Source organism: Streptomyces sp. NPDC017095, assembly GCF_044332325.1.
In the GTDB taxonomy this organism is placed as follows: domain Bacteria; phylum Actinomycetota; class Actinomycetes; order Streptomycetales; family Streptomycetaceae; genus Streptomyces.
Map to the genome: position 1 here is coordinate 54648 of NZ_JBIROU010000022.1, position 54658 is coordinate 109305.

The window sequence follows — 54658 nt, forward strand, 5'->3', positions numbered from 1 at the left end:
TGTTCTCGAAGGAGGCGTAGTCCGTGTTCTCCAACTACCTGATCGGCCTGCGCGAGGGCCTTGAGGCGTCGCTCGTCGTCTGCATCCTGATCGCCTATCTGGTCAAGACCGGCCGCAAGGACGCCCTGAAGCCGATCTGGGCCGGCATCGGTGTGGCCGTCGTCATCGCCATGGGCTTCGGCTGCGCGCTGGAGTTCGGCTCGCAGGAACTGACCTTCCAGGCGCAGGAGGCGCTCGGCGGCTCCCTGTCGGTCCTCGCCGTGTGCCTGGTGACCTGGATGGTGTTCTGGATGCGGCGCACCGCCCGGCACCTGAGGTCGGAGCTGCACGGCAAGCTGGACGCGGCCCTCGCCCTCGGCACCGGCGCGCTGGTCGCCACCGCGTTCCTCGCCGTCGGCCGGGAGGGCCTGGAGACCGCGCTGTTCGTGTGGGCGTCGGTGCACGCGGCCTCCGACGGCACCCCGCGCCCGCTGGCCGGGGTCGCCCTCGGCCTCGCCACGGCCGTCCTGCTGGGCTGGCTGTTCTACCGGGGCGCGCTGAAGATCAACCTGGCGAAGTTCTTCACCTGGACCGGCGGCATGCTGGTGGTGGTCGCGGCGGGCGTGCTGGCGTACGGCTTCCACGACCTCCAGGAGGCCGGCTGGATCCCGGGCCTGACCGACCTGGCGTTCGACATCAGCGACACCATCCCGCCGGACAGCTGGTACGGCACGCTGCTGAAGGGCGTGTTCAACTTCCAGCCGGACCCGACGGTCGTCCAGATCACGGTGTGGGCGCTGTATCTGGTCCCGGTGCTCGGGCTATTCCTCTCCCCGGTAGGGTTCGCCTCCGGGAAGGGGAAGGTGAGGGAGCCCGATGACCAGGGAACGCAGCCGTCGACGGCTTCGCAGGCGTGAGCGGAACGCACTCATAGCGGCCTCGCTGACCGCTTTGTCGCTGACGGCGAGCGGCTGCGTGGTGGTGCACGGCGAGCGCGAGGTGCTGCCCGCCGCCACGCGCGCCGAGGCCGCCAGGGCGCTCACCGCCTTCACCGCCGCGTACAACAAGGCCGACCAGACCTACGACCGTTCGGTGGACGCGCCCTATGTCACCGGCGCCCTCGCCGCGATCGACTCCGCCCGGCTGAGGGCCGGGCACGTCAACAGCCCGTCCGGAAATCCGCGGCACACCCCGCTGACGCTGACCGATGTGAAGATCACGATCCCCGAGAAGGCCGGCTGGCCCCGCTGGTTCGTCGCCGACGCCCGGGGCAACAAGGGCGGCGACTACCGCTGGGTGCTGGTGTTCACCCGCGGCGACCTCGGCGAGCGGTGGCGGGTGGCGTACCTGACGCTGATGGCGCCGGGGACCGTGCCCGAGTTCCGCACCGGCGAGGCCGGCTGGGCCGAGGCGGTGCCCGCCGGCACCGGGCGGCTGGCCGTGCGCCCGGACGCGCTGAGCAAGGCGTACGCGGCCTATCTGAAGAGCGGCGGGAAGACCTTCGCGGACGGCCGCGGCACCAGCGGGCTGCGCGCGGAGCGCGCGAAGGCGGCCCGCAAGCCCGGCCTGGTCCGGCAGTTCATCGACGCACCGCTCACCCACGGCGACTACGCGCCGCTGGCGCTGCGCACGGCGGACGGCGGCGCGCTGGTGTTCTTCACCACGCACCACTACGAGAAGCAGACCGCCTACCCGGGTGCCACCGTGCCGGTGCCCGACCGGGACGTGCGGGCCCTGATCAAGGGCGAGGTCAAGCAGTCCCTGACGCTGGAGTCGATCGCCAACGAGGCCGTGTACGACCCGGCCGGCAGCGGTCCGGTGCGGATGCTGGGGCGGGTGCAGGGGCTGACGGCCGCACAGGGCGGGTGAGCCACCGGCGGACCGGTCAGCGGTGCAGCGGCCAGGTGCTGCCCTGCTGGTCGGTGCCGGCGTGCCGGGCGCAGGCGTCGGTGAGCGCCTCCAGCAGGCTCAGCGGGTCGGGCAGCGGATGCTCGGGGCCGCGCACCCAGCGCACCCGCTGGCCGTCGTCGCCGGGCAGCCGGGCGGGCGGCACCAGGACGTAGGAGCCCCGGCAGTGCCAGCGCAGGCCGGGGTGCTCGTCCATCGTCTCCGGGTGGCAGTCCAGCTCGCACGGCCACCACTCGTCCTCGTCCTCCGGGGTGCCCCGGGTGAGGGTGAAGAACAGCATGCGGCCGTCGTCGCTCTCGGCGACCGGGCCGACCTCCACACCGGAGGCGAGCAGGCGCTGAAGAGCCTCCCGGCCGGCGTCGAGGGGCACGTCGAGCACGTCGTGCACCATGCCGGTGGCGGTGATGAAGTTCGCCTGCGGCTGGTGCCGGGCCCAGCGCTCGATCTGGCCGCGGTCGGTGGTGGACTGCGTCTGCCAGGCGAACGACACCGGGTGCCGGGCCGGGGTGGGACAGCCGACGCGGTCGCAGGAGCAGCGGTAGCCCGGCGCGGGATGGGCGGCGGGGGCGAGCGGCAGACCCGCGCCGGCGGCGGCGAGCAGCAGGGCCTCCCGGCCGCCGTCCCCGGCGGCGTCGGCCTCCTTCGGGCGGCGTCCGCGCAGCCACTGGGAGAGTCTGCCCTGCCGGCCGGTGTGGCCGCCGAACGTGTCGCTCATCTATCCCCTCGGTCCCGTGGTGGCCTCGCTGCTGTGCGGACAGCATGCCTCATCGTCCCATCTTCGCGCGGACCGGGGGGCGCGGCGGACGGGATCGCACGGGCCGGCGGTCGTGCGCGGGGGCGCGTCAGCGGGGCGCGATGCCGTGCAGGGCGTAGTCGACCAGGGTGTCCGTGTAGGCGTGGGAGATCGGCCCGGTCCGCTGCAGCCAGCGCTGGGCGAGGGGCGACACGAACAGCTCCAGCGCGATCCGGGGGTCCACGTCGGGCCGTACCTGCCCGGCGTCCTGGGCCGCGCGCAGCCGGGCGACGTAGAGCTGGAGCTGCGGTTCGAGCAGCGCGGTCACGAACGCGCGGCCGACCTGCTCGTTCACCACGCCCTCCGCCGTCAGCGCCCGCGTCGGCACCTCGAAGCGCGGGTCGTGCAGCTCGTCCACCGTGGCCCGCAGCACCGCCTTGAGGTCGGCGGCCAGGTCGCCGGTGTCCGGGATGGCGTACGGCTCCTGCCCGGCCGCCTCGGCGGTCTGTCCGGCGAGGTCGAGGAACGCCTCCAGCAGGACGTCCGCCTTGGAGGACCACCAGCGGTAGATGGTCTGCTTGCCGACGCCGGCCCGGGCGGCGATGCGCTCGACGGTGGTCTTCGGATAGCCGACCTCGCCGACCAGCGCGAGGGCGGCGGCGTAGATCGCCCGGCGGGACTTCTCGCTGCGGCGGGTGGCATCGGGGGCGGGCTTGTCGACCATGGCGTCGAAAGTAACAAGCGGTCCGGGCGGACTACGACGCGGAGCCGTCCGGCGGCCAGGCGTCGCCCCAGGCGGCGTCCCGGGCCGCCTTGTACAGGTCGCCGTGGCGCTTGGTGACGGTGGTGCGGTCCAGCCGCTCCCCGCTCTCGCACAGGTCCAGCAGCACCTGGCCCTTGCGGATCTGCGGGCGCCGGACCACGCGGGCGGCGGCCGGCGCGGCGGGCAGCCGGGTGGCGGCGACGTAGGAGAACTTCTCGTCCTCGTACGCCAGCGAGCCGCCCTTGACCTGGCGGTGCAGCGAGGAGCGGCCGACCCGGGCGGCGAAGTGGCACCAGTCGGTGCCGGGCGCGATGGGGCAGGCGGCGCTGTGCGGACAGGGCGCGGCGATCCGGAAGCCGGCCCGGATCAGCCGGTCGCGGGCCTCGATGACCCGGGCGTAGCCGGCCGGGGTGCCGGCCTCCACGATGACGACGGACCGGGCGGCGCGGGCGGCGGCGTCGACGAGGGCGGCGCGGTCGGCCTGCGTCAGCTCGTTGAGGACGTACGACACGGTGACCAGGTCGGTGTCGTCCAGGGTGAGGTCGGCGCCGATCCGGGCGCGCCGCCAGCGGGCGTCCGCGAGGGCCGGCCGGGCGGCGGCCAGCTCGCGGCCGAGGGCGATGGCGGGCTCGGCCCAGTCCAGCACGGTGACGGGGCGCCCGCCGGGCCAGGTCGCGGTGACGGCCCAGGTGGCGGCGCCGGTGCCGCCGCCGACGTCGGTGTGGCCGGCCGGACTCCAGCCGGGCACGGCGGCGGCGAACGCGGCGAGCGCGGAGCGGACCGCCTCGAAGGTGGCCGGCATCCGGTAGGCGGCGTACGCGGCGACGTCGGCGCGGTCGCGCAGGATCGGGGCGTGGGTCGGGGTGTCGCCGCGGTAGTGGGCGATCAGCCGGTCCACGGCGGCGGCCGTCTCCCTGGCCGGCAGCCCGTCCAGCAACTCGGCCAGGGCGGCACGGAGCACCGCGGCCGCGGAGGTGGGGTCGTTCACCTGGCGATTCTACGGCGCCCCACCGGGCCGCAGGGCCGCCGGTACGGCACCCCGGCCCCGTGGGGCGGGGGTGTGCAGACGCCGCAGTGCTGATCCGCTGGCGCGGCCGGGCGGCCCGGCACCCCGGTGCCGAACCGCCGCGCGGGCGGGGACCCGGCGCCGCGAGCGAGCCGTCCGGAGCCGCGGGCGGGTGGGCCGGCGGGCGGACCAGCGCCGCGCCCCGGCGCGGCCTCGCCGGTACGGGCGGGCACCCCGGCCCCACGGTGCCGAACCGCCGCGCGGGCGAGCGGCCCCGCGCCGCGGTGCCGAGTCGCCGGTGCAGGCGGGCCGGCAGACCGGCGACGAAGGCGGGCGGACCAACCGGGCGGGCGGACCAGCGCCGCGCCCCGGCGCGGCCTCGCCGGTACGGCCGGGCACCCCGGCCCCACGGTGCCGAGCCGCTGGCGCGGGCGAGCGGCCCCCCGCCGCGGTGCCGAGTCGCCGGTGCAGGCGGGCCGGCAGACCGGCGACGAAGGCGGGCGGACCAGCCGGGCGGGCGGACCAGCGCCGCGCCCCGGCGCGGAGCCGCCGGTACGGGCGGGCACCCCGGCACCGCAGTGCCGAGCCACCGACGCGGGCAGAGGTCCGGCCCCGCGGTGCCGAACCACCGGTGCGGGCGGGAGTCCGGCGCCGCCGGCGAGCCGTTCGGAGCGGCGGGCGGGCGGTCCGGCGCCCCGGTGCCGAAGCACCGGTGCGGGCGGACCGGCCGGGGCGGATGGGCACCGTGGGTGGGGTCAGATCACGGCTTGGGACAGCAGGGTTGCCAGGGCGGCGCGTGGGCCGTTGTCCGCCGGGCGGCGGCTGGGGTGGACCGTGTTGGCCAGCAGGATCAGGAACGTGTCCGTGGCCGGGTCCACGACCAGGGACGTGCCGGTGAAGCCGGTGTGGCCCGCGGCGCCGCGGCCGGCGAGCGCGCCCATGAAGGACGGCTGGTCCACGGCGAAGCCCAGGCCGGGCGGGGTGAACAGCAGCTCCACGTAGTCCTGGCCGAGGATGCGCGCGGGGCCGTAGGAGCCGCCGGCGAGCAGGGCGCGGCAGAAGACGGCGAGGTCGGGGGCGGTGGAGAACAGTCCGGCGTGCCCGGCGACCCCGCCGAGTGCCCACGCGTTCTCGTCGTGGACCACGCCCCGCAGCATGCCCCGGTCGGCCTTGGCCCACGGCCGCCGCTGGTCCTCGGTGGCCGCGGCGCCGGGGCAGGGGCCGAACGCGGTGGCGGCCATGCCGAGCGGGCGGGTGATGCCGTCCCGCACGAGGACGTCCAGGGGGCGGCCGGTGATCCGCTCCAGGACGGACTGGAGCAGCAGCATGTTCAGGTCCGAGTACCGGTACGTGCCCGGCGCGGCCACCGGGGCCTCGGCGCGCAGCAGGTCCAGCCGGGTGGCGTCGTCCGGGCAGTCGTACAGGGGGAGTTCGGGGCGCAGCCCGGAGGTGTGTGTGAGGAGCTGCCGTACCGTGATGCCGTGCGCGACGGCGGCGTGGAAGTCGGGCAGGCAGTCGCCGACGCGGGTGTCGATGCCGAGCGTGCCGCGCTCGATCTGCTGCACCGCGGCCACCGAGGTGAACAGCTTGGTGAGGGAGGCCAGGTCGAAGCGGGTGTCGAGGGCGGCCGGGACCCGGGCGGCGGGCGGCAGTTCGACACCGGTGCCGGTCCCCGGGTCGTGGCGGGCGTAGCGGACCGCCCAGCCGGTGGCCTCGGCCACGGCGATCACGGGCCCGCGGCCGGCCAGCACGACGGCGCCGGCCGCCCACGGGCGCTCACCGGCGGTGAGGGCGCGCGCCCCGGCGGCCAGGTGCCCGAGCGCGACGGGGTCGAGCCCGGCGCGTTCCGGTGTGCCGGCGCGCAGTCTCGGTGCGCTCAGCTCATGTCTCCCTCCGCGCCCGCACGGCTGGTCTTCCGTGTCGTCCAGGGACGGCACATTCCCATGAAGCAGACCGCCGCGACCAGTGCCCCGGCCAGTTGGACCACCGCCATGGGCACGGCGGTGCGCTCCCCCGCGACGCCGACGAGCGGCGAGGCGACCGCGCCGACGAGGAAGGAGGAGGTGCCGAGCAGCGCGGAGGCGGAACCGGCGGCGTGCCGGGTGCGCTGCAGGGCGAGGGACTGCGCGTTGGGCAGGGTGATGCCCATGGCGGACATCAGTACGAAGAGGGCCGCGGCGACCGGGACGAGACCCGTGTCGCCGAAGACGCCGGAGGCCATCAGCAGCAGGGCGGTGGCCGCGAGCGCGATCACCGCGAGGCCGACGGCGAACACCTTGTCCAGGCTGACCCGGCCCACCAGCAGCTTGCCGTTGACCTGCCCGGTGATCACCAGGCCGATGGAGTTCAGGCCGAACAGCAGGCTGAAGGTCTGCGGGGAGGCGCCGTAGATCTCCTGGACGACGAAGGGCGAGGCGGATATGTACGCGAACAGCGCGGCGAAGGTGAAGCCGCCGGCCAGCATGTAGCCGGTGAAGGGCAGGTCGGCGAGGAGGGCGCGCATCGACCGCAGGGCCTCGCCCGCGCCGCCGCTGTGCCGGCCGGCGGGCTCCAGCGTCTCGGGCAGCCGCAGCCAGACGAGCGCGGCGAGCGCGGCGCCGACCACGGTGAGGACGACGAACACGCCCCGCCAGTCCGTCACCCGCAGCAGTTGCCCGCCGATGAGCGGTGCCACGACCGGGGCGACCCCGGAGATCAGCATCAGGGTGGAGAAGAAGCGGGCCATGGCCACGCCGTCGTGGAGATCGCGGACGACGGCACGCGCGATGACGATCCCGGCCGCGCCCCCGAGTCCCTGGGCCAGCCGGAAGGCGACCAGGGTCTCCACGTTCGGGGCGAGTGCGCACAGGGCGGTGGCGACGACGTAGACGGCGAGGCCGGCGAGCAGCGGCCGGCGGCGGCCCCAGCGGTCGCTCATCGGGCCGACCACGAGCTGTCCGAGGGCCATGCCGAGCAGGCACGCGGTGAGGGTGAGCTGGACGGTGGCGGCGGGCGCGTGCAGCGCGTGGGTGACCTCCGGCAGGGACGGGAGGTACATGTCCATCGCGAGGGGCGGGGTCGCGGTGAGGCCGCCCAGGAGGAAGGTGACGAGCAGTCCGGTGCGGCGGACGCCGGCCGCCGGCCGGGCCGTCGCCCCCTCCCGCCGCGTGTCCGGTGTCGGTGCCGCCGTGTGCTCCGGCATGTGCCCCTCCCTCTTCGCTGACATCGCTGTCGCGGACGCGACCGGCACCTATGCTCTCAGCTCGTACACACTGCCGAGGCACGGATGAGCGAGGGCGGGACGGCGATGGCGGAGCGGAACGTGCGGTGGGGGATCCTGGCGACCGGCGGGATCGCGGCGGCGTTCGCCGCGGATCTGGTCGATCTGCCGGACGCGGAGATCGCGGCGGTGGCCTCCCGCCGGCGGGAGTCGGCCGAGGCGTTCGCCGAGCGGTGCGGGGCGGAACGCGCGTACGGCGACTGGGAGTCGCTGGCCGCGGACCCGGACGTCGACGTGGTGTACGTCGCCACTCCGCACGTGGCGCACCGGGCGGCGGCCGGCCTGTGCCTGGCGGCGGGCCGGAACGTGCTGTGCGAGAAGCCGTTCACGCTGAACCTGCGCGAGGCGGCGGAACTCGTCGCACTGGCGCGGGAGCACGACCGCTTCCTGATGGAGGCGATGTGGATGTACTGCAATCCGCTGGTCCGGCGGCTGACGGAGCTGGTGGCGGACGGGGCGATCGGCGAGGTGCGCACGGTGCAGGCGGACTTCGGGATCGCCGGGCCGTTCCCGGCCGCGCACCGGCTGCGGGACCCGGCGCTGGGCGGCGGCGCGCTGCTGGATCTGGGCGTGTACCCGGTGTCGTTCGCGCACCTGCTGCTGGGCGAGCCGGACACGGTCACCGCGAGCGCGGTGCTCTCGCCCGAGGGCGTCGACCTCCAGACGGGCGCCCTGCTGTCCTGGGAGAGCGGCGCGCTCGCCTCGGTGCACTGCTCGATCGCCGGCGGTACGGCGGTGACCGCGTCGGTGACCGGCACGCGCGGCCGGATCGACGTCCCGTCCGGGTTCTTCCATCCGGAGCGGTTCGTGCTGCACCGCGACGGCCGTGACCCCGAGGAGTTCGCCGCCGACCCCGCCGACGGGCCGCGCACCAGCCTGCGGCACGAGGCGCGGGAGGTCATGCGGGCGCTGCGCGCGGGTGAGAAGGAGTCGCCGCTGGTGCCGCTGGAGGGGACGCTCGCGGTGATGCGCACGCTGGACGCGGTGCGGGAGCGGATCGGGGTGCGCTACCCCGGCGAGGAGCGGGCGGACGCGACGGTGGCCGCCGCCGGATAACCGCCGACAGCCGTCGGACAGCCCTCGGATAGCCCTCGGATAGCCCTCGGACAACCGTATGGCGGACACCCGATTCCGCATCGCGGATGCGGGGCCTACGCTGCGGAGTCATGACTGACAGGAACGCGAAGACCGCAGTGGTGACCGGCGCCGGGACCGGGATCGGGCGGGCCGTCGCCGTGGAACTGCTGCGCGCCGGCTGGTCCGTGGCACTGGCCGGGCGGCGGGCCGCACCGCTGGCCCGGACGGCGGCACTGGTGCCGGGGGCCGCCGCGCTGGCCGTGCCCACCGACGTGTCCCGGCCCGAGGACGTCGAGGGGCTGTTCACGGCCACCGTGGAGCGGTTCGGCCGGGTGGACCTGCTGTTCAACAACGCGGGCACCTTCGGGCCCGGCGGGGTCCCGGTGGAGGAGCTGTCGTACGACGCCTGGCGGCAGGTCGTGGACACGAACCTCAACGGCGCCTTCCTGTGCGCTCGGGCGGCCTACCGGCGGATGAAGGAACAGGACCCGCAGGGCGGCCGGATCATCAACAACGGCTCCGTCTCGGCGCACGCGCCCCGGCCGCACTCGGTCGCCTACACCGCGACCAAGCACGCGCTGACCGGGCTGACCAAGTCGCTGTCCCTGGACGGGCGGCCGTACCGGATCGCGGTCGGCCAGCTCGACATCGGCAACGCGGCGACCGACATGACGGAGCGGATGCGCACGGGCGTACTCCAGGCAAACGGGGAGGTAGCCCCGGAACCGGTGATGGACGTGGCCGACGTGGCGCGCACGGTACGGCACATGGCGGAACTGCCCCTGGAGGCGAACGTGCAGTTCGCGACGGTGATGGCGACGACGATGCCGTACATCGGGCGGGGCTGAGCCGCGCCGGTCCGCACGCGCGGGCGGACGCCGGCCCTCCGAGGTATTGCCGGCCGTAACTGACGTGTGCTCAACTTCCCTCCACCAGAACTTCACAGTTGGGCAGGGGAGTTCCGCAGCCACTTCCGAGGGGGGAGGCGGCCGGCGGCCGTACCACCGGACCGGACCAGGGGGGTGCACCTCGCGGCGTACGCGAGGACACACCGGCCGGCGGGGACGGCCGCCGCGCCGTGTCGTACGACGGCCCTCCGCTCAGCGGCGGCGTCTGCCCCGGCCCGCCGGTTCGCCGGCCGCCGGGGTCCGGGTACGGCGGCGGCGCAGGGTCCAGGCTCCCGCGCCCAGCAGCGCGAGCGCGCCGGCGCCGGCGCCCACGGCCGGCCAGGCCGGGCCGCCGGGGGCCGCCACGCCGGGTGTGCCGGCCGCCGCGCGCACCGGCGGCCGCGCGGGCTCCGTGGCCGTGCGCGCCCCGCCCTCGCTCAGCGGTGCCACCAGCATGCCGACGGCCTGGGCCGAACGCCCGTGTCCGAAGCCCCAGTCGAGCAGCGCGGCGGTCTCCTCGTAGACGCCGTTGCCGCCGGCCTGCGGGTGCATCACGGTGACGAGCAGGGTGCGCCCGCCCCGGGTGGCCGCGCCGGTGAAGGTGTTGCCGGCATGGCTGGTGTAGCCGTTCTTCACACCGATCAGGCCGTTGTACGTCTTGAGCCCCCATGCCCCGGTGAGCAGGCGGTCGGTGTTCTGGATCTGGAACGTCTTCTTGCCGCCCGCCGGGAAGTCGGCGGTCCGCGTGCCGCAGTAGCGGCGGAACTCGGCGTCCCGCAGGCCGTGGCGGGCGAAGAGCGTCAGGTCGTACGCCGAGGAGAGCTGGCCCTCGTGGTCGAAGCCGTCGGGGCTGACCACGCGGGTGTCCAGGGCCTGGAGGTCGGCGGCCCTGGCCTGCATCTCGGCGACGGTCTTGGCGATGCCGCCGTTCATGTGGGCCAGCACGTGCACGGCGTCGTTGCCGGAGCGCAGGAACACGCCCTGCCACAACTGCTCGACGGTGTAGGTGATGCCGGGCTTGATGCCGACGAGGCTGGAGCCGGCCGGGACGTCGGCGAGATCGGCCTCGGTGACCCGGTACCGCTCGGTGCGGTCGAACTTCTTCAGCACGGTGTCCGCGAACAGCATCTTCAGCGTGGACGCCGGCGCGAGGCGCCGGTGCGCGCCGAAGGAGGCGAGCACCTCGCCGGTCACGCAGTCGGCGACCAGCCAGGACCGGGCGGTGAGCTTGTCGGGCAGTCCGGAGGCGCCGCGCGCCTGGACGCCGGTACGGGCCAGGCGTTCGCCGCCGACGACGGTGGCCGCCGCGGCTTCGGTGGCCATGGACAGGGGCAGGGCGGCGGCCGTCAGCCCGAGGACGGCACGCCGGCTGAGCCGGGAACTTTCACGCACTCGGGGAAGGTACACCGCGCCGAGCGGGGCTCTCGCGATCGGAGGGCCGGTACGGCGCCGATTCGGACGGCCGGCGCAACGGGCACGGCACCGCCCGCGCCGCCCGCCCGCCCCGCCGTACCGGCCGCCCGGTCCGTTACCGGCCGGGCAGGTGGCCGTTCTCCGTCAACCGGGCCGTGGGAGAGGGCCCTTCGCGAGCGCGTCGGCGTTCTCCTCGGCCCGGGTGACGGTGCGGAAACCGGGGGCGGGCACGGCCCGCGGGCCGTGGACCCACAGCCAGGCCAGGGCGCCCGGGGAGGTCGCGGCCGGCCCCCGGAGGCCCGGCGGCCGAAGCCGAGTGCGCGCACGGCGATCCCGTCGCGCCCCACGGTCCGTGCCGTCGTGGCGGGACCGCCAGGAGCCGCAGCGCACGCGCGGACACGCACCGCTCCCCCGGGGCCGCCACCCGAACGGCAGTCAGGACGGGACGGGCGTGACCGGCGGTGCGAGGGTGGGGTGGGGAGGGAGCCTGTCCGCCCGTCTGCTGGGAGTCACCGTGACCTGTTACGACCGACGTGATCTGGGCCTGCTGCTGCTCCGGCTGGGCACCGGCGGGGTGCTGGCGGCGCACGGTGCGCAGAAGCTGTTCGGCTGGTTCGGCGGGCACGGTCTGGAGGGCACGGGCCAGTTCATGGAGTCCGTGGGCTACCGGCCCGGCAAGGCGAGCGCCACGGCGGCGGGCCTGGCGGAGACGGGCGGCGGCCTGCTGCTGGCGCTCGGCCTCGCCACACCGGCCGCGGGCGCGGCGGCGGCCGGCGCGATGGCGGGCGCGGCGGCGGTGCACGTGCCCAACGGGTTCTTCGCCCAGGAGGGCGGCTACGAGCAGGCGGCGAGCCTGGGGGTGACGGCGGCCGGTCTCGCCGTCACCGGACCGGGCCGCCTCTCCCTGGACCACGCCCTAGGCCATGTCCTCGACCGCGGCTGGATGGTCCCGGCCGCCCTGGGCGTGACGGCGGCGGTGACGGCCGTGGTGGTGGGCGCGCGCGGCCGGCGGCTGCGCCGGACGGCACAGGGCGAGCAGGAGCCGCTGTTCGAGGAGTGAGCCGGCGGCGGCCCGCCGGCCGCAGCCGGGGCCGGGGCTCAGCGGGCCGGGCGGTCGGCATCCTCGCGGGCCCGGACCGCCACCCGGGTTCAGCAAGCCAGGCAGCCGGCACCCTCGCCGGTCCGGGCCGCCGCCCGGGTTCAGCAGGCCAGGCGGGCGGCGTCCTCGCGGGCCCGGACCGCCACCCGGATTCAGCAAGCCAGGCAGCCGGCACCCTCGCCGGTCCGGGCCGCCGCCCGGGTTCAGCAGGCCAGGCGGGCGGCGTCCTCGCGGGCCCGGGCCGCCGCCCGGGCGAGGTCGTCCAGGAGGGCGGCCAGGGCCGCGCGGGTCGGCTCGTCGGTGATCCGGCCGCCGGCGATCTTCAAGGTGGCCTGCGGGACGCGCAGGTCCCGCGGGAGCACCCGGGCGCCCATCACGGCGAGGGTCTCCGCGAGCCAGGCACGGGCCCGGTCGCCGCCGCTCGCCGCGGGGGACGCGCTCGCCAGGGCCACCGGCTTGGTGTCGACCTCGCCGCCGCCGATCAGCCATTCCAGCGCGTTCTTGAGCACGCCGGAGGTGCCGTGGGCGTACTCCGGCGTGACGATCAGCAGGGCGTCCGCCGCACCGGCCGCGGCTCGCAGCTCCGCCGCCGCCGCGGGCAGCGCGGTCTCCTCGACGTCGGCGTTGAAGAAGGGCAACCGGTCCAGGGGCGGTGCGACGACGAGTTCGCGCGGGGGCCGGGTCAGCTCCGCCGCCGAGCGCAGGACGGCCGCGTTCAGTGAACCGGAACGCAGACTTCCGCACAGTCCGAGGATTCTCATGCCGGTCAGCCTACGTCCGGGAACCGGCGGGTTCCGGGGGACCGGCGGGCCGGGAGCGGGGCCGCCAACTCCGCGTGCGGACCTGCGCGTTCTCCGCGGTCACGGCGTCCGGGCCGGCACCGGTCCGGGTGGGGAGCGCCGGGCGGCGGCCAGGTGCCCCGGGCCCCCCGGACGGGAGACGTGCCGCACAACCACGGCGGATCGCGCCGCGACGGGGGTAACCGGGTGGAGGTAAGGGCTGTCAGACGTACTGTTGCCGTTTGACAACAATAGCCGCGAGGCAACAAAGTAACCGTGTCGGACGTGTGCGGGGAAGGACGTGGAATGCTCCGGTGGACGGAGACCACTCCGTGTACTGGTCGCCATCGCCTGAGGGCGGCGGTGACCCCGGCGCCGCGAACCGCGGGTCAGGCCGTCCGGCTGCCCGTGCCCGAGGCGTCGTCGTGTATCTGCGTCGCCGCGGTCGCGCAGAACGCCTCCAGCCCCTCCAGCAGCGCGATCCGCTTGGCGGCGGGCATATCCGCCAGCACCTTCCGCAGTTCCTTCTCCCTGCGGGCCCGCAGGTCGGCGAGGAACGCGCGGCCCCGGCCGCTGAGGTGCAGCCGTACTTCCCGCCGGTCCTGCGGGCTCACCACCCGCTCGACGAACCCGGCGGCCACCAGACGGTCGCACAGCCGGCTGGTGGACGGCGGGGTGGACGCCAGGGTCTCGGCGAGCGTGCGCAGGTTGATGCCGTCGTGGTGCTCCAGGATGTGCAGCACCCGGAGCTGGGACGCGGAGGTGGGCGCGGTGGAAGCCCGGCCCCACACGACCTCCAGCAGCTCGACGGCCGTGGTGGTCACCCGAGCGACCTCATCGGGCTCTGGGCGGCGGCGGAAGGCAGTCACGGTCACACTCTCGCAGGCACTGGGGCGCCTGTCAGCGTACTAGGTGCAGCGCTGGCACCGGGTGCCCCGAGGTGCCCGACGCGGCCCGACCGGAAGCTCCGCCTCGTGAACGAGGCACATACCTTGTCCGGCGAAAGATAGGTGTATTTCCCATCATGAACAGACTCGTGGCCGCTGAACGTGCGCTGCGCACAGCGGCTCCCCATGCACTGCTCGACGCCATCCGCGCCGTACTGGTCGAGCAGTACGGCGCGGAGGACGTCGAGCTCTACCTGGCCGACTACGGCCTGACGGTGCTCCAGCCGGTGTCGGTGCTGCCGCACACGCTGGAGCCGGTGTCGGTGCACAACAGCCCGGTCGGCCGGGCCTTCGGCTCGCAGAAGCCGTACCCCGAGGAGGTGCGGGACGGGCGGGTGCGGCTGCACCTGCCGGTCAGCGTGCGCGGCGACCGGCTCGGCGTGCTGTCGGTGACCCTGCCGGACGCCGGGGCCGTACGGCACTCGGAGCCCGAGCTGGCCGAGATCGCCGACATGCTCGGGCACGAGGTGATCGTGGCCGAGCGGGACACCGACCTGTACCTCCAGGTCCGGCGGAAGGACCGGCTGACGCTGGCCGCCGAGATGCAGTGGCAGCTCCTGCCCGGCCGCTCCTGCTCGCGGGCCGAATACGAGCTGGGCGCCCAGCTGGAGCCCGCCTACGCCATCTTCGGTGACAACTTCGACTGGTCCGCCAGCGCCGACCACCTGATGCTGTACGTCACCAACGGCATGGGCGAGGGCATAGAGGCGTCCCTGCTGACGAACCTGGCCATCAACGCCCTGCGCAACGCCCGGCGGGCCGGCATCTCCATCGAGGACCAGGCGGCCCTCGCCGACCAGGCCGTCTACGCGCACTACCAGGGCCGCTGTTACCTGTCGGTCCTCATGTTCGACTTCGATCTCGCCACCGGCCGGGCGAGCGTGGTGGACGCCGGCTCCCCCCAGCTGCTGCGGCTGCGTGACGGGGTGGTCGAGCGCATCGTCCTGGACGCCCAGCTGCCCCTCGGCATGTTCGAGGAGACCGACTACGTCGCGCAGGACTTCCAGGCCGAACCCGGTGACCGGCTCCTCTTCGTCAGCGACGGCGTCCACACCGTGGCCGGCCCGGAGGGCGAGGCGTACGGGGACGCGGCACTGGCCCGGGCCATCCACTCCACCCGGCTGCTGCCCGCGGCCGAGGTGCCGCGGGCCATCCTGCGGGAGCTGACCGGCCACCGGGGCAGGCCCGCACCGGACGACGACGCCTTGATCGTCTGCCTGGACTGGCACGGCCGGCCGGCCGGGAACTGACCGGCCGCGGTGGCGGTCACGCGCCGTCCGGACCCACACCCTCGCACCCGTGTTTGCCGGGTGGCAATAATTGCCTGATGTCCGCGGATCGGCCGACCGGCCGGCCGTCCCGCGGGTCCGAAGCGCACGCAGGACTTGCCGGGCCCGCGAGGCCCGCAGGACAGGCGGCACCGCACCACCGGCAGCAGGGAGAACACGCGTGGCGCAGTACGGCACGCCCCCGAGGGGGCGGGCGGCGGGGAGCCGGCGGACGGCACCGTCCGGCAGACGCGGGGCGCGGTCGTCCCCCCGCGCCCGGTCACGGCAGCGGGCCCGGACCGACGGACCCCGGTGCCATCCGCCGAAGCCCGTTCCGGGCAGTGGCACCGGCAGCCGTGCCGGCGGGCGGTGTGGTGCGCGGCACCGGACGAGCGGGTGCCCGGCCCCTTTCCACGCCCCCTCCCTGCGGGGCCGCACGTCCTCGGCGGCCGCGGCCGCTCCGGTGGAAGACGGTGCGTGATGCAGGCCCCACTCGATGCGACGGCGTGCCTGCCGATCGGCTCCGACGCGGATCTCGCCCGGGTACGCCGCCAGGTGCGCCAGGCCGCCGCCGCCCTCGGTTTCGGACTGGTGCAGCAGACGAAGCTGGTCACCGCGGCCAGCGAGGTGGCCCGTAACGCCCTCGTGCACGGCGGCGGCGGCCACGTGGAGATCACACCGCTCGGGGACGGGACCCGCCGCGGGCTGCGGCTGACCTTCGCCGACGCGGGTCCGGGCATCCGGGACGTGGAGCGGGCCATGGCCGGCGGCTCCCCGGGCGACGGTCCGGGCAGTGGCCTGAGCGGGGCCAGACGGCTGGTCCAGGAGCTGACCCTGCACAGCCGGCCCGGCCGGGGCACCACCGTGACCATCACGGACTGGCTCACCGGCCTGCCCGCGCCGCGCACCGGTACGCCGTGAACGCGGCCCGGACCGCCGCCACGCACCGATGCCCCGTGAGCACGGCCGGGACCGCCGCCGCGCACCGGTACGCCGTGAACGCGGCCGGGACCGCCGCGCACCGGTACACCTTGAACGCGGCCCGGACCGCCGCCGCGGGCGCGCTGCCCGTAACGGGCCCCTCCCCGCCGCCCGCCGCGGAAAAGGGGCGGTAGCGTGGAGGTCTTGAGGCGAGAGGGTGAACACCGTGACAGCCTTTGAACCGCTTCCGTCCCCGGAAGCCGACCTGCGCGTGGCCGCGCCGCACGCGCTGGTGGCCACCGCCCGCCGGATCCTCGCCGAGCGGGCCGGGGCCCAGGAGGTCACGCTCCTGCTCGCCGACTACGGACTGACCGTCCTGCAACCGGTGTCCCATCTGCCCCACACCGGCCCCGCGGTCCCCGCCCACGAGGGCCCCGCGGGCAGCGCCTTCCTCACCCAGAGCCCGGTCGTGGAGGTGCTCCGCACGCCGCCCGGCCTCCTGGTGCATCTGCCGATCACCGTGCGCGGCGACCGGCTGGGCGTCCTCTCGGTGCGACTGCCCGCGGGCGCCGCCGATCCGGACACCGTGCTGCGGCTCGGCGACTTCGCCACGGCACTCGGCCACGAGGTGGCCACCGCCGACCGCGACACCGACCTCTACCTCCTGGCCCGCCGCACCCGTCGCCTCACCCTCGCCGCCGAGATGCAGTGGCAGCTCCTGCCCGGCCGGGGCTGCGCCCGCGCGGAGTACACCATCGGCGCCCACCTCGAACCCGCCTACTCCATCGGCGGCGACAACTTCGACTGGTCCGGCAGCGCCGACCACCTCGTCCTGACCGTCACCGACGGCATGGGACAGGGCATCGAGGCGTCGCTGCTCACCAGTCTCACGGTCAGCGCCCTGCGCAACGCCCGCCGCGCGGGCATCGGCCTGGCCGACCAGGCGTGTCTGGCCGACCAGGCCGTGTACGCCCAGTACGGCGGCAAGGCGTACGCCTCCACGCTGCTGCTGCGGTTCGACCTGGCCACCGGCGCGGTGCACGCGGTCGACGCGGGCTCCCCCCAACTGTTCCGCCAGCGTGACGGGCACACGGAGCGCGTCGCCCTGGACGCCCAGCTCCCCCTGGGCATGTTCGAGGAGACCCAGTACCAGGAGCAGGCGTTCCGGGTGGAGCCGGGAGACCGGCTCATCGTGGTCAGCTCCGGGGTGCACGGCACCCGCTCGACGGACGGTGCCCTGTTCGGCGAGAGCGCCCTGCGCCAGATCCTCGGCGCCACCCGCTCCGCGGCGCCGCACGAGACGGCCCGCGCGGTCGTCTCCGGGCTGGTCGAGCACTACGGCAACCGGGAGTTGATGTCCGACGCCGCGGTGGTCTGCCTGGACTGGCGCGGGCGCCCGGACTGACACGGGCCGGTCAGGACCGGCGGCCGTCCTTCTTGCCGGTCTTCCCGGTGGCGCTCTCGTGGGCGGCGAGGAAGGCGCGCATGCCCCGGCTCAGCGCCGCCCGCTCGGCCGGCGCCATGGCCGCGAGGACCTCCGCGAGCGCGTCCGACCGGCGGGAGGTCACCTCGCCCAGCACCTGCCGGCCGTGACCGGTGAGGTTGAGCTGCACCTCGCGCCGCTTGTGCGGGTGCAGCACGCGCTCCAGCAGACCGGCCGCCTCCAGCCGGTCGCACAGCCGGCTCGCGGTCGGCATCCCTATCTCCATGCCCTCCGCCAGGGCCGTGAGATTGAGCCCGGGCTCGGACTCCAGGATGCGCAGCGCCCGCAACTGGTGCGGCGACAGCCGAAGGCTCGCCCGCTGGCTCGCCACCGACCACAGGTCCGCGAGACCGTCCACGGCATCGGAGATCTCCAGCGCGAGGGACCACGGATCTCCGTCCGGCCCGCTCGCCTGGTCGTCCCCGGAGCCACTGAGACGAGTCACGAACCCATCGCTTTCAGCAATCGCCTGCCCATGTGGATGCCATCCCCATTCAAACGCGGTACCCGAAGAGACGCGCAGCAAGCACCGCCGGCCGAGCCATCGTAGGAACCGAGGGACCGGGATGACGGAGGTTTGCCCGGCGAGCCGTGGCGCGAGGGGGTGGGGCGGGGGTGGTTGGGGCGGCGAGCCGCTGCGTGAGGGGCCGCTGCGGGGGGCCGTTGCGCGGGGTGCCGGGGCGGCCGGGGTTGTTCGGCGAGCCGTTGCGCGGGGTGGCCCGCCGTGACCGGGGCTCCCGCCGGGTCGGCCCGGCGGGAGCCCCGCGGAAAAGGAAGCGACTATTCCGTTATCACGGGGATACCGGAGTTCCACGGCGGCCGTCACGCGACGGCGAAAGCGACGGCCCGCCCGGCAGAAGGAACAGCAACTATCCCCGGAGGGGTTTTCGCATGTCCGTGAGCCGCACGTTAGCCGTGTCCGTGATCTGCGCGACCACCGCCATAGGTGTCGCGGGCTGCTCCGACGACACTTCGTCGGACCAGCCGTTCCAGGGGCAGAACGCCGACCAGGTGGCCGCCAAGGCGGTGACCGCCACCCGGGACGCCACCTCGATGCGCATGGCCGGGAAACTCTCCGCGCAAGGACAGCCCCTGACGGTCGACTTCCACGTCGACACCCGGAAGAACTGCAAGGGCAGGATGGCGATGCGCAGCGGTTCGGCCGACGTCATCCACACCGGCCAGGCCACGTATGTCAAAGGCGACGACAAGTTCTGGGCCGGTGCCGCGGGGAATTCGGCCGGCGGACAGAAGCAGGCCCGGGCGCTGAGCGGCCGGTGGGTGAAGGTGCCGGTCGGTGATTCCCGTACGACGGGATTCTGCGACAAGCAGGGATTCCTGGCCGATCTGGACAGCGACAAGTCCGAGCGCAAGGGAATGACGAAGGGCGACGTCACCACGGTGGACGGCCGGAAGGCGGTTCCGCTGAAGAAAAAGAAGGGGAGCGGCGAGACCATCACGATGTACGTCGCCGCCGAGGGAAAGCCGTACATCCTCAAGCTGGACCAGTCGGGCGGCAAGACCCCCGGCACCGTCGTCTTCTCGGACTACGAGAAGCCGGTCAAGGCGACGCCTCCGCCGGCGGGACAGGTCGTCGACGGCACCAAGGCGGGCAAGACGGCTTCCTGAGGGTCCGTCGCGCGTAACCCGTACGGCCCATCTCGTGCCTCAATTCGTTTCCCACAGCCCAGATCAGAGCATTTTCGAACAAAGCGGCGGGGCTGAAATGCCGCCTGGCGGGTAGCGCGCTACTCGACGGCATCATGGAAGGGGAAAACCATGTCAGTGGATCCCGAACCAGCCGCGGCATCGCCGGCTGCGGCACACGTCGCCGAATCGATGATCGAGCTGTGGCAGCGGGCACACGAGGACGTCGCCCCGAGGATTTCCGACGAGCAGATGCGCGCGCTCCTCGCGCTGGCGGACGGGCCGGGTGACCCGGGCGGAATCGCCCGGGACCTCGGCGTCGACTTCGCCGCGGCGGTCGGGCTGTGCGACCACCTGGAGCGGCGCGCCCTGGTGCGGCGCGGGCCGGCCGGCATGTTCTGTCTCACGGGCGCCGGGAAGTCCGTGCTCGAAGCGACGCGGCAACGCCGTCGGCAGCTTCTGGAACAGACGCTGCTGGCGGCCGCACCGCCGGACCGGCCGGTACTGCGGGACGCGCTCAACCAGCTGAACGGACGGGTGAGCCCCCTGCTGCGGGTCCCGCGCAGCCGCTCACCGCACTGACGGCCGGGGGGCGGGAGAGCCACGAGGACGGGCGACGAGTGCGGGGCGGGTCGGCGCACCACGGACGGGGCGCCGCCCGGCCCTCCCGGGTCCGGCCCCGCCGCCGGTCGGCGGGCGACAGCCGATGACCGGTGGGCGGATGGCCGATGGGCTGGGCGTAGGCCGGTGGGTGACCGGCGACGGCCGGTGGGCGTCAGTCCATGGGATGGGCGTCAGCCGGCGACCGGTGGCCGTCGCAACCGGCGACCAATGGTCGTCAGCCGGTGGCCAGCATGCCCGAGCGGAGGCGCTCCAGGATGCGGGAGATCAGCCGCGAGATGTGCATCTGCGAGACCTCCAGCTCCTTGCCGATCTGCGCCTGCGTCATCTCCTCCACGAACCGCATGTGCAGGATGCGCCGGTCCCGCTCGCCCAGTCCGGCGATGAGGGGGGCCAGGTCGTGGAAGTCCTCCACGAGTTCCAGGGCCGCGTCCTCCTCGCCTATGAACGCGGACAGCGCGGCCTCGCCCTCGTCGGCGTCGGCGCTGATCGCGGCGTCCAGCGAGGCGGAGTGGTAGCCGTTCGCCGCGATCTGGACCTCGACGACCTGCTCCTCGGTGAGGTTCATCAGGGCGGCCAGCTCGGAGACCCTGGGCGCGCGGCCCAGCCGGCCGCGCAGTTCCTCGTTGGCCTTGGCCAGCTCCGTGCGGGCCTCCTGGAGGCGCCGGGGCACGTGGACGGACCAGGAGGTGTCGCGGAAGAAGCGCTTGATCTCACCGACGATGTAGGGCACCGCGAAACTGGTGAACTGCACCTCGCGGGAGATCTCGAACCGGTCGATCGCCTTGATCAGCCCGATGGTGCCGACCTGGACGACGTCCTCCATGTCCTGGCCGCTGCTGCGGAACCGGCGGGCGGCGAAGCGCACCAGGGACATGTTCATCTCGATCAGCGTGTTGCGCGCGTACTGGTATTCGTGGGTGCCTTCCTCCAGCACGGCGAGCCGGTCGAAGAAGACCCTCGTCAGCTCACGGGCGTCCTGGGGCGCGACCTTCTGCGGATCTGCGATCTGCGGCAGCTCCGTGCCGAGGTCGGTCGCCGTGCCGACGAGTGCCGTCGTCATCCCAGGGCCTCCCTGCTCTCGTTCACCCGCTCCCGTGAGCGGGTCACCAGAGCCGCGCCTACCCTGACCCGCCCGCCTCATGCCTCACCATCCCGCCATTTCCCCAGGTCCCCGCCCCGGACACCCCACCGAAAACCAGCCCCGGCACCAGGGAGGCACCCCTTGCTGCGGGACCCGTCCGGCCGTGTGCTCGTGGTGAACCGCACCTACAGACCGGGATGGGACCTGCCCGGCGGGATGGCGGAGGCCAACGAACCGCCGGAGGACACGGTGCGCCGTGAACTGATGGAGGAACTCGGCGTACGCGTCACGCCGCTCGGGCTGCTGGTGGTGGACTGGGTGGCCCCCACGGCCCCTGGGACGATCAGCTCGCGTTCGTCTTCGACGGCGGCACCCTGGGCGAGGACCAGACCGCTGCACCTCCGCGACGGAGCGCCCTCCACGTGATCACCGAGGGCCTCTGGCCTGCGTTCTTGCTGGTGGGAAGCACTGAGCGGCAGACGAGTCGGGCTGTACGCCGGGTTCTGTTCCCCGGTGCCCTCGCGGGCGCCGGGGCGACGGCCATCCATCTAGGGCCGGCGTTGCCGCCGGCCTCGTGCGGTCTACCCGCGGACTCGGGCGGGCCGCCCTCGATCGTCCGCGCAGGGTCGCCCTTGTTGCGAAAGGCCGCCCCTTCTTGACCTTGCTCCGGGTGGGGTTTACCTAGCTGCCCAGGTCACCCTGGGCACTGGTGGTCTCTTACACCACCGTTTCACCCTTACCGAGGACCGAGGTCCCCGGCGGTCTGCTTTCTGTGGCACTGTCCCGCGGGTCACCCCGGGTGGCCGTTAGCCACCACCCTGCCCTGTGGAGCCCGGACGTTCCTCGGGAAGCCCCCTCGCGGGAACTTCACGCGGCCGTCCGCCCGGCTCGTCTGCCGTGCTGACCATGGTACCGGGCGCCCGCCGCGCCGCAGACCGCCGGCTTCCGGCAGGTACGTGCCGTCCCGCCCCGCAGCACACCCGGGACGGTCACAGCCGGAGGCATCGGCGCCGGGCTGCCGGAGGTCGTGGAGGGCCGGTTCGGCGTCCCGGCGGTCGCCGCTTGACCCCGTCGCGACGTCAACGTCTGTACTGGGCGCATGCGGATCGGAGAACTCGCCGCCGCCGTCGGCGTCACGACGCGGACCGTGCGGCACTACCACCATCAGGGCCTGCTGCCCGAGCCGGCGCGGCTGGCCAACGGCTACCGGCACTACACCCTCCGCCACGCCGTCGTCCTGGCCCGGATCCGGCGGCTGACCGAGCTGGGGCTGGGGCTCACCGAGGTGCGGGACGTGCTCGCCGACGACGCGGGCAGGGACCTCACCGAGGTGCTCACCGAACTCGACGCGGACCTGGCCCGGCAGGAGGCGGCGCTCCGGGAGCGCCGTCGGCGGCTGCGGGCGCTGCTGGACGCCGGGGTGCCGTCCGCCGAGGGGCCCGTCTCCCCCGGACTGGCCGCGCTGCTCGACGCGCTGCCCGCCGGTGACTCCCCACGGCCGCCCGGGACAGGGAACTGCTCGCGCTGGTCGAGACGGGCGCGTCGGCCGGGGACCGGGAGCGGCTGGTGTCGCTGCTGCGCGACGCCCTGGACGATCCGGACACGGTGGCCCGCACCCGCGAGGCGTACGCGCTGCTCGACGCGCTCGCGGACGCCCGCCCGGACGACGCGCGCGTGGAGCGGACGGCGCACGCCCTCGCCGCCTGCGTGCCCGGTGGCTTGCTCCGGGACGGGTTCCTTCCGGACGGCCAACTGGATCCGGACAACCCGGTGTTGCAGGCCCTGTATGCCGACTTGGGGCCTGCCCGGGCGGAGGCGGTGCGCCGTATGCTGGTGATCGTTTCGGGGGAGGAGCAGCGATGATCGTGTACCGGCTGGCCAGGCACGAGATGCGGCTCTTCGCGGGGCTGGCGCTCTGGCTGGCCCGGCGTACCGAGGGCACGACCGGCGGGCGGGTGTTCGGGTACGCGCGCGGGCAGGGCGCGACGCTGCTGGGCCTGGCCTTCGTCTGCCTGGTCGAGACGGTCGGCGTGGCCGTCATGCTGCGGGACATGCCCCTGGCGCACGACGTGATGCTGGTGCTGGACATCTACACCGTGCTGTTCGTGGTCGCCCTGCACGCCGCCGGCGCCGTCCGCCCGCACGTGCTGACCGCCGACGCGCTGCGGGTGCGCTACGGCGCCCAGGTGGACCTGCGGATCCCGCGTACCGCGATCGCCGCCGTACGCCGCGAGACCCGGATGACGCACGAGCCGGCGCCGGACGCACTGGACCTCGCCGTCGGCTCGCAGACCACGGTGACGCTGGAGCTGGCCGAGCCCGTCGTGCACACCACCATGCTGGGCCGCCGCAGGCGGGTGCGCGTGGTCCGGCTGTACGCCGACGACACCGCCGGCCTGGTCCGGGCGCTCGCGCCGGGCTGAGCGGGAGGGGGGCGGGGGGCACGCCGTACCCTGGCGGAGGTCTAGGTAAGGAGTATGTGTTGCTGGTCCTGCTGCCGCCCTCCGAAGGCAAGGCGAACTCGGGCGAGGGTGCCCCGCTGGAGCTCCGGTCGCTGTCCCTGCCGGGGCTGACCGCCGCGCGGGAGGCGGTGCTCGGCGAGCTGGTCGGGCTGTGCGCCGGCGACACCGAGAAGGCCCGCGAGGTGCTGGGGCTGAGCGAGGGGCTGCGGGGCGAGGTCGCGAAGAACGCCGCACTGCGCACCGCCGGCACCCGCCCCGCCGGCGAGATCTACACCGGTGTCCTCTACGACGCCCTCGGTCTGGCCACGCTGGACGCGGCCGGCCGGCGGCGCGCGGCGGACTCGCTGCTGGTGTTCTCCGGGCTGTGGGGCGCGGTGCGGGTGACGGACCGGATTCCCTCCTACCGCTGTTCGATGGGGGTGAAGCTGCCGGGCCTCGGCGCGCTGGCCGGACACTGGCGGACCCCGATGGCCGAGGTGCTGCCGGCGGTGGCCGGCGAGGGGCTGGTGCTGGACCTGCGGTCCTCGGCCTACGCGACCGCGTGGAGGCCCAAGGGCGAGGTGGCCGGGCGCACGGCGACGGTACGGGTGCTGCACGCGCCGACCCGGAAGGTCGTCAGCCACTTCAACAAGGCGACGAAGGGCCGGATCGTCCGCGCCCTGCTGACGTCCGGGGCCGTGCCGCGTGATCCCGCCGAGCTGGTGGAGGCGCTGCGGGAGCTGGGGTACGCCGTGGAGGCCCAGGCACCCGGCAAACCGGGCAAGGCCTGGTCGCTGGACGTGCTGGTGGACGAGATCCACTGACGCGCCGGCGCATGCGTTGCATCCTGCGCAACGTTCATTGCGGCATGTGCAGGGGCTCGGCACGATGAGGGCATGACCTCGCCGCTGCCCTCCTCTCCCGCCGCCTCGGTACTCGATCTCGCGCCCGTGCTGCCCGTCGTGGTGCTCGCCGACGCCGCCGACGCCGTACCGCTGGCGCGGGCGCTGGTGGCCGGCGGACTGCCCGCGATCGAGGTGACGCTGCGGACCCCGGCGGCCCTGGACGCGGTCCGCGCGATCGCCGGCGCGGTGCCGGACGCGGTGGTCGGCGCGGGCACGGTGCTCACCCCGGAGCAGGTACGCGCGAGTACGGCGGCCGGGGCGCGGTTCCTGGTCAGCCCCGGCTGGACGGAGGCGCTGCTGACGGCCATGCTCGGGTCCGGCGTGCCGTTCCTGCCCGGTGTGTCGACCACCTCGGAGGTCGTCGCGCTGCTGGAGCGCGGGGTGCGGGAGATGAAGTTCTTCCCGGCGCAGGCGGCGGGCGGTACGGCGTACTTGCGGTCGCTCGCCGGACCGTTGCCGCAGGCCCGCTTCTGCCCGACCGGCGGCATCGGGCCGCAGACCGCGCCGGAGTACCTGGCCCTGCCCAACGTCGGCTGTGTCGGCGGCAGTTGGATGGTCCCGGCGGACGCGGTGGCGGCCCGGGACTGGGACCGGGTCGAGCAGCTGGCGCGGGCCGCGGCCGGGCTCGGGAACCGGCCTCAGGGACGCAGGTGAGAGGTGTCGTTGAACAGCCGTACGCTCGCGTTGCCGTCCGCGTAGTACGCCACCGCCGACAGGGAGGCCGCCGACAGCTCCATCCGGAACAGGGACGCCGGCGGGGCGCCGAGGGCGAGCCGGATCAGGGTCTTGATGGGGGTGACGTGGGTGACCAGCAGCACCGTGCGGCCCGCGTACGCCGCGACCAGCTCGTCCCGGGCGGCGGCGATCCGGGTCGCGGTCTCGGCGAAGCTCTCGCCGCCGCCGGTGGGACGGACCTCCGGGTCGGCGAGCCAGGCGTTCAGGTCGTCCGGGTGACGCTCGCGGACCTCGCCGAAGGTCAGGCCCTCCCAGGCGCCGAAGTCCGTCTCGCGCAGCCCGTCCTCGACCGTGACCGGCAGGTTCAGCCGGGCGGCGACGATGGCCGCGGTCTCGCGGGTGCGGGCGAGCGGGGAGGCGACGACGGCCTGCACCGTGCCGCGCCGGGCCAGCGCCTCGGCGACGCGGCGGGCCTGCTCCCGGCCGGCGGCGGAGAGGGCGGGATCGCTGCCACCGCTGCCGGAGAAGCGCTTCTGCGGGGTCAGCGGGGTCTCGCCGTGGCGGAGGAGGACGAAGGTGGCGGGGGCGCCGAGGTCCGGGGCGGCGCTCCAGCCGGGGGCGGAACGCCGCGCTTCGGTGGGGGCGGGGGCGGATGCTTCGCCGGGGGCGGGGGCGGGTGCTTCGCCGGTGGGCGTGACGGATGTTTCGCCGGGGGCGGCGGTGTGCGCCTCGCCGGGGGCGACCGCGTGCGCCTCGCCAGGGGCGGCCCCGTGCTGCTCGGCGGGGCGGTCCGGGCGCTGCCCGGCGGAGACGGCCGGATCCTGCTCGGTGGGACGGTCCGGGCGCTGCTCGGCGGAGACGGCCGGGTCCTGCTCGGTGGGACGGTCCGGGCGCTGGTCGGCGGGGGCAGTGGGCGGGCGCTGCTCGCTGGGAGGTGCCGCTGCGCCCACCCGTGCCGCCCCAGCGGCACGACTGCCCGCAGCTACGGCGGGATCACTGGCCGGCGCTGCGGTGGGCTGGCCGGCGTCCATGGCTTTGTTCGCCAGGCGGTCGGCGTGCTTGTTGTGCTCGCGGGGGATCCACTCGTACGTGACCCGGTCCGGCGGGAAGACCGACCGGGCCTCGGCCGCCAGCGGCTTCATGTCCGGGTGCTTGATCTTCCAGCGGCCCGACATCTGCTCGACGACCAGCTTGGAGTCCATGCGGACATGGACCGACGCGCTGGGATCGAGGGCGTGGGCGGCGCGGAGGCCGGCCAGCAGGCCGCGATACTCGGCGACGTTGTTCGTGACGACGCCGAGGTACTCCGCCGCCTCCGTCAGCGTCTCCCCCGTCGCCGCGTCCAGCACCACGGCCCCGTACCCCGCGGGCCCGGGGTTGCCCCGCGACCCGCCATCGGCCTCGACGATGAACTCCCGCACCCGCAGCGCCCCTTGTCCCCGTGTCTCTTACAGACCCGACTCCGCCGTGCGCACCAGGATGCGGCGGCAGTTCTCGCAGCGGATCACCGTGTCCGGCGCCGCCGTGCGGATCTCGTTCAGCTCGGTGATGGCCAGCTCCTGCCGGCAGCCCTGGCAGGAGCGGGCGGACAGCTTCGCCGCGCCGATGCCGCCCTGCTGCTTGCGCAGCTTGTCGTACAGGGCCAGCAGGTCGGCGGGGACGGAGGCGGCGACGACCTCGCGTTCCTTGGTCACCGAGGCGGTCTCGCGGTCGATCTCCCCGAACGCCGCGTCCCGGCGCGCGGTCGCGTCGTCGATCTTCGACTGCACCGAGGAGACCCGCTCGGTCAGCTCGCGCACCCGCTCCTGCGCGGCCTCACGGCGCTCCATGACCTCCAGCACCACGTCCTCCAGGTCGCCCTGCCGCTTGGCGAGCGAGGCGATCTCGTGCTGGAGGTTGGACAGGTCCTTCGGCGAGCCGACCGCGCCCGAGTCCAGGCGCTTCTGGTCGCGGACGGCGCGCTGGCGCACCTGTTCGACGTCCTGCTCGGCCTTGGTCTGCTCGCGGGCGCAGTCGCTCTCCTCGGTCTGCGCGGCCACGAGCAGGTCGCGCAGCTGCGTGAGGTCCTTCGTCAGCGAGTCGATCTCGGCGTGCTCGGGCAGGGACTTCCGTTTGTGCGCGAGCTGCTGGAGGCGGACGTCGAGGGCCTGGACGTCGAGGAGTCGGATCTGGTCGGCGGGCGCGGCGTTCAGTTGGGGGCTCCCGTGGGCTAGAGGGTGGTGGTGGACGCCGCGTGGGCGGTCCAGGGGTCGGTGACCGTCTTGGAGACGTGGACGCGCAGGTCCCAGCCGTGACGGTCGGAGATCTCGTCGAGCTGGCTCGCGGCCAGCTCGCACCAGGGCCACTCGGTGGCCCAGTGCGCCGCGTCGAGCAGCGCGAGAGGGCTGTGGGCCACCGCCTCGGACGCCGGGTGGTGGCGCAGGTCGGCGGTGAGGAAGGCGTCGACGCCGGCCGCGCGGACCTGGTCGAACAGGCTGTCGCCGGAGCCGCCGCTGACGGCGATCGTGCGGACGACGGCCTCGGGGTCGCCGGCCACCCGGATGCCCTGCGCGGTCGCGGGCAGCCGCTCGGCGGCGCGCGCGGCGAGGTCGCGGACGGTCAGCGGGTGGTCGAGCGCGCAGATCCGGCCGAGGCCCCGGCGCCCGTGCGGGTCGGTGGGGTCCGGCACGAGGGGCCCTACGACCCTCAGGTCCAGGGCGCCGGCGAGGGCGTCGGAGACACCCGGGTCGGCGGTGTCGGCGTTGGTGTGGGCGACGTGCAGCGCGATGTCGTTCTTGATCAGTGTGTGCACGGCCCGGCCCTTGAAGTGCGTGGCCGCGACCGTGGTCGTACCGCGCAGATAGAGCGGGTGGTGGGTGACCAGCAGGTCGGCGCCCAGCTGCACCGCCTCGTCGACGATCTCCTGGACGGGGTCGACGGCGATCAGGACCCGGGTGACCTCCTGGGCGGGATCGCCCACGACGGTGCCGACCGCGTCCCAGGACTCGGCCCGCTCGGCGGGCCACAGGCTCTCCAGCGCGGCGATGACTTCAGACAGACGGGGCACGGGCCAAGGCTACCTGGCTGTTCGGCGGGGCCGTACCGCATGCGTCCGGACCGGGCGCGGTCAGCACAACGGTCCCGGTTTCCTCGGATGAATCGGTTCTGCGCCACCCGTATGTGTGAAGCGGGCACCGGCGCGGGGCGCGTCCGCGCGGACGAAAACTAGCTTCGTCGCCGGAGGTGACCGAACGATGACGGTCAGTGTGCTCGAACCCCCGTCCACGAGCGGGACCGCGGGTGTGCCGGGGCCGGGGTGCGTGATCACGGCGGACGGCGCGTACGCCGCCCGGCTCGCGCCGGCCGGTGACTGCTGGTACCCGGAGCGGTGGACCCTGGACGGCCCGGAGCCCTACGCGGTGCCGCTGCCCGGCCACCAGCCGGAGGAGCCCGGCACCGTCGTACAGCCGATGGGCGACGGCCGGGTGCTGATCCACCGGCTGGTGGGCGCGCGGCACGCCTTCTCGCTGCTGTACCCGACCGGGCCGGGCACCGGCGAGCTGCCGCTCGGCGGGGTGGAGTGCCACGAGCCGGGCACCCGGCTCGCCCTGCTGCCGCCGGCGCCGGGCGGCGGCCGGGCGTACGCCCTCGCCGCCGGACCGCGCTGCGGCACGGTGTGGCTGGTGGCGGGCGGGGCGCGCGGACCGCGGCGGCTGGCCGAGGTGCCGGGGCGCTGCTCGGGCGGGGTGTGGCTGGACACCACCGGCCGGCTGCTGGCGCTCGACCGGGAACTGGGCGGACGCACCAAGACGGTCGTGCTGGACCTGGAGCGCGGCGAGATCTCGCCGCTGCTGCAGATCACGGAGCACAGCGACGACCGGCTGCTGCTGGCCGACCTCGACAGCGGGCTGCTGCTGATCTCCTCCGACGCGCCCTCCCCCGGGCAGGAACGATTGGGCTGGGGCGTCCTGGGCAGCACCCTGCCGGTGCGGTTCCCGAACTGCCTGCGGCTTCCCGGGTGCGCGGTGACGCCGTTCGCGATCCAGCCCGGACAGATGCTGGTGCCGGAGAACTGCGCGGTGGGGCTGCGGATCGACGGCCCGCTCGGCACCTGGGTGGGCACCTGGCGGCCGGCCGAGCGCCGGGTGCGCCATCTTCCGGCGCCGGAGGGCTGGCTGGCCGGGGCCGGGGTGTGGACGCGGGAGGGAGTGCTGCGGCTGCCGTACGCCACGCGGGCGACCCCCTGCGGCGTGGCGCACCTGACGGTGCCGGCGGGACCCGTGCGGGACGGCGCCTTCGGGCGGGCCCCGTCCAGACCGGAGCCCCGGGAAGCCGATCCCGAGCCCCGGCACCCGGACCCGGAACCGCCGGTGGCGGACCCGGAACCCACGGGGGCGGGACCGGAGCCCGGGGCGGCGGAACCGGAGCTTCCGGTGCCGGTGGCGGACGGGTCCGGGCCGGCGCCGGTGCGTCCCGTGCCGTTGCAGCAGGCCCCTCTGGGGCGTCTTGTAACGAACTAGTGCCGGTCGGCGTGTGCGCCTGGATTCGGCCCGTAGTGCGCCGGTTAGACTCGCCCGGCTGTACGAAAGATCATGTTGACGGGGTGAATACGTCCGATGAGCGACACCAGCACCACTGAGCAGCTGTCTGCCGGCTCTCGCCAGACCACCGGCCACGGCCGGCACCGGGGCCCGATCGCGGCCCAGGAGAGCGAGACCGCTCCGCACGGCCGGCATCGCAAGCCGGCCCAGGAGAGGGCCGAGGCGGCTGCCTGACGGCAGTGACGAGGAGGGGGCACCCACCGGGTGCCCCCTCTTTCCGCGTCCCGGCCCCTCTTTCCGACCCCGCATCCTGGCCCTGTGATCGCGGTCCGGAGGGGCCGGCTGTCAGGTGTGTCCGACGGTGGTGCCGGTGAGGACGGGCGCGTCGTCCCGCTCGACGGCGCTCACGGCCACCCGGACCGTGCTGCCGTCCGCCCGCCACATGCGCACGCGCAGCGTCTCGCCCGGGAAGACGACGCCCGCGAACCGGGTGCCGTACGACCGGACCCGTGCCACCTCCCCGCCGAGCAGGGTGTCGACCACCGCCTTGAGCGTCATGCCGTAGGTGCACAGCCCGTGCAGGACCGGCCGGGCGAAACCGGCGCGGCGGGCGAAGCCGGGGTCGGCGTGCAACGGGTTCCAGTCGCCGCTGAGGCGGTAGAGCAGCGCTTGGTCCTCGCGGACCGGCAGTTCGACGGTCCGGTCGGGTGCGCCGGCGGGCGGGTCGGGCCGGGCGGAGGGACCACGGTCGCCGCCCCAGCCGCCCTCTCCGCGTACGAAGATCTGCGCGTCGCAGGTCCACAGCGGTCCGCCGGCGTCGGCGGCCTCGGTGCGCATGACCAGGACGGCCGCCGTGCCCTTGTCGTACACGGCCGTGATCCGGTCGGTGGCGGTGGCGGTGCCGCGCACCGGGAGCGGGCGGTGGACGCGGAGGGTCTGCCCGCCGTGCAGGACGCGCGCCAGGTCGACGTCGATCCCCGGCATGGACAGCGCGCTGATCACGCCGGGCGCGCCGCCGCCCGCGACGGTGGCGAAGCTGGGCAGGACGTGCAGCCGGGACTCCAGGGTGTAGCGCAGTTCGCCGGGGTCGGTGGCGGGCCGGCCGGCGCCGATGCCGAGGTGGTAGAGCAGCACGTCCTTGTGGTCCCAGCCGATCTCGCCGGTCCGGGGCGCGGCCGCGAGGGCCCGCGCTGCGTCGATGGGCATGGGACTCCTGGGAGAGTGGCGGCGAAAGACCCGGCGCCCTCTGTATAGCCCCGGCCTCCCGTGCCGGTGAAGGCGTGGGACGCGGCCCGGCGTCAGGGGACGGCGGGCGCGGGCAGGACATTTGTCCTGCCCGGGTCCGTACATCCGTGTCTGCCCGCGGCCATGTCCGCTTCCTTACCCTCGGTCCATACGCTGTGCGTCCTACCGCCGCGCGGCGGACGAGCGTTCGACCGGGGGAAACAGATGACAAGGTGGCGGGGCAGACGGTGCCGGACAGGCACCGGACCCACGGAACCGGGGACACGGCAGACATCCCGGAGCCCGCAGACGGCACAGGCGCCTCGAACATCGCAGGCACCGCAATCGCCGCGGGCCGGGGCGGGGCGTTTCGGCGCGGGGTGGGCGGCCGCCCGGCGCCGGAGGAAGGCCGCCGCCGACGGACAGACGGGTCCGCCGCCCACCGGCTTCACCCTGCTGCCCTGGCTGCTGCTGGGCATGGGCGCCTTCTCCAATCTGCTCAAGGGCGAGACCCCGAACCCGTGGATCGGCGGCCTGGGGATGCTCGCCTTCAACTCCCTCTACGTCCACGTCACCTTCCGCGCCTTCGACCGGGCCAAGCGGGAGTCGGCCTCCAACCGGGTGGCCCTGGGTCTGCTCGGCCTGGTCACCACCGCCCTCGCCCTCGGCTACGGCGGCAACTGGCTGATGTTCTTCCCGCTGCTCGGCCTCGCCACCGGCGCCACCCTGCGCGGCCGGTGGCTGGGCCGGGCCGGACTGCTCCTCACGCTGTACGCGGGAGCCGTCTCCTGGCTGCGGGCCGGTTGGGACGAGGCGACCAGCATCGCCTACGCCACCTTCCTGTCCAGCATGGTGACCGCCGCGATCCTCGGTCTGTCCGAGGCCGTCCGCGAGCTGCGGGCCGCCCGCGAGGAGCTGGCCCGGCGCGCGGTGGAGAAGGAGCGGCTGCGCTTCTCCCGCGATCTGCACGACCTGCTCGGACACACGCTGTCGGTGGTCGTGGTGAAGTCGGAGGCGGCCCGCCGGCTGGCCTCCCGCAACCTGGAGGCCGCGCTGGCGCAGATCTCGGACATCGAGTCGGTCGGCCGGCAGGCGCTCACCGAGATCCGCGAGGCGGTGACCGGCTACCGCGAAGGCAGCCTGGCCACCGAGCTGACCCGGGCCCGGTCGGCGCTGTCGGCGGCGAGCGTGCAGCCGGTGGTCCGCCAGTCGGGCACGCCGCTCGACCCGCAGGCCGAGGCCCTGCTCGGCTGGGTGGTGCGCGAGGCCGTCACCAACGTCGTCCGCCACAGCCACGCGACCCGCTGCGAGATCACCGTGGAGGGAACCACCGAACAGGTCAGCCTGACGGTCACGGACAACGGGGCGAGACCGGAGGCGGATGCCGGAACGGAGCCGGGTGCCGGGACGGACGCGGGCGCCGGTGCCGGTGCCGGGATGGGTGCGGGCGCGGGTCCGGGCGCGGGCGCGGGTGCCGGGATAGGTGCGGGTGCCGGGATAGGTGCGGCCGCGGGTCCGGGCGCGGGCGCGGGTGCCGGGATGGGTGCGGGCGCGGGCATGGGAATAGGCGCGGGCGCGGGTATCGGCGGTACCGGGCTGAAAGGGCTCACCGAGCGTCTCGCGGCGGCGGGCGGCTCGCTCACGGCCGGTCCGTCGCCACGCGGCGGCTTCACGGTCGTCGCCGTCCTGCCGGTTGGCGCCGAGGAGCTGACGGCCACGAGGTGACGGCTGCCGGGTGACGCCGGTCCCGGCGTCCAGTGCCGGGCCCGGCCGGCCGCCCGGAGGCCCCGGCCGTCCAGCGCTTGGCGCTGCCGGAGCCGGCGCGGTCCGGCACGGCAGGACAGACCCGGTCCCGGTGCGGGCGTGGCCCCGCGGCTTCAGCGCGGCCCCGCCGCTTAGGCGTGGCCCCGCCGCTTCGCCCGCCGCCGTACTCTGAGCCCATGAGCGAGACGTCCCGGGAGCAGCGGTCCGCCGAGTGTGTCCGGGTGCTGCTCGCCGAGGACCAGGGCATGATGCGCGGCGCCCTCGCGCTGCTGCTCGGCATGGAGGAGGACATCGAGGTCGTGGCCCAGCTGGGCACGGGTGACGGCATCGTGGACGCCGTGCTCGCGCACCGGCCGGACGTGGCCCTGCTGGACATCGAACTGCCGGGCATGAGCGGCCTGGACGCGGCGGCCGAGCTGCGGGTGCGGGCGCCCGGCTGCCGGGTGCTGATCCTCACCACCTTCGGCCGGCCCGGCTATCTGCGCCGGGCCATGGAGGCCGGTGCGGCCGGCTTCCTCGTCAAGGACGGGCCGGTGGAGGAGCTGGCCGCGGCGATCCGGCGGGTGCTCGCCGGTCAGACCGTGGTCGATCCGGTACTGGCCGCCGCCGCGCTCAGCGCCGGACCGAACCCGCTGACGGCCCGCGAGTGCGAGGTGCTCAGGGCGTCGGTGGACGGAGCGACCGTCGCCGATATCGCCCTGCGGCTCCGGCTGTCGGAGTCCACCATCCGCAACTACCTCTCCTCCGCGATCGGCAAGACCGGCACCCGCAACCGGACCGAGGCGGTACGGGAGGCCCGGCAGCAGGGCTGGCTGTGAGCAAGCGCCCGACGACGAGGGCGGCCGGCCGCGGACACCCGGCGACGGCACGGACAGCCGGCCCCGGACATCCGGCAACGGTGCGGACGGCCGGCCCCGGGCGCCGGCGACGGCGGCCGTTGCGACCGCGCGTCCGGCGGACACACCACCCGTCACCCCTCACCGCTCAGTTCTCACCCCTCATCCCTCATCCCTCATCCCTCACCCCTCATCCCTCATCCCTCATCCCGGATCGTCTCCGCGCTACTGGATCACCTCCGCCTCCCGATAGTTCTTCCCCTCCGGTGCCACGCAGAGGAACCAGTTCACCGGGGACCCGGCGGCGCCCTCCGTGGTGGTCACCAGAGTCTCGCCGTCGTTCCAGACGCACTTGACCTGGGTGGCGGCCTCGGCGACCCGGCCGATGACCAGCCGTCCGGAACTCTCGGGCGTCGAGCCCAGCCGGGTGGCGATCGCGTTCAGGTCGCCGCCCGCCATGTGGTCCCAGCTCCGCACCGTGTCGAACATGACCTGCTGCGGGCGGTGGTCTCCCCAGACGCGGGTGACGAAGTAGGACAGCTTGCCGACCAGGCCGGCCGGCTTGTCGACCGCCGGTTCGATGCCCAGCCGGGCCATCGCGTCGTACTGCCGCCCGGCCTCCTGTCTGTCCGCGGGCGCGCCCCACACCTGCACTTCCACCCGCCACTGCGTGCCCCGGTACACCCCGCGGCCCAGTTCCGTGCGCTGCGGGGCGTAGACATGCCGTTCCTGCGGTGGCGCCGGGCGGGTGGCCGCGGGTGCCACCCGGGCGGCGTGGTGGCTCGCGGGCAGCCCGGCGAGGGCCAGCGTCACGCCCGTCGAGCCCGTCAGCGCCAGGGCCGTGGCCGCCGTCACCGCCCAGCGCCGCGTCCTGCGCCGCCGGCCGCCGCGGACGACCGCCTGGACGGGGGCTATACCGATCTCCACCTCGTCCGCCGCCTCGGCGAGCAGGAGGGCGATGTCCGTCTGTGCCATGTCGTGGTTCTCCCGGTCCGCGCTCATCACTTCCGCCCTCCGTGCGTCACCGTGTCGGCCAGTGCCGGTATGGCGCGGAGTTTCGCGATCCCCTTGGCCGCGTTGCTCTTCACCGTGCCGACCGAGCAGCCCATCGCCTCCGCCGTCTGTGTCTCCGTCAGGTCCTCCCAGTACCGCAGGACCACCGCCTCCCGCTGGCGCACGGGCAGTTGCGCGAGCGCCTTGAGCAGGGCGCCGCGGTCGTCGGCCTGGGCGATCCGGTCCCCCGTGTCCGCCACCTCGCGCACCAGTCCGGAGTCGTCCCTCGGCGCCAGGAACTCTCGGAGCCTTCTGCGGTGTTTGCGCGCGTGCGCGTTGATCATCACGCGCCGTACATACGCCTCCGGATCGTCGGCGCCGCCGACCCGGCGCCAGGCCACATAGACCTGTTCGAGCGTCGACTGGACCAGGTCCTCGGCGGCATGCTGCTCCCCCGTGAGGAGAAATGCCGTACGCATCAAGCGTGGCCAGCGGCCGACCACGAAACTCTGGAACTCCTCGTCCCGAGTCTGCTTCCCGTCCCCCATGGGCACCTCCTAGATGTCTAAAGGAGTCCATGAACCGCCCGGACCGTTGCCCCCTCCGCCGGACCGGCGCCACTTCTCCCCCGGGACCGCGAGGTCCTTGGCCGGTGACGATGGCTCAGAAACCCATGAAACGGTCAAGAATTCGTTAGAGGCTCGAAGCAACGGAATAGTTGCCTGTGCATACGAGGTTTACCCGGTACTTATGACACGTGGAAGGCCTCACTCCATGACAGACACGACGACCGACCAGCCCACCCGGACAGCGGGCGGCGCGGTGGTCCCGGTGCTCGCCTTCGCGGGCATCGTCGTCGCGGTGATGCAGACGCTGCTCGTGCCGGTCATCAAGGACCTGCCGCAGCTGCTGGACACCGCGCCCAGCAACGCCACCTGGGTCCTCACCTCCACCCTGTTGTCCGGCGCCGTGGCCACCCCGATCATGGGCCGGCTCGGCGACCTGTACGGCAAGCGCCGCATGCTCGTGCTGAGCCTCGCCGTGATGGTGGCCGGTGCCCTGGTCAGCGCGCTCACCAGCCAGCTCCTCGTCATGATCGCGGGACGCACCCTGCAAGGCTTCGCCATGGGCGCGATACCGCTGGGCATCGGCCTGATGCGGGACATGCTGCCGCGGGAGCGGCTCGGCTCGGCGATGGCCCTGATGAGTTCCTCGATCGGCGTCGGCGGCGGCCTCGCCCTGCCCGCCGCGGCCCTGATCGCCCAGCACAGCGACTGGCACACCCTGTTCTACGGTGCCGCCGGCCTCGGCGTGCTCGCCATCGTCCTCACCCTGCTGGTCGTGCCCGAGTCCCCGATGCGCGCCAAGGGCACCTTCGACCTGCTCGGCGCGCTCGGCCTGTCCGCCGGTCTGGTGCTGCTCCTGCTGCCCATCACCAAGGGCAGCGACTGGGGCTGGTCCTCGGGCACCACGCTCGGTCTGTTCGCCGCGGCCGTCGTCGTCCTCGTGCTGTGGGGCCTGTTCGAGCTGCGCGCCAAGGCGCCGCTGGTCGACCTGCGCACCACCGCGCGCCCGGCCGTCCTCTTCACCAACCTCGCGTCGATCATGGTCGGCGTGGCGTTCTACGTCGTCTCGCTCGTCCTGCCCCAGCTGCTCCAGCTGCCCACCGCCACCGGGTACGGCCTTGGCCAGTCGATGGTCGTCGCGGGCCTGTGCGTGGCCCCGCTGGGCCTGACGATGATGTTCACCGCGCCGGTGTACGCGCGCCTGTCCGCCCGGTACGGCCCGAAGGTCACCCTGATCAGCGGTCTGCTGATCATCGCGATCGGCTACGGCGGCGGTCTCGGCCTGATGGACGCGGCCTGGCAGACGGTCGTCACCTCCGTGATCCTCGGCGCCGGCATCGGTCTCGCCTACTCCTCGCTGCCCGCCCTGATCGTCGGCGCGGTCCCGGCCTCCGAGACCGGCGCGGCCAACGGCCTGAACACCCTGATGCGGTCCATCGGCACCTCGGTGTCGAGCGCCGTCGTCGGCATGGTGCTGGCCAACACCGCGCACCACGTGGGCGGGGTCGCGGTCCCGACCATGCACGGTTTCCGGGTCTCCTTCCTGATCGCCACCGCCGCGGTGGCCGTCGGCCTGCTGCTCGCGGTCTTCCTGCCGAAGTCCCCGCGCCCGGCCGCGCAGCACACGCAGCTGCGGGCCAGCAGCGAGGAGGACGCCTCGCTGGCGCGGGCCGAGGAGGTGCTGCGGGGCTTCAAGGGCCGGGTGCTCGGCGCCGACGGCGCCCCGGTGGCGCGGGCCAAGGTCACGCTGATCGACCGGCGCGGGCGGCAGGCGGGTGCCACCGTCACCGGCGAGGACGGCGGCTATGTCCTGCCGGTGCCGGCCGAGGGGGCGTACGTGCTGGCCGCGAGGGCCGCCGGACACGGGCCGCTGGCCTCCTCCGTCACGCATCCCGGCGCCGAGCGGGCCGTCGACCTGGACCTCTCGCTGCCCGGCGAGACGGTGAACGCCTAGCCCGGCCCACGGCCGCACGGCGTCGTCGTCACCGGCCGCAACCGCTCCGCGCGCCCTGCGCAGGGCACCGAACGCACCCCTGGTCACCTCCGTGGCCGGGGGTGCGGCAGCATGGGCGGCGTCCGCACAGCCGTACGACCGAAAGGCGTGACATGCCCGCCGTACCCCAGCCCGAGATCCTGGCCGCGTTCGAGGCGGCCAAGGGGTTCATGCCCGTGGACGAGGGGCTGGCGCTGTACGCGGCGGCGGTGGAGGCGGGCCGGCTCGGGCTGCCGCTGCTGGAGGTCGGCACCTACTGCGGGCGCTCCACGATCCTGCTCGCGGACGCCGCCCGCACGGCCGGGGTCACGGCGCTGACCGTGGATCACCACCGGGGCAGCGAGGAGCAGCAGCCGGGCTGGGACTACCACGACCCGGAGACCGTCGATCCCGCGCTCGGGGTGATGGACACGCTGCCGCTGTTCCGGCGCACCCTGCACCGGGCGGGCCTGGAGGAGCACGTCGTCGCCCTCGTCGGCCGCTCCCCGCGGATCGCGGCACTCTGGAACCGCCCGCTCGGGCTGGTGTTCGTCGACGGCGGCCACACCGACGAGCACGCGGGCGCCGACTACGACGGCTGGGCGCCGCACGTGGCCGAGGGCGGGCTGCTGGTCATCCACGACGTCTTCCCGCACCCGGAAGACGAGTTCACGGGCCAGGCGCCGTACCGGATCTACCTGCGGGCCCTCGGCTCCGGGGCGTTCACGGAGGTCTCCGTCACCGGTTCGCTGCGCGTGCTGCGGCGTACGGGGGCGGGGATCTGAGGGCGCGGTTAGAGTCGCAGACGTGTCGTACACAGGCCCGGATTCCGATTCCCCGCAGCCCCGCCGGCCCCGGCGCGGGCCGTTGACCGTGGCGCTCGCCGCGCTGGTGCCCGGTGCGCTGCTCGGCTGGGCGGCGTACGAGGCGGTGGGCGACGGCGGTACGGCCGCGTCCGCGCCGGCCTCGCGCACCGCGACGGTGTCCCCCGCCCCCGGCGGTTCCGCGGCCGCCTCCCCGGACGGCGACGGCAAGGCGTCCGGTCCGTCCTCCGGCCGGCCGGGCGGCTCGGGGCCGCTGCGGGGCCGGGTCGTCCTCGTCGACCCGGGACACAACCCGGGCAACTTCCGGCACCCGGCCGAGATCGGCCGGCCGGTGGACATCGGCACGAACAGCAAGGAGTGCGACACCACCGGGACGTCCACCAACGACGGTTACACCGAGGCCCGGTTCACGCTCGACCTGGCGCACCGGCTGCGCGCGCTGCTGGAGCGGCAGGGCGCGACCGTGCGGCTGACCCGTGACGAGGACGGCCCGGCCTGGGGGCCGTGCGTGGACGAGCGGGCGCGGATCGGCAACGCCGCGCACGCGGACGCGGCGATCTCCCTGCACGCCGACGGCTCCGCCGAGGGCGACCGCGGCTTCCACGTCATCCTGCCGGGTTCCGTGCACGCCGGTGCCGCGGACACCCGCGCCATCGTGGGGCCGTCGCACGACCTCGGGGTGCGCGTCGCGGACGGCTACCGGCGCCGGACGGACGAGCCGCCGTCCAACTACCTGGGCGGCGGTACCGGTCTGGTCACGCGCACCGACCTCGGTGGTCTCAATCTGTCAACGGTTCCCAAGGTGTTCCTCGAGTGCGGCAACATGCGCGATAGCAAGGACGCGGCACTGCTGACCAGCGGCGCCTGGCGGCAGCGGGCGGCGCAGGGGATCTCTGAGGGAATCGTGAGTTTCCTGCGCGATTCCTGACCGGCGGGCGTAACCGGCCGGACAGTCCGAACGTGCGGACGATAGTGTCTACCGACGACGAGACGACCTACGAAGGACCTGCTGAAGTGAATATCCGCTCCCTCACTAGAGGCGACGGCGTGGTGATCGGAGCAGCGGTGGTGCTGTTCATCGCGTCGTTCCTCAACTTCTACACCTACTCGGGCTTCGGCGGCGACCTCAGCCGGAGCGCGTGGGACAACCTGGGCACGGGCCTGGGCCTCTACATGGGCGCGGTGATCGGTGCCGTCCTCATCGTCGTCAACCGCTGCCTGCCGCAGCCGCGCAAGGTCGCCGGGCTCGACCTGTCCGCCGTCGGCACCGCGTTCGCGATCCTGGTGGCCTGGTCGCTGCTGTGGACGCTCATCGACCTGGACGGCGTGGACGCCGGCGCCGGACTGATCCTCGGGTTCATCGCCGCTCTCGCCGTGGCCGCCGCCGCCATCGCCACTCCCCTCGTCCCCGCCCTCCAGGCCGCCCTGGTCCCGGCCCCCAAGCCGGTGGCCCCGCAGCCCTACGGCGCCCAGCCGCCCGGCGGTTACGGCTACCCGGGCGCCCAGCCGCAGCAGCCGTACGGTGCCCAGCCGCAGCCGGGCCAGCCCTACGGGCAGCAGCCGCCGGCCGGTCCGGGTGCTCCGGCCGCGCCGGGCGCCCCGGCGGCCCAGCCGCCGGCCGCGGACTTCTCGCCGTTCTGGTTCGCCGTGCCGGTGACCCGTCCGCTGTTCGCGGAGGACGGTTCGCCGAACCCGATCGCCGAACTGGCGCCGGGCACCTGGTACCTGGCCGTCGAGCAGCGCGGTGCCGCGCTGGTCGCGCAGACCCAGGACGGCCGCCGCGGTGTGCTCCAGGACACCTCCGGCATCCAGCGCGGCTGACCCCGCGCAGACCGCCGCAACGGCCCCTCGCCCTCCCGGGCGAGGGGCCGTTGTCGTACGGCCGTCTTCCCACCTGTGGGTGAGAGGGTGTCAGCCCTTGGCCAGTTCGGCGGCCGAGGGCACCTGCTCGCGGACCGGGGCGCCGGCGCTCTTGCCCGCGTCCTTGACGTTGTTGATGATGTCGTCGAACGCGCCCGCCGCGCCCTCGTCGCCGCTGCGCAGCTTGCCCGACAGGTTCTTCAGGGCGTCGATGCCGGCGCCGAGCGGCGCGATCGCCTTGGCGAGCGTGGGATCGCCCTGGGCGTTCTTCTGGGCCGCCTTGAGCCGGTTGTAGGCGAAGGCGCCGGCGGCGGCGGCCTTGACCAGGGCCAGCTTGCGGCCCTTGGCGCCCTTCTTGAACTTGCCCGCCTTCCAGGGCTTGACGATCCACTGGTAGGTCGCGCCGGCGGCGAGTCCCGCGTTCGCCACGAACCGGGTCTTGGCGAACTTCTGGCGTTCGGCGGACGTGGACGGGCTGGGTTCGTCGACGGCGGGTTTGGCCTGGGCCGCCGCGGTGTCCTTCGTACTGCTCTTCTCGCTGCCTCCGCAGGCGGTGGCACCGGCCACCAGGGCGCAGCACAAGGTGAGCGCCACGAAGAGGCGCCGTATCGGTACGGGCACGAGGTCCTCCGGACGTGTCCTCCCCGAGCGGTCTGCTTTCCTCCGGCAGCCTCCCCCGGGACGGCGGGACGCGCCACTCGGGGGACGCCGTCCGGGGCCCCATGCACGTCCGGGTGCACGTCTGGGTGCACGTCCGGTTCCCGGTTCGCGTCCGGGTCTCCGTCGGGGGCGTGTCGGGGGCGTTTCCGGGCTCCGTCCGGGTTCTCTCCGGGGTTTCACCGCCCGCCGCCCGGCAATCCGACAGGTATGTCCCCTCGATATCGCAACGGTGCGAACCAGGCCGGCACGGTCGTCGCGGTCGTCGCCGACATCATGGCGCTGATCCTCGGCTTGTGGATCCTGATGTACCTGCTGGACGCGAACCGGGCCAACAGCCTGGTCCAGTTCGTGCACGACGCGGCCTCCTGGCTGGCCGGGTGGTCGCACGACCTCTTCACCTTCGACGAGGCGTGGGCCCGCGTGGTGGCCGGCTACGGCCTGGCCGCCGTGGTCTATCTGTTCGCCGGCCACGCGATAGCCAACCGCCTGCACCGGCACTGAGCGGCCGGCTAACGTCGAGCGACAGGCCCTGGCCGTGCCGGCGGGGGCTCAGCCGCAGCAGTCCGGGTCCAGGCCGGCCGGCAGGTGCTCGCCGCCGAACACCGCGCAGGTGGCCTCGTGGCCGCCCAGCGCGGCCACGGCCAGCAGCAGGGAGCCCGCCGTCCAGGTGGTCAGCTCGCGGGGCCAGACCACGTCGTCCTCGAAGACGTAGCCCGTCCAGTACAGGCCGGACTCGGGATCGCGCAGGTGCTGGATGGACTGGAGGATCTCCAGGGCCCGGTCGGACTCGCCCACCGCCCAGAGGGCGAGCGCGAGTTCGCTCGACTCGCCGCCGGTCACCCAGGGGTTCGGGACCACGCAGCGCACGCCGAGGCCGGGTACGACGAACCGGTCCCAGCCGGCCTCGATGCGGGCCTTGGCCTCCGCCCCGGTCAGGGCGCCGCCGAGGACCGGGTAGTACCAGTCCATCGAGTAGCGGTCCTTGTCGAGGAAGCGCTCGGGGTGCCGGCGGATCGCGTGCCGCAGCGCCCCGGCGGCCAGCTCCCAGTCCGGCTGCGGTTCCTCACGCTGCTCGGCGATCGCGAGCGCGCAGCGCAGCGCGTGGTGGACGGAGGAACTGCCGGTCAGCAGGGCGTCGGCGGTGGGCGTGCCGTCGTCCTCGCGGCGCCAGCCGATCTGTCCGCCGGGCTGCTGGAGCCGCAGCACCCACTCGACGGCCGCGTAGACGGCCGGCCACATCCGGTCCAGGAAGGTGTCGTCGCCCGTGGAGAGGTAGTGGTGCCAGACGCCGACGGCTATGTAGGCGACGAAGTTGGACTCGCGGGCGCGGTCGGTGACGTGGTCGTGGGCGCCGTCGGCGTAGGCGGCGTACCAGGAGCCGTCCTCGTTCTGGTGCCGGGCGAGCCAGGCGTAGGCGCGCTCGGCGGCCTCGTGTTCGCCGGCCGCGTCCAGGGCCATGGCGGCCTCGGTGTGGTCCCAGGGGTCCAGGTGGTGTCCGCGGAACCACGGGATCGCGCCGTCCTCCCGCTGGGCGGCGAGGATGCCGCGGACGGTCGCGGCGGCCTCCCCCTCGGTGAGGACCCCGGGCAGGACCAGGTGTTCCGTCCGGGGAGTGGTCACGTGGCGTCCGCCTCTGCGCCCAGCGCCGGGAGGTGCGGCTTGGTGGCGTAGACGACGAGGCTCTTGCCGATCAGCGGGTTCAGCGCCTGCTCGGCGAGCCGGGTGGCGAGCGGCTTCTTCATGATGTCCCAGACCAGCAGCTTGTGGTACGCCCGCACCGGCAGCGCCTTGTCGTTGTCGACGCCGAACGCGCACTTCAGCCACCAGTAGGGCGCGTGCAGGGCGTGCGCGTGATGGCTGCCGTACGGCCTCAGGCCCGCCTCGCGGACCTTGGCGACGAGTTCGTCGGCCTTGTAGATGCGGATGTGGCCGCCCTCGACCTCGTGGTAGGCGTCGGACAGGGCCCAGCAGACCTTCTCGGGGCCGTAGCGCGGCACGGTGATGGCGATGCGCCCGCCCGGCCTGAGCACGCGGACCATCTCGGCGAGCACACCCTTGTCGTCGGGGATGTGCTCCATCACCTCGGAGATGATGACGACGTCGAAGGAGTCGTCCGGGAACGGCAGGGCGAGGGCGTCGCCCTCCATGGCGGTGGCGGTGGCGCCCTCCGGTGCCTCCCCGGCCTCCTTCATCGCCGCGAACCACTTGGCGACCTCGCGGATCTCCTCGCCGTTCTGGTCCAGGGCCACGACCCGGGCGCCGCGCCGGTAGCACTCGAAGGCGTGCCGGCCGGCCCCGCAGCCGAGGTCCAGGACGCGGTCGCCCGGGGCGAGCGGGAACCGGGAGAAGTCGACGGTCAGCACGTGGCCCTGCTTTCGGAGGAGACGCTGGTGTCACTCGTCGAGGCCGCGGACGCGACGCCTGGCGGGGCCGCGACGCTCGCTGCGGCCGCGGAGCGGCCGGGAACCGGGGCCGCGGCGGAGGTGTCCGCGGGCGGTCCGGTCCGGGGGCGGGAGCCGCCGGGGCCCGCGGCGCGGGCGATGGCCTCGCGGTAGCGGGCCACGGTCCCCTGCGCGGCACGCGCCCAGGTGAACTTGGCCAGCACCCGTGCGCGGCCGGCCCGGCCGAGCCGTACCCGCAGTTCCGGGTCGGCCAGCAGCCGGGTCAGCGCGGCGGCGAGCGCGTCCGGGTCGCCGGGCGGCACGGCCAGGCAGGTCTCGCCGTCGCGGCCGGCGACCTCGGGGATCGCGCCGCCGGTGGTGGCGACCAGCGGGGTGCCGGTGGCCATGGCCTCGGCGGCGGGCAGCGAGAAGCCCTCGTAGAGGGAGGGCACGCAGGCGACTTCGGCGGAGCGGATCAGGTCGACCAGTTCGGCGTCGGAGATGCCCTTGACGAAGTCGACGGCGCCGTCGAGGCCGTACCGCTCGATCGCCTGCGCGACCGGGCCGTCCTGCGGGCGCTTGCCGACGACGACGAGGTGGGCGGCCGGGTGCTCGGCGCGCACCTTGGCCAGCGCCTCCACCAGGAAGACCAGGCCCTTGAGCGGCACGTCCGCGCTGGAGGTGGTGACGATCCGGCCCGGCACCTGCGGGACGGCGGGATCCGGCGCGAACAGGTCGGTGTCGGCGCCGATGTGGACGACGTGGACGCGGTCGTCGCGGACGCCGAGGTGGTCCACGATCTCCTGCCGGGAGCTGCCGGAGACGGTGAGGACCGAGGGCAGCCGGCGGGCGACGCGCTTCTGCATACGGGTGAAGGCGTACCAGCGGCGGACCGCGTAGCGGCGCTGCCAGGTCTCGGCCGCGTCCAGCTCCAGCCGCCGGTCGACGGTGATCGGGTGGTGAACCGTGGTGACCAGCGGCGCGCCGATGTCCCCCAGCAGGCCGTAGCCGAGGGTCTGGTTGTCGTGGACGACGTCGAACTCGCCGCGCCGGGCGCGCAGATGCCGGCGGGCGCGCAGCGAGAAGGTCAGCGGCTCGGGGAAGCCGCCGGTCCACATGGTGGCGACCTCCAGGGCGTCGGTCCAGTCCCGGTACTCGTCCCGCCTGGGGGTGCGGAAGGGGTCGGGCTGGCGGTAGAGGTCGAGGCTGGGCAGCTCGGTGAGCGTGAGGTTCGGGTAGCCCTCGTCCAGGACCGGATACGGCTGGGAGCCGATGACCTCGACCCGGTGGCCGAGCCGGGCCAGCTCGCGCGAGAGGTGCCGTACGTAGACACCCTGGCCCCCGCAGAACGGGTTCCCCTTGTAGGTGAGGAGCGCGATGCGGAGCGGTCGCTCTCCCCCGCCCCCGGCTGCGCTCGGGCGGGAGGGGCCCCCACCGGCCGCGGGTTCCTGGTCGGCACCCGCTTCCCGGGCCTCAGCGGTCACTCCGTGCCCCCTTCTGCCTGCACTGTCCCGCGAGACTACGACGGGACGTTAATCTAGAACAAGTTTCAGACTTGATCGTTCGAGAGGCTCTGAATCTACCGGCAGGTAGGGGCGCTGTGAGCAGTGGATCAGGTGATTCGCGCCACGGCGCGCGGGCCCTGTCCCGCTGCCCGATCACGAGCCCTGCGGACGCCCTCACCGACCGTCACGGGGGACCCATGCCTGCGGAAGCCAGCTCCTCGCGTCCGGCCGTCCCGGCCCTCACCGAGCGGCAGGAGGCCCGCCGCCGCAGGATCCTGCGCGCCAGCGCCCGGCTCGCCGGCCGGGGCGGGTTCGACGCCGTGCAGATGCGCGAGGTCGCCGAGTCCTCGCAGGTGGCCCTCGGCACGCTGTACCGGTACTTCCCGTCCAAGGTGCACCTGCTGGTCGCCACCATGCAGGACCAGTTGGAGCATCTGCACGGCACCCTGCGCAAGAAGCCGCCGGCGGGCGACACGGCCGCCGAGCGGGTCGCCCAGACCCTGATGCGCGCCTTCCGCGCCCTCCAGCGGGAACCGCACCTGGCCGAGGCGATGATCCGCGCCCTCACCTTCGCCGACCGCAGCGTCTCGCCCGAGGTCGACCAGGTCTCCCGGCAGACCACCGCGATCATCCTGGACGCGATGGGCCTGGACGCTCCCACGCCCGAGCAGCTCTCCGTGGTCCGGGTCATCGAGCACACCTGGCACTCGGCCCTCATCACCTGGCTGTCCGGCCGCGCCTCCATCGCCCAGGTGAAGGTCGACATCGAGACGGTGTGCCGCCTGATCGACCTGACGGAACCGTCCCCCCGGGCCTGATCACCCGCACAGGCGTCGGCAAATGGTGGGAATTGGGAGGTTCCGTCACGCTTTGCCCGTTGTATCCTGAAAGCAGCCTACGAGGCGAGTGAGGGAGTCCAACCGGAGTAGCCGACTCAGGCGAGACGCGCAGGTGTCCGCCCGGGCCGACGGCGACGGTGGGGCTGAGAGGTCGGAAGGCAGCGGTCAGGCCGGACGACGACCCCCAGGACCTGATCCGGACCATACCGGCGAAGGGAACCCGTCTCGTAGGTTTTTCCGTGCCCTCATGCCGGACGAAGCCCCCGGGCCGCACCGGTCAGCGCGGCCACGTCGGTCAGGCGCCGGCCGCCCCGGTCAGGCGCCCACCGCCTTGCGGGTGCTGTACTTCGTGCCGACGTAGACGATCTTCTTGAACGCCATCGCGGCGCCGCCCCCGAGGTAGCCGTCCCGGAGGCTGTCGTCGGGGTGGGTGAACTGGGCCACCGCGTCCGCGCGCCCGAGGCTGACGCACCGGGCCACGTAGCGCGGGGTGTACGGCTCGGGCGCGCGGCCCCGCTCCAGCCGGGCCAGGGCGTCGACCGCGGCCTTGGCCTGCGGATGGGCGGTCTGGCAGCCGAAGCGGGTGCCGGGCACGCCCGCGCAGTCGCCCACGGCGAAGACGTGACGGTCGGTGACGCTGCGCAGGCAGGCGTCGACCACGATCCGGCCGCCGGCGTCCACGTCCAGGCCGCTGCGCGCGGCGAGGTCGGGGACGCCCGCCACGATCGCCCACAGCGTCAGATCCGAGCCGGCCTCCCGGCCCGAGCGCAGCCGCACCACGCCCGCGGCGGCCTCCTCGACGCCGTCGTCGACGACCTCGATCCGCAGCCGGTCCAGTGCGGCGAGCGCCCGCCGCCGGGCGCCGCCCGACAGGCAGTCGGCGACCGACGGGGCGACGATCCGCACCCGCAGGTCGGGCCGGGCCTCGGCCACCTCGGTCGCGGTCTCCAGGCCGGTCGCGCCGCCGCCGGCCACGGTCACGGTGCTCCCCGCGGGCAGCGCGGCGAGTGCCGCCCGGGCCTGCCGGGCGCCTTCCCAGGTGCCGACCGGGACGGTGCCGGGAAGCGCCCGGACCGTGCTGCCCACGGCCAGGAACAGGCGGTCGTAGCCGATGCTCTCGCCGTCGCCGAGGAGGACCGTGCCGTCGCCGACCTTCTCGACGGTGCCGATCCGCGTGGCGATGCCGGGCCGCAGCATCGCGCCGAGCGGGGTCGCGGCCTCGGCCGTGCCGGCGACCTGCTGGTGCAGCCGGATGCGCTCCACGAACTCCGGGCGCGCGTTGACCACCGTGACCTCGGCGCCCCTGATCTTCCGGGCCGCCCGGTTCGCCGCGAACGTCCCGGCGTACCCGGCGCCCACCACCACGATCCTCATCCTGGTCTCCCCTCGAAGCGATTGCTCACACCCGAGACGAGACAGCCCGGCCCCCCGTGACACGCCCCGGCTGAGACCCGCGTCACACCACAAGAGGCACCTGGGAGGACCCCACGCGTCGCACCGATCAAAGCGCCCGGCAGCACCCGGCGCGTCGCACCGCTCAAAGCACCGGACAGCCCCCAGCGCCCCGCCGCTCAGGTGCGTCCGGTGTCCCCCGCCCGTTCCGAGGCGATGATCATTTCGGCCAGGTCGGCCAGGGTGGCGAGCTGCCGGGCGTTCATCTGCGGGGCGCGGGCGGCCAGTCGTATCAGACCGCTCTCGCGCAGCCGCAGCAGCGGGTCCGCCTCGGCCTCCAGGCCCTGCAGCACCGGTTGCAGGGCCGCGTGCAGCGCCTCCGGTTCGTCGGCCGTGAAGAAGCCCGCGGGCAGGCCGAAGAACCGGCGCAGCCGGTCGGCGTGCTCCAGGCTCGGCATCCCGCTCTTGCGCCACTCGCTCAGCCACTGCCTGCTGGTTCCGGCGATCCTGGCCAGCTCGTCCAGCGAGTACCGCTTGCCGTCCGGCCGGCGCCGGGTCTCCCGGATGAAGTCGAGGCGGCGGCGCACGCGTTCGGCGAGGCAGGTCTCCGCGGCCCGGCCGCCGGAGAGCAGTTCCACCACGACGCCCACGGGAATGCCGGTGCGGTACGACAGGCCGGCCACGTCGAGCGCCTCCGGCAGCCGGCCGGGCCTGCACGTCAGCTCGCCGAGCCGGTCCAGGACTTCGGCCAGCGCGGCGTAGGCGTCACTCACCGAGGTCCCCCCTGGGCGCGTCTTGCATGCGGTGGCTGGCGCGAGGCTACCCGCTCGGCCCGTTCGGCGACCAGACGTGACAAGGCACCCTGCCCAATTGCGCAGCTATCGTTGACAGTTACTGGTGCGGTGGGTGAGGATCATTGCACGGAGAGCAAGATCCGACCCGCCCCGGGTGCCGCCGATGGGGGAGCGGCACCCGGGGTGTTCGACGACCGCCTTCCCCCGGGGGAAGGTCCGGCCATCCATGGCGTTGCCCGTCGTTCTCCTCGGGCTCCTCGGGTCCGGCCGCCGCGACGTCTGTGGCGAGTTCCCGCTGGCCCGGATCGCCGCGGTCCGTCCGGTGCTGCTGGTCGACCCGGACCCGCCCGCCTGGGCGCGGCCGTATCTGACCGGTCATCTCGCGGCGGACCCCGCGCGCGAGGAGCAGACGGCCGAGGCGGTGCTGCGGTACGCGGCCGGACGCGCGGTCGGCGGTGTGCTCACCTGGTCCGCGGAGCATCTGCTCCCGGCCGCGCGGCTCGCCGGCCGGCTGGGGGTGCCCGGCCTGCCGTACGAGACGGCCGCGGTGTGCGCCGACCCCGTCGCGTTGCGGGCGCTGCTGGCGCGGCACCGGGTGCCGGTGGCCGGACCGGCGGACGGCGAGGCGGCCCAGGGCCCGCCGGTGTCCGTGGAGGCCGTCGTCCTGGACGACGAGGTCCGCATCGTGGCGCTCACCCGGACGACGCCGGGGCCGGCGCCCGCCCGCCGCCCGCTGCGGCACTGCGTCCACGCGCACGACGGACTGCTGCACAACCGGTTCCTGCGCCAGTGCGTGGAGCGGACCGTGCGCGCCCTCGGCCTCACCCATACGGTCGCGCACCTCACCCTGCGGCTCACCGCCCGCGGCCCGCGCGTGCTGAGCGTGGCCCCGCATCCGCCCGGCGATCTGATCCCGCTGCTGGTGGAGCGGGCCACCGGTGTCGACCTGGCCGGGGCCGCCGCGGTGCTGGCGACCGGCGGACTGCCGGACGTGACCCCGACCCGGCAGCGGGCCGCCGCCGTCCAGTTCGCCTACCCGGCCCTGACCGGCCGCCTCACCCACCTCCGGCTGGACCCCGCCGCCGCGGACGACCCGGCCGCCGAACGCATGGTCCTCACCCGTCGCACGGGCGACCCGGTGACGGCGGCCCCGCACGCGGACCTGACCGACCGCCTCGCCCACTGGGTGGCGACCGGCGAGAACGCCGCGGAGTGCGAGGCGGCCCTGCGCCGCATGGCCCGCCACCTGACGGCGACGGTCACCCCGGAGCCGGACCGGTCCGCGGCGTAGCCCCCGCGCGGGCCCGGGGGCACGGCCGCCCCCGGACCCCGCGAGGGCGGCCGGTAAAGTGGCGGGGTCGTCACACCCGTACGGGGGGAAGCCGGTGCAATTCCGGCGTTGCCCTGTTTCACGTCCCGGAACGCTCCCGGGCGGGGCGTTGACCGGCTCGCGTGCGCCGGCGGTCCGCCGCGCACGGCACCGTCGAGGTTGACGGAGCCGAGCCGCCCGGGGGATCCCCGTGCGCCGCCCGGCTCCCCGCAGGAGAGGCAGTCGCCGACCATGAACGTCCGCCGCAGTGCCGCGGCTCTCGCCGCCGTAGGCGTGCTGGCCGCCGCCGCGCCCGCCACGGCCGCCGGCCCGTCCCCGTCCCCGAAGGCGACGGTCCCGTCGGGGCTGTACGGCAAGGGCGACCCGACGTACGACGGTGTGTGGCGGCAGTCGCTGACGCTGGTCGCGCAGCGCACCCTCGGCTACCGGCCCGCCGCCCCCGCCGTGGACTGGCTCACCGGCCAGCAGTGCGCGAACGGCGCCTTCGCCGCCTACCGGGCCGCCCCGGACAAGCCCTGCGACGCCAAGCTCAAGCCGGACACCAACAGCACGGCCGCCGCCGTCCAGGCCCTGGCCGCGACCGGCGGGCACGGCGGCGCCGTGGAGAAGGCCGTGGGATGGCTGAAGTCCGTGCAGAACAAGGACGGCGGCTGGAGCTACTACCCGGGCGACCCGAGCGACGCCAACTCCACCTCCGTCGTCATCGGCGCGCTCGCCGCGGCCGGCACCGACCCGGCGTCCGTCCGGGTCTCCGGCAAGTCCCCGTACGACGCGCTGCCCGCCTGGTCCGTGCCGTGCGGCCGGGACGGCGGCGGCGCCCTGGCCTTCCAGCCGGACGAGAAGGGCGAGCTGACGCCCAACGCGGACGCCACGGCGGCCGGTCTGCTGGGCGCGCTCGGCAAGGGCTTCGTGGCCGGGACCGGCAAGGCCCCGGAGCGGGACGGCTGCAGCGGGGCGGACCGTCCCACCCGGCGGCAGGTCGCCGACAACGCCGGTGCCTATCTGGCGGCGGCCGTCGGCACGTCCGGCCACCTCACCTCCACGCTGCCCGGCGCCAAGGACCAGCCCGACTTCGGCAACACCGCGGACGCGGTCGTCGCGCTCGCCGCGGACGGCCGCGGCGGACCGGCCCGCACGGCGTACGCCTGGCTGGAGAAGAACGCCGGCCCGTGGGCGGAGCGCAGCGGCCCGGCCGCGTACGCGCAGCTGATCCTCGCCGCGCACACGCTGCGCGAGCAGCCGGGCGACTTCGGCGGCACCAGCCTGGTCGCCTCCCTGAACGCGCTGGGCCCGGCCCCGCACATGGAGGCCGGCGGGCACGACCCGGCCGCGCGGGACGAGAAGAAGGACTCCAAGGCCGGCGTGTGGTGGTTCGTCGGTGTCTGCCTCGTCGCCGGCATCGGCATCGGCTTCCTGCTCAGCGGCCGGAAGAAGCGCGGCGCGTGACCGCCGTCCGCCGTGCCGTGCCGCTGCTCGCCGCCGCGCTGCTGCTGCTCGGCTCCGCCGGGCCGGCCGGCGCCACCGGCTACCGCTACTGGTCCTTCTGGGAGCGCACCGGCGGCCACTGGACCTACGCCACGCAGGGCCCGGCGTCCGCCCGGCCCGTCGACGGAGCGGTCCAGGGCTTCCGGTTCGCGGTGAGCGCGGACTCGGCGGACGCGGCCCGGCCGCGCGGCACGGCGGACTTCGGCACCCTCTGCGCGGACACGCCCGCGCGGCCGGGGACGAAACGGGTCGCGCTGGTCCTGGACTTCGGCACGCGCGCGGACGCGCCGTCCGGCGAGACACCGCCGGACCGGCGGACGGCGTGCGCGCGGGTGGCACCCGACGCGACGAGCGCGGACGCGCTCGCCGCCGTGGCCAAGCCGCTGCGCTACGACACCAACGCCCTGCTGTGCGCGATCGCCGGGTATCCGGCGCAGGGGTGCGGCGAGCAGGTGTCGGGGCAGGCACGGCGGACGGACGGGCCGGCCGGCGGCGGTGACGGCGGTGGTGACGGCGGGCCGTCGCTGGGGCTGCCGGTCGGCGCGGCGGCGGTGGCCGCCCTGGCGGCCGCGGCGGCGTGGCAGGCCAGGCGGCGGCGCGATGCGTCCGGCTGAGCCGGGACAGGAGCACGCGCGCGGGCCGGTGCGTCCGGCCGGGCCGGGGCGTTCCCGGTGGGCGACCGTGCACCCCGGTGCCTGGTGGCTGTGGGCGCTCTCGCTCGGTACCGCCGCCACCCGCACCACCAACCCGCTCCTGCTGGCCCTCCTCACCGCCGCCGCCGGCTACGTCGTGGCGACGCACCGCTCCGCCGCGCCCTGGGCCCGCTCCTACGGCGCGTTCGTCCGGATCGCCCTGGCCGTGGTCGTCGTCCGCGTCCTGTTCGCGGTGGCCCTCGGCTCCCCGATCCCGGGCACGCACACCCTGCTCACCCTGCCCGAAGTCCCGCTGCCGCACTGGGCGCAGGGCATCCGGCTGGGCGGCCGGGTGACCGCCGAAGCGGTCCTGTTCGCGGCCTACGACGGTCTGAAGCTGGCCACCCTCCTCGTCTGCGTGGGCGCCGCGAACGCCCTGGCGAGCCCCACCCGGCTGCTGAAGTCCCTGCCGGGCGCCCTGTACGAGACGGGTGTGGCCGTGGTCGTCGCCCTCACCTTCGCGCCGCACCTGATCGCCGACGTGCGGCGGCTGCGCGCGGCCCGCCGGCTGCGCGGCCGGCCCGACCGGGGGGTGCGGGGCCTGCTCCAGGTCGGACTGCCGGTGCTGGAGGGCGCGTTGGAGCGGTCGGTGGCGCTCGCCGCCGCGATGGAGGCGCGCGGCTACGGCCGTACCGCCGAGGTCCCCGCGTCCGTCCGCCGTACGACGGCCGCGCTCACGCTGGGCGGGCTGCTGGGCGTGTGCGCGGGCACGTACGGGCTGCTGACGGCCGAGGGCGGCGCCTACGGGCTGCCCGTGCTGCTCGCCGGGGTCGTCGCCGCGCTCGCGGGGCTGCGGCTGGGCGGCCGGCGTTCGCCGCGGACCCGGTACCGGCCGGACCCCTGGGACGCGCGGGCCTGGCTGGTCGCGGGCTCGGGTGCCGCGGTGGCCGGGCTGCTGACGCTGGCCTCCGTGCAGGATGCGCAGGCGCTGCACCCCGGCGTCGTACCGCTCGTCGCCCCGACGCTCCCGCTCTGGCCCGCCGCGGCCGTGCTGCTCGCCCTGCTGCCCGCGTTCGCCGTCCCGAGGCGGTCCGGCCCGCGGACCGGCCCCGCGCCCGTACCCGCGTCCGTGCCCCGGCCCGTGCCCGGCCCCGCCCGGAAAGCCCCTACGCCCCGCCCCGCCTCCCGGTTCGTGTCCAAGGAGTCCTCGTGATCCGCTTCGAGGAAGTCAGCGTGACCTACGAGGGCGCCGCCGGGCCCACCGTCGCCGGTGTGGACTTCGAGGTGCCCGAAGGCGAACTCGTGCTGCTCGCCGGCCCGTCCGGGGTGGGCAAGTCGACCGTGCTGGGCGCGGTCAGCGGACTGGTCCCGCACTTCACGGGCGGCACGCTGCGCGGACGGGTGACGGTGGCCGGCCGGGACACCCGCACGCACCGGCCGCGCGATCTCGCGGACGTGGTCGGCACGGTGGGGCAGGACCCGCTGGCGCACTTCGTGACGGACACCGTGGAGGACGAACTCGCCTACGGCATGGAGTCGTTGGGGCTCGCCCCGGAGGTGATGCGGCGCCGGGTGGAGGAGACGCTGGACCTGCTGGGGCTGGCCGCGCTGCGGGACCGGCCGATCGCCACGCTCTCGGGCGGACAGCGGCAGCGGGTCGCGATCGGCTCGGTCCTCACCCCGCACCCGCGCGTCCTGGTCCTGGACGAGCCGACCTCGGCGCTGGACCCGGCCGCCGCGGAGGAGGTGCTGGCCGTGCTGCAACGGCTGGTGCACGACCTCGGCACGACGGTGCTGCTGGCCGAACACCGGCTGGAGCGGGTGATCCAGTACGCCGACCGGGTCGTGCTGCTGCCCGCGCCGGGCGCCGCGCCGGTCACCGGCACGCCGTCCGAGGTGATGGCCGTCTCCCCGGTGTACCCGCCGGTGATCGCGCTGGGCCGGCTGGCCGGCTGGTCGCCGCTGCCGCTGACCGTCCGCGACGCCCGCCGCCGCGCCGGGGAGCTGAGAGAACGCCTCGCGCACACGGCCCCGGCCCGGCGGGAGGACTCGCAGACGGTCCCGGCCCCGCGCGACGGCTCGCACACGGCCCCGGCCCCGCGGGAGGACTCGCACACGGCCGCGGACGATCCCGGCCTAGGCGCCGCTCCCGCCCGCCGCTTCCGCTTCCGCCGCCGCGCCTCCTCCCCCGCCCCGCAAGCCGCGCCGCCCGCCGGGACGCGTCCGCTGGCCGAGGTCCGCTCGCTGTCCGTCCGCCGTGACCAGGTCCACGCCCTGCGGCAGGTGGACCTGACCGTGTCGCCCGGCGAGACGATCGCGCTGATGGGCCGCAACGGCGCGGGCAAGTCGACCCTGCTCGGCTCCCTCGTCGGCCTGCTCGCGCCCGGCGCCGGAACCGTCACCGTCGGCGGCACCGCCCCGCACCGCACCGCGCCGGCCGACCTGATACGCCAGGTCGGCCTGGTGCCGCAGGACCCGCGCGACCTGCTGTACGCGGACACGGTCGCCGCCGAGTGCGCCGCGGCCGACCAGGACGCGGGCGCCGCGCCCGGCACCTGCCGGGCCCTGGTCCGCACGCTGCTGCCGGACATCACCGACACCACGCATCCGCGCGACCTGTCCGAGGGCCAGTGCCTGGTGCTCGCGCTGGCCGTGGTCCTCACGGCCCGTCCGCCGCTGCTCCTGCTGGACGAGCCGACCCGCGGCCTGGACTACGCGGCCAAGGCCCGCCTGGTCGGCGTGGTGCGCGACCTGGCGGCGCGGGGCCACGCGATCGTGCTGGCCACGCACGACGTGGAGCTGGCCGCCGAGCTGGCCCACCGGGTGGTGCTGCTCGCCGAGGGCGAGGTGATCGCCGACGGTCCGACGGCCGAGATCGTGGTGTCCTCGCCGTCCTTCGCGCCGCAGGTGACGAAGATCCTGGCGCCGCAGCGCTGGCTGACCGTGTCCGAGGTCCGCGAGGCCCTGGCATGACCCGCGCCCCCGGCCCCACGCCCCGTGACACGCCGCTCCGCGCACCCCGGCGTCCCGCCCGGCCGCACGCCGTCCGGCTCGGCCCGCGCTCGCTGGCCGCGCTGGCGCTGACCGGCGCGGTGGGGGTGGCCGCCTTCGGCTGGCCGTTCCTCGCCCCGCCCGGATCGCGGATCAGCGCCCACGCCCAGGACGCGCCGTGGCTCTTCGCGGGCCTGCTGGGGCTGCTGGTGGCAGTGGTCGCGGCGACCATCTCGGAGTCGGACCTCGGGCCGAAGGCCGTGGCCATGCTGGGCGTGCTGGCGGCGACGGGCGCGGCGCTGCGGCCGATCGGCGCGGGGACGGCGGGCCTGGAGCCGATGTTCTTCCTGATGGTGCTGAGCGGACGGGTGCTCGGGCCGGGCTTCGGCTTCACGCTGGGCTCGGTGACGATGTTCGCCTCCGCCCTGCTCACGGGCGGGGTCGGGCCGTGGCTGCCGTTCCAGATGCTGGCCATGGGCTGGTTCACGATGGGCGCGGGCCTGCTGCCGGGCCCGGTGCGGCTGCGCGGCCGGGCCGAGCTGCTGATGCTCGCCTGCTACGGCTTCCTGGCCGCCTTCGCCTACGGCACGGTGATGAACCTGGCCGGCTGGCCCTTCCTGGGGCCGGGGGCCTCCGGGATCTCCTTCGACGCCGGGGCACCGGTCGCCGCCAACCTGGCCCGTTTCCTCGCGTACTGCCTGGCCACCTCGCTCGGCTGGGACCTGGGCCGGGCCGTCTGCACGGTGGTGCTGACCGTGGCGCTCGGTCCGGCGGTGCTGCGGGCGCTGCGCCGGGCCACCCGGCGGGCCGCTTTCGAGACCGCGGTCACTTTCGACGGTCCCGCACGGTGACCTCTCGCCCGCGCCGGGTGAGCGGGACGGTGAAGGACCCCACATGACGCACGTCACCTACGACCCCGGACAGTAGACCCATTTGCCCGATTCACCCCACCTCACACCCCGCCTGACCAGCGGTTTGAGAGGCGCGTCACATTCTCGGCACGCATCCCGAATCCGGCCACCACTAGTAAAGGGGGTCATTGCGGACACCTGCCGGGGCTGCTTACCTGAAGGACGTCGCCAGGCGCCACGAGCCCACAGCGGGCCGCGGCGCCGACGCATGCGGCCACAGCGTGTGGCCCGTCCCATGCGGGCGATCCCCCGTCCCCGAGGCAAGAGGTTCTTCCGTGTCCGTC

The 54658-nt window shown here is 74.7% G+C and carries 52 protein-coding genes, 1 other RNA gene and 2 pseudogenes (1 of these 55 running past the window's edge); 32 read left to right on the forward strand and 23 right to left on the reverse strand.

Annotation, left to right across the window (positions count from 1 at the left end):
• The 3 genes in view from efeB to ACH4OA_RS31670 are tightly spaced (at most 3 nt apart) and all read left to right on the forward strand, a layout consistent with a single transcriptional unit that may run on beyond the window.
• On the forward strand, window positions 1–20 hold the 3' portion of the coding sequence (efeB, locus tag ACH4OA_RS31660; RefSeq protein WP_397972769.1) for an iron uptake transporter deferrochelatase/peroxidase subunit. Its footprint begins 1231 nt before the window's first position; the window shows 20 of its 1251 coding nt (coding positions 1232–1251); the start codon falls outside the window, past its left edge; it ends in the stop codon at window positions 18–20.
• Window positions 21–23: 3 nt separating this feature from the next.
• Window positions 24–896: an iron uptake transporter permease EfeU gene (gene efeU / locus ACH4OA_RS31665; protein ID WP_397972772.1), complete on the forward strand. Its 873-nt coding sequence runs from the start codon at window positions 24–26 to the stop codon at window positions 894–896.
• Window positions 856–1848: a hypothetical protein gene (locus ACH4OA_RS31670; RefSeq protein ID WP_397943365.1), complete on the forward strand. Its 993-nt coding sequence runs from the start codon at window positions 856–858 to the stop codon at window positions 1846–1848. The genes efeU and ACH4OA_RS31670 overlap by 41 nt, the downstream gene beginning before the upstream one ends.
• Window positions 1849–1864: 16 nt before the next feature.
• Here ACH4OA_RS31670 and ACH4OA_RS31675 read toward each other — a convergent pair whose 3' ends face one another.
• The 5 genes from ACH4OA_RS31675 to ACH4OA_RS31695 form a co-directional block, all read right to left on the reverse strand.
• The gene (locus ACH4OA_RS31675; protein ID WP_397943363.1) at window positions 1865–2602 is read right to left on the reverse strand and encodes a bifunctional DNA primase/polymerase; all 738 of its coding nucleotides are present in this window, start codon (window positions 2600–2602) and stop codon (window positions 1865–1867) included.
• A 127-nt stretch (window positions 2603–2729) separates the two neighbouring features.
• Window positions 2730–3344 (reverse strand): TetR/AcrR family transcriptional regulator, encoded by a 615-nt coding sequence (locus ACH4OA_RS31680; protein ID WP_365878294.1) that lies wholly within the window; start codon window positions 3342–3344, stop codon window positions 2730–2732.
• Between the two features lie 31 nt (window positions 3345–3375).
• Complete coding sequence (locus ACH4OA_RS31685; protein ID WP_397972774.1) at window positions 3376–4371, reverse strand: small ribosomal subunit Rsm22 family protein; 996 nt, start codon at window positions 4369–4371, stop codon at window positions 3376–3378.
• Window positions 4372–5144: 773 nt separating this feature from the next.
• Complete coding sequence (locus ACH4OA_RS31690) at window positions 5145–6326, reverse strand: serine hydrolase domain-containing protein (protein WP_397972777.1); 1182 nt, start codon at window positions 6324–6326, stop codon at window positions 5145–5147.
• Entirely contained in the window at window positions 6266–7570 is a 1305-nt protein-coding gene (locus ACH4OA_RS31695; RefSeq protein ID WP_365878504.1) for a multidrug effflux MFS transporter, read from the reverse strand. The genes ACH4OA_RS31690 and ACH4OA_RS31695 overlap by 61 nt, the downstream gene beginning before the upstream one ends.
• Before the next feature lie 105 nt (window positions 7571–7675).
• Between ACH4OA_RS31695 and ACH4OA_RS31700 the strand changes: the two genes are divergently transcribed.
• Complete coding sequence (locus ACH4OA_RS31700; RefSeq protein WP_397972816.1) at window positions 7676–8704, forward strand: Gfo/Idh/MocA family protein; 1029 nt, start codon at window positions 7676–7678, stop codon at window positions 8702–8704.
• A 110-nt stretch (window positions 8705–8814) separates the two neighbouring features.
• Window positions 8815–9573 carry an SDR family oxidoreductase gene (locus ACH4OA_RS31705; RefSeq protein ID WP_397943358.1) on the forward strand — a complete coding sequence of 253 codons (759 nt, stop codon included), beginning with the start codon at window positions 8815–8817 and terminating at the stop codon, window positions 9571–9573.
• Window positions 9574–9825: 252 nt separating this feature from the next.
• Here the strand turns inward: ACH4OA_RS31705 and ACH4OA_RS31710 are convergent, their stop codons facing one another.
• The gene (locus tag ACH4OA_RS31710) at window positions 9826–11004 is read right to left on the reverse strand and encodes a D-alanyl-D-alanine carboxypeptidase family protein (protein WP_397945675.1); all 1179 of its coding nucleotides are present in this window, start codon (window positions 11002–11004) and stop codon (window positions 9826–9828) included.
• A gap of 535 nt (window positions 11005–11539) precedes the next feature.
• Here ACH4OA_RS31710 and ACH4OA_RS31715 point away from each other — a divergent pair.
• On the forward strand, window positions 11540–12085 hold the full coding sequence (locus ACH4OA_RS31715) for a DoxX family protein (protein WP_397943354.1): 546 nt from the start codon (window positions 11540–11542) through the stop codon (window positions 12083–12085).
• 242 nt (window positions 12086–12327) lie between these two features.
• On the opposite strand, the gene ACH4OA_RS31720 is transcribed toward ACH4OA_RS31715, so the two are convergent.
• Together ACH4OA_RS31720 and ACH4OA_RS31725 are read right to left on the reverse strand one after the other, a co-directional pair.
• On the reverse strand, window positions 12328–12885 hold the full coding sequence (locus ACH4OA_RS31720) for an NADPH-dependent FMN reductase (RefSeq protein WP_397943353.1): 558 nt from the start codon (window positions 12883–12885) through the stop codon (window positions 12328–12330).
• A 407-nt stretch (window positions 12886–13292) separates the two neighbouring features.
• Window positions 13293–13727: a MarR family transcriptional regulator gene (locus ACH4OA_RS31725; protein WP_397943352.1), complete on the reverse strand. Its 435-nt coding sequence runs from the start codon at window positions 13725–13727 to the stop codon at window positions 13293–13295.
• Window positions 13728–13927: 200 nt separating this feature from the next.
• Here ACH4OA_RS31725 and ACH4OA_RS31730 point away from each other — a divergent pair, with 200 nt between their 5' ends.
• From ACH4OA_RS31730 to ACH4OA_RS31740, 3 genes are all read left to right on the forward strand, one after another.
• A complete protein-coding gene (locus ACH4OA_RS31730) occupies window positions 13928–15100 on the forward strand; it encodes a PP2C family protein-serine/threonine phosphatase (protein ID WP_397972779.1) in 1173 nt (390 codons plus the stop codon).
• Between the two features lie 498 nt (window positions 15101–15598).
• Window positions 15599–16039, forward strand: a complete 441-nt coding sequence (locus ACH4OA_RS31735; RefSeq protein ID WP_397943429.1) for an ATP-binding protein — start codon at window positions 15599–15601, stop codon at window positions 16037–16039.
• 217 nt (window positions 16040–16256) lie between these two features.
• Window positions 16257–17444 carry a PP2C family protein-serine/threonine phosphatase gene (locus ACH4OA_RS31740; protein WP_397943348.1) on the forward strand — a complete coding sequence of 396 codons (1188 nt, stop codon included), beginning with the start codon at window positions 16257–16259 and terminating at the stop codon, window positions 17442–17444.
• A 10-nt stretch (window positions 17445–17454) separates the two neighbouring features.
• On the opposite strand, the gene ACH4OA_RS31745 is transcribed toward ACH4OA_RS31740, so the two are convergent.
• The gene (locus ACH4OA_RS31745; RefSeq protein WP_397945672.1) at window positions 17455–17967 is read right to left on the reverse strand and encodes a MarR family winged helix-turn-helix transcriptional regulator; all 513 of its coding nucleotides are present in this window, start codon (window positions 17965–17967) and stop codon (window positions 17455–17457) included.
• Window positions 17968–18419: 452 nt separating this feature from the next.
• Here ACH4OA_RS31745 and ACH4OA_RS31750 point away from each other — a divergent pair, with 452 nt between their 5' ends.
• Both ACH4OA_RS31750 and ACH4OA_RS31755 read left to right on the forward strand, forming a co-directional pair.
• On the forward strand, window positions 18420–19151 hold the full coding sequence (locus tag ACH4OA_RS31750) for a hypothetical protein (RefSeq protein ID WP_397945671.1): 732 nt from the start codon (window positions 18420–18422) through the stop codon (window positions 19149–19151).
• Window positions 19152–19301: 150 nt separating this feature from the next.
• A complete protein-coding gene (locus ACH4OA_RS31755; protein WP_365877205.1) occupies window positions 19302–19751 on the forward strand; it encodes a hypothetical protein in 450 nt (149 codons plus the stop codon).
• 256 nt (window positions 19752–20007) lie between these two features.
• Here the strand turns inward: ACH4OA_RS31755 and ACH4OA_RS31760 are convergent, their stop codons facing one another.
• On the reverse strand, window positions 20008–20853 hold the full coding sequence (locus ACH4OA_RS31760) for a SigB/SigF/SigG family RNA polymerase sigma factor (protein WP_397943341.1): 846 nt from the start codon (window positions 20851–20853) through the stop codon (window positions 20008–20010).
• Between the two features lie 162 nt (window positions 20854–21015).
• On the opposite strand from ACH4OA_RS31760, the pseudogene ACH4OA_RS31765 reads away from it, so the two are divergent.
• A pseudogene (locus tag ACH4OA_RS31765) lies at window positions 21016–21269 on the forward strand (NUDIX domain-containing protein); the annotation flags it as partial.
• An 81-nt stretch (window positions 21270–21350) separates the two neighbouring features.
• Here ACH4OA_RS31765 and rnpB read toward each other — a convergent pair.
• Window positions 21351–21765: RNase P RNA component class A (gene rnpB / locus ACH4OA_RS31770), an RNA gene on the reverse strand.
• Window positions 21766–21973: 208 nt separating this feature from the next.
• On the opposite strand from rnpB, the pseudogene ACH4OA_RS31775 reads away from it, so the two are divergent.
• The 4 genes and pseudogenes from ACH4OA_RS31775 to ACH4OA_RS31790 all read left to right on the forward strand — a co-directional run bounded on the left by ACH4OA_RS31775 (window position 21974) and on the right by ACH4OA_RS31790 (window position 24874).
• Window positions 21974–22737, forward strand: a pseudogene (locus tag ACH4OA_RS31775) (MerR family transcriptional regulator).
• A complete protein-coding gene (locus ACH4OA_RS31780) occupies window positions 22734–23297 on the forward strand; it encodes a hypothetical protein (protein WP_397972782.1) in 564 nt (187 codons plus the stop codon). Before ACH4OA_RS31775 ends, ACH4OA_RS31780 begins: the two are co-directional and overlap by 4 nt.
• A 59-nt stretch (window positions 23298–23356) precedes the next feature.
• Entirely contained in the window at window positions 23357–24139 is a 783-nt protein-coding gene (gene yaaA / locus ACH4OA_RS31785; protein WP_397945668.1) for a peroxide stress protein YaaA, read from the forward strand.
• 72 nt (window positions 24140–24211) lie between these two features.
• On the forward strand, window positions 24212–24874 hold the full coding sequence (locus ACH4OA_RS31790; RefSeq protein WP_365877195.1) for a bifunctional 4-hydroxy-2-oxoglutarate aldolase/2-dehydro-3-deoxy-phosphogluconate aldolase: 663 nt from the start codon (window positions 24212–24214) through the stop codon (window positions 24872–24874).
• On the opposite strand, the gene ACH4OA_RS31795 is transcribed toward ACH4OA_RS31790, so the two are convergent.
• Genes ACH4OA_RS31795 through ACH4OA_RS31805 form a run of 3 tightly spaced genes read right to left on the reverse strand, consistent with a single transcriptional unit; the run spans window position 24859 to window position 27941 of the window.
• Window positions 24859–26316, reverse strand: coding sequence for a bifunctional RNase H/acid phosphatase (locus ACH4OA_RS31795; RefSeq protein WP_397972785.1), 1458 nt, complete (start codon window positions 26314–26316; stop codon window positions 24859–24861). The two genes, ACH4OA_RS31790 and ACH4OA_RS31795, sit on opposite strands and share 16 nt — an antisense overlap.
• Before the next feature lie 27 nt (window positions 26317–26343).
• On the reverse strand, window positions 26344–27087 hold the full coding sequence (locus ACH4OA_RS31800) for a zinc ribbon domain-containing protein (RefSeq protein WP_397943427.1): 744 nt from the start codon (window positions 27085–27087) through the stop codon (window positions 26344–26346).
• 17 nt (window positions 27088–27104) lie between these two features.
• Window positions 27105–27941, reverse strand: coding sequence for a Nif3-like dinuclear metal center hexameric protein (locus tag ACH4OA_RS31805; RefSeq protein ID WP_397943333.1), 837 nt, complete (start codon window positions 27939–27941; stop codon window positions 27105–27107).
• 187 nt (window positions 27942–28128) lie between these two features.
• Here ACH4OA_RS31805 and ACH4OA_RS31810 point away from each other — a divergent pair, with 187 nt between their 5' ends.
• A complete protein-coding gene (locus ACH4OA_RS31810) occupies window positions 28129–29394 on the forward strand; it encodes a hypothetical protein (RefSeq protein ID WP_397972787.1) in 1266 nt (421 codons plus the stop codon).
• A gap of 96 nt (window positions 29395–29490) precedes the next feature.
• Complete coding sequence (locus ACH4OA_RS31815; protein ID WP_365877187.1) at window positions 29491–29649, forward strand: hypothetical protein; 159 nt, start codon at window positions 29491–29493, stop codon at window positions 29647–29649.
• A 111-nt stretch (window positions 29650–29760) separates the two neighbouring features.
• On the opposite strand, the gene ACH4OA_RS31820 is transcribed toward ACH4OA_RS31815, so the two are convergent.
• On the reverse strand, window positions 29761–30621 hold the full coding sequence (locus ACH4OA_RS31820; RefSeq protein WP_397972790.1) for a MaoC/PaaZ C-terminal domain-containing protein: 861 nt from the start codon (window positions 30619–30621) through the stop codon (window positions 29761–29763).
• Between the two features lie 243 nt (window positions 30622–30864).
• Here ACH4OA_RS31820 and ACH4OA_RS31825 point away from each other — a divergent pair, with 243 nt between their 5' ends.
• A complete protein-coding gene (locus tag ACH4OA_RS31825) occupies window positions 30865–32364 on the forward strand; it encodes a sensor histidine kinase (RefSeq protein WP_397972793.1) in 1500 nt (499 codons plus the stop codon).
• A 215-nt stretch (window positions 32365–32579) separates the two neighbouring features.
• Entirely contained in the window at window positions 32580–33221 is a 642-nt protein-coding gene (locus ACH4OA_RS31830; RefSeq protein ID WP_365876303.1) for a response regulator transcription factor, read from the forward strand.
• Between the two features lie 243 nt (window positions 33222–33464).
• Here the strand turns inward: ACH4OA_RS31830 and ACH4OA_RS31835 are convergent, their stop codons facing one another.
• The gene (locus tag ACH4OA_RS31835; RefSeq protein ID WP_397972795.1) at window positions 33465–34214 is read right to left on the reverse strand and encodes a hypothetical protein; all 750 of its coding nucleotides are present in this window, start codon (window positions 34212–34214) and stop codon (window positions 33465–33467) included.
• A gap of 26 nt (window positions 34215–34240) precedes the next feature.
• Window positions 34241–34780: a SigE family RNA polymerase sigma factor gene (locus ACH4OA_RS31840; protein WP_397972797.1), complete on the reverse strand. Its 540-nt coding sequence runs from the start codon at window positions 34778–34780 to the stop codon at window positions 34241–34243.
• 226 nt (window positions 34781–35006) lie between these two features.
• Between ACH4OA_RS31840 and ACH4OA_RS31845 the strand changes: the two genes are divergently transcribed.
• From ACH4OA_RS31845 to ACH4OA_RS31860, 4 genes are all read left to right on the forward strand, one after another.
• Complete coding sequence (locus ACH4OA_RS31845) at window positions 35007–36752, forward strand: MFS transporter (protein WP_397943323.1); 1746 nt, start codon at window positions 35007–35009, stop codon at window positions 36750–36752.
• A gap of 152 nt (window positions 36753–36904) precedes the next feature.
• On the forward strand, window positions 36905–37555 hold the full coding sequence (locus ACH4OA_RS31850; protein WP_365876295.1) for a class I SAM-dependent methyltransferase: 651 nt from the start codon (window positions 36905–36907) through the stop codon (window positions 37553–37555).
• A 22-nt stretch (window positions 37556–37577) separates the two neighbouring features.
• Window positions 37578–38522 (forward strand): N-acetylmuramoyl-L-alanine amidase, encoded by a 945-nt coding sequence (locus ACH4OA_RS31855; protein ID WP_397945661.1) that lies wholly within the window; start codon window positions 37578–37580, stop codon window positions 38520–38522.
• Between the two features lie 119 nt (window positions 38523–38641).
• Window positions 38642–39415: a hypothetical protein gene (locus ACH4OA_RS31860; protein WP_365876291.1), complete on the forward strand. Its 774-nt coding sequence runs from the start codon at window positions 38642–38644 to the stop codon at window positions 39413–39415.
• 90 nt (window positions 39416–39505) lie between these two features.
• Here ACH4OA_RS31860 and ACH4OA_RS31865 read toward each other — a convergent pair whose 3' ends face one another.
• The gene (locus ACH4OA_RS31865) at window positions 39506–40075 is read right to left on the reverse strand and encodes a hypothetical protein (RefSeq protein ID WP_397972800.1); all 570 of its coding nucleotides are present in this window, start codon (window positions 40073–40075) and stop codon (window positions 39506–39508) included.
• Between the two features lie 246 nt (window positions 40076–40321).
• Here ACH4OA_RS31865 and ACH4OA_RS31870 point away from each other — a divergent pair, with 246 nt between their 5' ends.
• On the forward strand, window positions 40322–40615 hold the full coding sequence (locus tag ACH4OA_RS31870) for a hypothetical protein (protein WP_365876287.1): 294 nt from the start codon (window positions 40322–40324) through the stop codon (window positions 40613–40615).
• A gap of 48 nt (window positions 40616–40663) precedes the next feature.
• Here ACH4OA_RS31870 and ACH4OA_RS31875 read toward each other — a convergent pair whose 3' ends face one another.
• Genes ACH4OA_RS31875 through ACH4OA_RS31885 form a run of 3 tightly spaced genes read right to left on the reverse strand, consistent with a single transcriptional unit; the run spans window position 40664 to window position 43979 of the window.
• The gene (locus tag ACH4OA_RS31875) at window positions 40664–41734 is read right to left on the reverse strand and encodes a prenyltransferase (protein WP_397943318.1); all 1071 of its coding nucleotides are present in this window, start codon (window positions 41732–41734) and stop codon (window positions 40664–40666) included.
• Entirely contained in the window at window positions 41731–42477 is a 747-nt protein-coding gene (locus tag ACH4OA_RS31880; RefSeq protein WP_397943316.1) for a class I SAM-dependent methyltransferase, read from the reverse strand. The genes ACH4OA_RS31875 and ACH4OA_RS31880 overlap by 4 nt, the downstream gene beginning before the upstream one ends.
• Window positions 42471–43979 (reverse strand): glycosyltransferase family 4 protein, encoded by a 1509-nt coding sequence (locus ACH4OA_RS31885; protein WP_397943314.1) that lies wholly within the window; start codon window positions 43977–43979, stop codon window positions 42471–42473. The genes ACH4OA_RS31880 and ACH4OA_RS31885 overlap by 7 nt, the downstream gene beginning before the upstream one ends.
• 218 nt (window positions 43980–44197) lie before the next feature.
• Here ACH4OA_RS31885 and ACH4OA_RS31890 point away from each other — a divergent pair, with 218 nt between their 5' ends.
• Window positions 44198–44818 carry a TetR family transcriptional regulator gene (locus ACH4OA_RS31890; RefSeq protein WP_397972802.1) on the forward strand — a complete coding sequence of 207 codons (621 nt, stop codon included), beginning with the start codon at window positions 44198–44200 and terminating at the stop codon, window positions 44816–44818.
• Between the two features lie 336 nt (window positions 44819–45154).
• On the opposite strand, the gene ACH4OA_RS31895 is transcribed toward ACH4OA_RS31890, so the two are convergent.
• Both ACH4OA_RS31895 and ACH4OA_RS31900 read right to left on the reverse strand, forming a co-directional pair.
• On the reverse strand, window positions 45155–46213 hold the full coding sequence (locus tag ACH4OA_RS31895; protein WP_397972805.1) for an NAD(P)/FAD-dependent oxidoreductase: 1059 nt from the start codon (window positions 46211–46213) through the stop codon (window positions 45155–45157).
• A 197-nt stretch (window positions 46214–46410) separates the two neighbouring features.
• Entirely contained in the window at window positions 46411–47004 is a 594-nt protein-coding gene (locus ACH4OA_RS31900; protein ID WP_365876275.1) for a helix-turn-helix transcriptional regulator, read from the reverse strand.
• Between the two features lie 247 nt (window positions 47005–47251).
• Here ACH4OA_RS31900 and ACH4OA_RS31905 point away from each other — a divergent pair, with 247 nt between their 5' ends.
• The 6 genes from ACH4OA_RS31905 to ACH4OA_RS31930 all read left to right on the forward strand — a co-directional run bounded on the left by ACH4OA_RS31905 (window position 47252) and on the right by ACH4OA_RS31930 (window position 54314).
• Window positions 47252–48316, forward strand: a complete 1065-nt coding sequence (locus ACH4OA_RS31905; RefSeq protein ID WP_397972808.1) for a hypothetical protein — start codon at window positions 47252–47254, stop codon at window positions 48314–48316.
• A 270-nt stretch (window positions 48317–48586) separates the two neighbouring features.
• Entirely contained in the window at window positions 48587–49801 is a 1215-nt protein-coding gene (locus ACH4OA_RS31910; protein WP_397972810.1) for a prenyltransferase/squalene oxidase repeat-containing protein, read from the forward strand.
• Window positions 49798–50454, forward strand: coding sequence for an SCO2322 family protein (locus tag ACH4OA_RS31915; protein WP_397972812.1), 657 nt, complete (start codon window positions 49798–49800; stop codon window positions 50452–50454). The genes ACH4OA_RS31910 and ACH4OA_RS31915 overlap by 4 nt, the downstream gene beginning before the upstream one ends.
• Before the next feature lie 67 nt (window positions 50455–50521).
• Window positions 50522–51685 (forward strand): CbiQ family ECF transporter T component, encoded by a 1164-nt coding sequence (locus tag ACH4OA_RS31920; protein WP_397972814.1) that lies wholly within the window; start codon window positions 50522–50524, stop codon window positions 51683–51685.
• Window positions 51682–53445 carry an ABC transporter ATP-binding protein gene (locus ACH4OA_RS31925; protein ID WP_397943425.1) on the forward strand — a complete coding sequence of 588 codons (1764 nt, stop codon included), beginning with the start codon at window positions 51682–51684 and terminating at the stop codon, window positions 53443–53445. Before ACH4OA_RS31920 ends, ACH4OA_RS31925 begins: the two co-directional genes overlap by 4 nt.
• Window positions 53442–54314 carry an ECF transporter S component gene (locus tag ACH4OA_RS31930; RefSeq protein WP_397943305.1) on the forward strand — a complete coding sequence of 291 codons (873 nt, stop codon included), beginning with the start codon at window positions 53442–53444 and terminating at the stop codon, window positions 54312–54314. Before ACH4OA_RS31925 ends, ACH4OA_RS31930 begins: the two co-directional genes overlap by 4 nt.
• Window positions 54315–54658: the final 344 nt, after the last annotated feature.

What these genes read in the sequence shown, in the direction of transcription:
- ACH4OA_RS31670 (WP_397943365.1), top strand. Translation starts at nt 856, where the DNA reads ATGACCAGGGAACGCAGCCGTCGACGGCTTCGCAGGCGTGAGCGGAAC.
- ACH4OA_RS31675 (WP_397943363.1), bottom strand. Translation starts at nt 2,602, where the DNA reads ATGAGCGACACGTTCGGCGGCCACACCGGCCGGCAGGGCAGACTCTCC.
- ACH4OA_RS31680 (WP_365878294.1), bottom strand. Translation starts at nt 3,344, where the DNA reads ATGGTCGACAAGCCCGCCCCCGATGCCACCCGCCGCAGCGAGAAGTCC.
- ACH4OA_RS31695 (WP_365878504.1), bottom strand. Translation starts at nt 7,570, where the DNA reads ATGCCGGAGCACACGGCGGCACCGACACCGGACACGCGGCGGGAGGGG.
- ACH4OA_RS31700 (WP_397972816.1), top strand. Translation starts at nt 7,676, where the DNA reads ATGGCGGAGCGGAACGTGCGGTGGGGGATCCTGGCGACCGGCGGGATC.
- ACH4OA_RS31705 (WP_397943358.1), top strand. Translation starts at nt 8,815, where the DNA reads ATGACTGACAGGAACGCGAAGACCGCAGTGGTGACCGGCGCCGGGACC.
- ACH4OA_RS31720 (WP_397943353.1), bottom strand. Translation starts at nt 12,885, where the DNA reads ATGAGAATCCTCGGACTGTGCGGAAGTCTGCGTTCCGGTTCACTGAAC.
- ACH4OA_RS31730 (WP_397972779.1), top strand. Translation starts at nt 13,928, where the DNA reads ATGAACAGACTCGTGGCCGCTGAACGTGCGCTGCGCACAGCGGCTCCC.
- ACH4OA_RS31735 (WP_397943429.1), top strand. Translation starts at nt 15,599, where the DNA reads ATGCAGGCCCCACTCGATGCGACGGCGTGCCTGCCGATCGGCTCCGAC.
- ACH4OA_RS31755 (WP_365877205.1), top strand. Translation starts at nt 19,302, where the DNA reads ATGTCAGTGGATCCCGAACCAGCCGCGGCATCGCCGGCTGCGGCACAC.
- ACH4OA_RS31760 (WP_397943341.1), bottom strand. Translation starts at nt 20,853, where the DNA reads ATGACGACGGCACTCGTCGGCACGGCGACCGACCTCGGCACGGAGCTG.
- ACH4OA_RS31780 (WP_397972782.1), top strand. Translation starts at nt 22,734, where the DNA reads ATGATCGTGTACCGGCTGGCCAGGCACGAGATGCGGCTCTTCGCGGGG.
- ACH4OA_RS31790 (WP_365877195.1), top strand. Translation starts at nt 24,212, where the DNA reads ATGACCTCGCCGCTGCCCTCCTCTCCCGCCGCCTCGGTACTCGATCTC.
- ACH4OA_RS31810 (WP_397972787.1), top strand. Translation starts at nt 28,129, where the DNA reads ATGACGGTCAGTGTGCTCGAACCCCCGTCCACGAGCGGGACCGCGGGT.
- ACH4OA_RS31815 (WP_365877187.1), top strand. Translation starts at nt 29,491, where the DNA reads ATGAGCGACACCAGCACCACTGAGCAGCTGTCTGCCGGCTCTCGCCAG.
- ACH4OA_RS31820 (WP_397972790.1), bottom strand. Translation starts at nt 30,621, where the DNA reads ATGCCCATCGACGCAGCGCGGGCCCTCGCGGCCGCGCCCCGGACCGGC.
- ACH4OA_RS31825 (WP_397972793.1), top strand. Translation starts at nt 30,865, where the DNA reads ATGACAAGGTGGCGGGGCAGACGGTGCCGGACAGGCACCGGACCCACG.
- ACH4OA_RS31830 (WP_365876303.1), top strand. Translation starts at nt 32,580, where the DNA reads ATGAGCGAGACGTCCCGGGAGCAGCGGTCCGCCGAGTGTGTCCGGGTG.
- ACH4OA_RS31835 (WP_397972795.1), bottom strand. Translation starts at nt 34,214, where the DNA reads ATGGCACAGACGGACATCGCCCTCCTGCTCGCCGAGGCGGCGGACGAG.
- ACH4OA_RS31840 (WP_397972797.1), bottom strand. Translation starts at nt 34,780, where the DNA reads ATGGGGGACGGGAAGCAGACTCGGGACGAGGAGTTCCAGAGTTTCGTG.
- ACH4OA_RS31845 (WP_397943323.1), top strand. Translation starts at nt 35,007, where the DNA reads ATGACAGACACGACGACCGACCAGCCCACCCGGACAGCGGGCGGCGCG.
- ACH4OA_RS31850 (WP_365876295.1), top strand. Translation starts at nt 36,905, where the DNA reads ATGCCCGCCGTACCCCAGCCCGAGATCCTGGCCGCGTTCGAGGCGGCC.
- ACH4OA_RS31870 (WP_365876287.1), top strand. Translation starts at nt 40,322, where the DNA reads ATGTCCCCTCGATATCGCAACGGTGCGAACCAGGCCGGCACGGTCGTC.
- ACH4OA_RS31890 (WP_397972802.1), top strand. Translation starts at nt 44,198, where the DNA reads ATGCCTGCGGAAGCCAGCTCCTCGCGTCCGGCCGTCCCGGCCCTCACC.
- ACH4OA_RS31895 (WP_397972805.1), bottom strand. Translation starts at nt 46,213, where the DNA reads ATGAGGATCGTGGTGGTGGGCGCCGGGTACGCCGGGACGTTCGCGGCG.
- ACH4OA_RS31905 (WP_397972808.1), top strand. Translation starts at nt 47,252, where the DNA reads ATGGCGTTGCCCGTCGTTCTCCTCGGGCTCCTCGGGTCCGGCCGCCGC.
- ACH4OA_RS31910 (WP_397972810.1), top strand. Translation starts at nt 48,587, where the DNA reads ATGAACGTCCGCCGCAGTGCCGCGGCTCTCGCCGCCGTAGGCGTGCTG.
- ACH4OA_RS31930 (WP_397943305.1), top strand. Translation starts at nt 53,442, where the DNA reads ATGACCCGCGCCCCCGGCCCCACGCCCCGTGACACGCCGCTCCGCGCA.